Genomic DNA, 57671 nt, shown 5'->3' on the forward strand with positions numbered 1-57671 from the left:
CGGTTCGGGTGCCGTCAGGTCGATCTCGAAGGCCGGAAGCTGAGCCGTGGCGCTTACGTTGCCCGCGCCATCGGTCTGGCGAGCGAGCACGCTGCCCTGATCGTAATTGCCTTCGGGTACGATAAAGCTCGTGCCGCGCCCTGGCAGCCAGCTATCGCCGCCATCCAGGCTGTATTCCCAGCGCGCCCCCTCTTCCAGATTGCCGACCCGAACCACGCCGTCATTGGTGAGTGCACCGCCGACCAGCTCGAGCGTCGGGGCGTCGGGAAGCGCGATATCCACTTCCACAGCGCCCAGCTGGGCGGATTCGCTGACGTTCCCGGCGGCATCGGTTTGACGCAGGCGCACGTCGCCCGCCGCGTACTGCCCCGGCGGCAGAACGAATTGGCTGCCCGCGCCGAAAGTCCAGCTGGCCCCGCCATCGAGGCTGATTTCCCAGCGCGCGCCAGCTTCGATATTGCCGATGGCCAGCGTGCCATCGCTGGTTAGACCGGCAATCTCACCGGTGTCGTTGATCAGGCTGAGAGTCGGTGTGTCCGGTGCGGTGGTATCGACGATGACCGAGCCTAGCGTTGCCAGGTTGCTGGTGACGCCGTCGACGCTCTGGCGCGCCAGCACCTGCCCCGCCGGATAACTGCCTTCGGGCAGGTTGAAGGTCGTGCCGATCCCGTTGAACCAGCTGAGGCCACCATTCAAGCTGTACTGCCACGTGGCGCCTTCGAGAAGGCCGCTGACCTGTACGATACCGTCGTTGGTGATGCCATCCACCTGCCCGGTGTCGACCAACAGGGCGATAATCGGCGCGGGCGGCGCCTCGGGGTCTACCGGCAGGCCGCTGGAGGGGTCGACGGTGATCGGCCCCAGGGAAGCAAGCAAGCTTTCGTTGCCTGCCGCGTCGATCTGGCGGGCCAGAATATCACCAGCGCCGTAGCTGCCTTCCGGGATGACAAAACGATCGCCGGCGCCGGTTTGCCAGGTTTGGCCACCGTCGAAGCTGACCTGCCAAACGGCGTTGGGTTCAAGGTTGCCGATCAGCACAGTGCCATCAGCGATGACGCCCTGAACCGGGCCGTCCTGGTCCGCCAGGGTGAGCGTGGGTGTGGCGGGCGCGGTGGTATCCACCTCGAGCGCCCCCAGCGCAACGGGCTTGCCGGTATTGCCGGCGGCGTCTGTCTGGCGCACCAGAACCTGCCCGGCCGAATATACCCCTTCGCTCAGCTCAAAACTTTCGCCTTCGCCGTCGAGCCAGTTACGACCGCCGTCGAGACTGACCTCCCAAGTCGCCCCCGCTTCGAGATTGCCGACGTCGACGGTGCCGTCGTTGGTAATACCGCCATTACCAGCGGGTGTCGCCGTAGGGGCCGCCGGCGGGGTGATATCGATGATGACGCCGTCGACCAGCGCAGGCAGGCCGACATTACCGGCGCCATCGATCTGGCGCACCTGGATCTGGCCATCGCCGTAGCGGCCTTCAGGCAGCGTAAAACGGTCGCCGGTGCCGGGCTGCCAGCTCTGGCCGCGGTCCAGGCTGTACTCCCAGGTAGCCCCCGGCTGCAGGTCGCTGACCGTGACCGTGGCATCGTTGGTGATATCGCCCTCGGCGCGCTCGACGGTGGGCGCCTGAGGCGGCTGTGTCACGATGGTCACCGCCCCCAACGGCGCTACCTCGCTGACGTTACCGGCGACGTCGGTCTGGCGTACTTGAATGTCACCAGCCGCGTACTCGCCCTCGGGCAGCACGAGGCGATCCCCGGTGCCCCGCTGCCAGCTCGTACCGTTATCCAGGCTGATTTCCCAGAACGCCGTGGGGTCGAGATTACCGATCACCACGGTGCCATCGGCGCTCACGCCGTCCAAGCCGCCGGTATCGTTGGCAAGCGCAACGCTCGGTGCTCCCGGCGCCGTCTGGTCGACCGTGACCGCGCCCAGAGTCGAAGTGCCGCTGGTCAGCCCTTCCGGATCGGTCTGGCGTACCAGCACTTGGCCGGCAGCATAGGTACCCTCGGCGAGCTCGAAGCTCTCGCCCTCACCGGCAAGCCAGCTATTTCCGCCATCCAGGCTGTACTCCCAGGTATTGCCGGCCACCAGACCATTGACCAGTACGGTGCCATTCGAGGTAATGCCATCGACGCCGCCGGTATCTTCGGCCAACACAAGCGTAGGGGTGGCCGGAGCATTCGGGTCGGCCGGTGGGTCGATGGTAAGATCCACCGTGATCGGCCCGAGGGCGGTTGCCGGGCTTTCGTTACCTGCCGCATCGATTTGACGCGCCACCACCTGCCCCTGTTCGTAGGTACCCTCGGGCAGCACGAAACGATCACCGGTGCCCGGCCGCCAGGTAGTACCGCCATCGAGGCTGTATTCCCAGCGCGCCTGCGGATCGAGATTACCCACCAATACGGTGCCATCGGCGGTCACGCCCTCGCCGTCGAGGCTACCGGCAAGGGTCAGAAGCGGCGCCGGCGGCGGCGTCAGATCGATGACGACGGCTGCCAGGCCACTGGGAACGCTGACGTTGCCGGCCAGGTCGGTCTGGCGTACCAGAATTTGGCCCGCCGCATAGCTGCCTTCCGGCAGCTCGAAGCTCGCGCCCGTGCCCGTGGTCCAGCTCACCCCACCGTTCAGGCTGTACTCCCAGGTCGCGTCCTCTTCGAGATCATCGACAAGAACGGTGGCATCGTTGGTGATCGCGCCATCGCCCGCCAGGGTGGCACTCGGGGCCGGCGGCGCAGTGATATCGATGACGACGGGCGCCAGAGAGCCGACGGAGCTTTGATTGCCCGCGCCATCGCTTTGGCGTACTTGCACCTGGCCTTGTACGTACTCGCCTTCGGGAAGATCGAAACTCGAGCCAACGCCGACCGTCCAGGTCTGGCCACCATCGAGGCTATATTCCCAGGTGGCCCCCGCCTCCAGGTTGCTCACGGTGACGGTGGTGTCGTTGCTGATCGGGCCATCATCGGGAAGCGCCAGCGTAGGCGCTTGAGGCGGCGTCAGATCGACGGTGACCGGGCCAAGCTGGGTCGGCGCGCTGACGTTGCCGGCGGGGTCGGTCTGGCGCACCTGCACCTGATCCACGGCGTAATCGCCTTCGGCAAGGATGAAGCGATCCCCCACCCCGCGCTGCCAGTTTTGCCCGCCATCCAGGCTGATCTCCCAGTAGGCGCCGGGTTCGAGTGCGCCGATCAGAACAGTGCCATCGGCGGTAATACCCGGAATATTGCCGGTATCTTCAAAAAGCGCGAACGCCGGTGATTCCGGGGCAGTGGTATCGATGATGACGCTACCCAAAGCGCGCGTACCGCTGAGCCGATCCTCGGCATCGGTTTGACGCACCTGCACCTGGCTTCCAATGTATTCCCCTTCGGTCAGCACGAATCGATCGCCAACGCCGGGCTGCCATGTGGCCCCGCCGTCAAGACTGAACTCCCAGCTTCCTCCGTCGACCAGCCCTCCCACGAGTACGGTGCCATCCGAGGTGATACCGTCGCTATCGCTGCTGCCCGTGTCATTGGCCAGGCTGAGCGTGGGGGTAGCCGGTGCGGCCGGATCAGTCGGCTCGTCGATGATCAGATCGACCGTGACCGGCCCAAGCGCGGTGGTGTCACCGATGTTGCCCGCCGCATCGATCTGGCGCGCCAACACCTGACCGTCGGTATAGCTTCCTTCGGGCAGAATGAATCGATCACCGCTTCCCGAAATCCAGTTTTCCCCGCCGTCCAGGCTGTACTCCCAAGCGGCACTGGGCTCGAGCGACTCGACCAGCACCGTGCCGTCGGCGGTGACGCCATCGTTCGCGCCGGTATCGTTGGCAAGGCTCAAGACAGGCGCCGCGGGCGGCGTGGTATCCACAGTGACCGCACCCAGCCGCCCAAAGCCGCTGACATTACCCGCCCCATCGAACTGGCGAACCAGCACCTGCCCGGCACTGTAAGCCCCCTCGTCGAGCAGGAAGGAAGTACCCACACCGGCCAACCAGGTTTGCCCGCCGTCCTGGCTTATCTCCCAGCGTGCGCCGGGTTCGAGGCCATCGACCTCGACGGTACCGTCGCGGGTGATTCCATCCACGTCACCGGTGTCGTTGGCAAGACTCACTACCGGCGCATCGGGCGGCGTGGTATCGACCACGACGGGCGCGAGCACGCCAACGGGGCTGATCACACCCGCCGAATTACTCTGGCGCACCTGAACCTGACCTTGAGCGTACTCTCCTTCCGCCAGCACGAAGCGATCCGCCTGCCCTGCCCGCCAGCTCGCACCGCCGTCCAGGCTGTACTCCCAGGTAGCGCCCTGCTCGAGCCCACTTACGATCACCGTGCCGTCGCTGGTGATACCGTCGGTCTCGCCGGTATCGTTGGCCAAGGTCAATGCCGGCGCCTCTGGTGCGTCCGGATCGCCTGGCTCTTCCGGGTCGCCCGGTAGAGACAGGCTCGGGTCGATGACGACCGCGTCGAGCTCGACCACCGGGCTTACGTTACCGGCGGCGTCGCTCTGGCGCACCTGCACCTGGCCCTGAGCATAGCGGCCGTCGGGCAAGATGAACTGATTGCCGCTGCCCGGTTGCCACGTTTGACCACCGTCGAGCGAGAACTCCCAGCGCGCGCCTTGTTCCAGGTTGCCGATCAGGAGCGTACCGTCGGAGGTAATGCCATCCGGGGCGCCGGTATCATTGGCAAGCGTCAATGTCGGCGTATCGGGGTCGGTCTGGTCGACGACCACGGCACCGAGCGTGCGCGTGCCGCTGGTGATTCCTGCACTGTCGGTCTGGCGTACAAGGACCTGGCCAGCGGCGTAGGCGCCCTCAGGCAAACTGAAGCTGTCGCCTTCTCCGGCCAGCCACTGCTGGCCACCATTCAGGCTGTACTCCCAACTGCCGCCCTCGACCAACCCCTCCACCAGAACGGTACCGTCGCTGGTAATGCCATCGCTATCGCTGCTGCCCGTGTCATTGGCCAGGCTGAGCGTGGGGGTAGCCGGTGCAGCCGGATCAGTCGGCTCGTCGATGATCAGATCGACGGTTACCGCACCAAGCTGGGTAATATCGCTTACGTTGCCCGCGGCGTCGGTCTGGCGTACCTGCACCTGGCCTTCGGCGTAGTCGCCCTCGGGGAGTATGAAGCGATTACCAGCGCCTTGTTGCCAGGTCTCACCGCCATCGAGACTGAATTCCCAGCCCGCGCTTTCCTCGAGATTGCCTACCTCGAGCGTTCCGTCGCGAGTCATGCCCGGTAGCTCGCCGGTGTCGTTGGCAAGGTTCAGCGTTGGCGCGTCGGGCGGCGTCTGATCAACGACCACGCTGCCAAGTACCCCGGTATCGCTGGTGGCGCCGTTGGCGCTGGTCTGACGAACGCGCACCTGCCCGGCGGGATACTCGCCTTCAGGAAGATCGAAGCGGTCACCCCCTCCCGCCGACCAGGTGCTACCGCCATCCAGGCTGTACTCCCAGCTGGCGTCCGGCTCGAGCCCATTTACGATCACGGTGCCGTCACTGGTGATACCGTCGATAGCGATGCCGGTGTCGTTGAGTAGCGCAAGCGCCGGCGCAACCGGCACCGTTGGATCAGTGGGATCTGTCGGATCTGTCGGATCTGTCGGGTCGGTCGGGTCCGTCGGATCTGTCGGATCAGTTGGATCTGTAGGATCAGTGGGATCTGTCGGATCTGTCGGATCTGTCGGATCTGTCGGATCTGTAGGATCAGTGGGATCTGTCGGATCTATCGGGTCGGTCGGATCAGTCGGATCTGTCGGGTCGGTCGGGTCCGTTGGATCTGTCGGGTCAGTCGGATCGGTCGGATCAGTCGGATCAGTCGGATCAGTCGGATCAGTCGGATCAGTGGGATCTGTCGGATCAGTCGGATCGGTCGGATCAGTCGGATCTGTCGGATCTGTCGGATCTGTCGGATCTGTCGGATCTGTCGGGTCGGTCGGATCAGTCGGATCAGTCGGGTCGGTCGGGTCCGTTGGATCTGTCGGGTCCGTCGGGTCCGTCGGATCTGTCGGGTCCGTCGGATCCGTCGGGTCGGTCGGATCGGTTGGATCGGTTGGATCGGTTGGATCGGTTGGATCGGTTGGATCGGTTGGATCGGTTGGATCGGTTGGATCGGTTGGATCGGTTGGATCGGTTGGATCGGTTGGATCGCCGGGCTGCTCGGGATCGATAGGCTCGCCCGTTTCGTCTTCATCCTCATCGACCGGATTCTCCGGATCGACGGGATCACCCGCCTCACCCTCATCGTCATCGACCGGCGGCGCGTTATTGGCGCTGGACGAGTGATTGCGCCCCGCGGCAATGGCGCCGGCACCCACCCCCACCACTCCCAACGGGGCCAGCAGACTTTGCGTTAAAGAGCCACCCGCGTCAAGAACGGCCCCGGTTCCACGCTCGATCTCGAAACCTGCATATTCATTCACGGGATAAAAGGGGATGAACGTTACCACCCCGCTGGAGAGCGTCGTTAACTCAACCGGAATCAGCTGATCTTCCGCCCCCGTTAGATAAAGCTCGCTTGGGGCATCGCTTGAAGCAGCGGAGTAGAAATTGACGATACGCAGGGTCTCGCCATTGGAGAGCTCGAACACCAGGTCGTTTCCATCGCGGGTCATGGATACAATGTCTTCCGGCGCGATCTGCAAAAGTACCTGGCTCGGTCTTGAAAGCACTACCTGGTCATCGAATGTAAAGGCAGAAACATTAGCGACATCACTATCAAGAAAAGATACTTTTGCCTGATACGACATGATTAGCCCCCAACTTTTTATTAAAAGAATAATGTCACTATTGCCCACTACAGGTTGAACTTTCAATATGATTTTTTAGCGCCCTAACGTGATTCACGATTCATTTATTAGACATTTACGATAAACGGCAAATGTTAAAATCATGAAACAATTTGATCGAATCAATGGGTTACAAAATAATGTTGGCTATTTATCGATAAAATTGTTTTTATTTTTCGAATTTATCGAATATTTATCGCTCAACAAAGCGCTTATTAATCAAAATTTATATCTTATTATTTTATTAAAGTTGTTACCGAAAGGGTTATCGAAGGTATCTTTTCTTTACGAGAAAGTAGACCAATTACTTCGCACTTGAATTAAAAATTCGTTAAAAAGCATTAATTATCAGACAACTTATCATGTGTCGAAAGAGGAGGTTTCACATCAATGAGCACGAGTTGAGAAACTCGACTAAAGTTAATCACGAGCGCTACACGAGATGGGAATCAAGGCGTTGATAGCCGTTTGTGAATGACAAGGAGAAGTGAGCGATGTCGAGCCCCGAGCATAAGCAAAAAATCTGGAAAATGATCAAGGATATTCAGGTCGGTATGTTGGTTACGATCGACCATGACATGCCACGCGCCAGACCCATGCATTTGGTGCAAAAGGAGTATGACGGTACGCTCTGGTTCTACACGCGCCGTAGCGCCGAAAAAGTATTCGAAGCCGAGAAGGATCACGACGTTTGCCTGAGCTTCTCGGATCAGGAGCACGGCACCTACGTCTCACTGTCCGGCACGGCGAGTTTGAACGATGACCGCGATCTGATCGAAAAATACTGGAGCCCTTTCGTTGCCGCCTGGTTCCCGGACGGCAAGGATGATCCGGACATAACGCTGCTCGAGATAAAGATACAAATGGGCGAGCACTGGAAAGCCAACGAGAGCAAGGTCTATCAGCTCTACGAAATCGCCAAGGCGAATATCAAGAAGGACGAAACGCCAGATATGGGTGAAAACGAGAAATTCGGCCAGCAGACCTGAACCGACCTTATCATCATGCAAAACGTCAGCGAGCGCTGGCGTTTTGCATTTTAAAACAGGACTAAACGATCACGTTCTACGTCAATGCAGGCGAAGCCCCTCAGCCCGATAAAGCCGGTTCACCTCGATGACACGCCCCTCGATCAAATGACAATACTGCCGCGAAGTCGTGCCCTCCTGACGGGTGACGACCTCGCCGCCTTCCCGCTCGCAGTAGTCGACCGCAATTTGCTGCGCCTGGTCCACATCACTTGCTCCGGACGCGGCGCAGCCCGCCAGCAAGGCCAATATGACAATGAAAGAGCACTGTCGCATCATCATGAACTCTCCGAGCATCGAACGTGGGTCGTTAATCGTGTTGCGCTGCAGAAGCGCTCACTGGAGAGCTGCCTATTCGCCTTGCATGCTCTCGAGCTCACGAGCGCGTTCTGCCGTTTCACGCAGCATACACAGATTGCCGGACACTCGGGCAAGCGTCCCATCCGCGCTGGCATAAAACCCACAGTTGGCGTCCCGGTACGAAATCCAGCGCCGCTGCGCATCGCGCAGCGCCTTACGCCGTTCACCGGACAGATCGCCTCTCAGCGCGACGTAAACCTCGTTCAACTGCGTATCCTGACGCTCGAACTCCTCGGCAATACACTCGACCATCCCGGCCGTCACGCCTTTAGCCTCCTCCATACACGTATCATAAGCCGCGCTATAGAGCGCATCGGCGCTAACGTCCTGCGCCATGGCCAGAGCCGGCAAACTCGAAAGCAAAGCGCCGGAAAGCAGTAAATAGTAACGTTTCATCATACCCTCGAAATTCCGTCGATCCGTTTCACCCGGCAGCCCGAGATCGATACCGACCATGGGAAGACACGTGTACCTGAAAGATAAAAGATACTCGATGGTTTCGAGAAGAGCGAATGGGGGCGTATTACTGATACTGACGACGAACCATTGAGTGGGTATCGCCTTGGCGTCCCTGGCAGGAGTCGAACCTGCGACCTGCCGCTTAGGAGGCGGCTGCTCTATCCTACTGAGCTACAGGGACATGGGGCGGGTAAAGCGGCGCGTAGTATAGCGCGCTCGCCGGGTGAGGCCAACCGGGCGGGCTAAATCCACCCCAGCACTCGTAGCAGGAAAATCCCTAGCGTAATGGTCACGCTCGCCATCAGTGTGGTGATCGCGATGATGTTGGCGGCCAGGGTTTCGTTGGCGTTCATCGCTTTGGCCATGACGAAGCTGGCGGCGGCGGTCGGGCTTGCGAAGAACAGAAACAGAAGCCCCAGCGCCTCGCCGGAAAAGCCGAAGAGCCAAGCCGCCACGGTAGAGATCGCCGGCAGCGTGACCATCTTCATGACGCTGGAGCTGATCGCCACCTCGCGACCGCTTCGCAGGCTGGCCGCCGAGAGCGTGGCGCCAATGCAGATCAGCGCCAGCGGTAGCGTAAGCGAGGCGAAGTAGTTGCCCGAGGTCATGACCCAGCTGGGCAGTTCGATCGAGAGCGCGGTGAACGGCGCAGCCAGCAGCACCGCAATGATCAATGGGTTGGACGCGATCTTCTTGAACATGCTGCGCCACTGGGTGGCCTGGCCGGGCTGATAGACCGAGAGCACCCATACCGAGAGCACGTTGTAGAGCACGATGACCAGCCCCAGCAGCAGACTCCCCGCCGAAAGGCCGTAGTTGCCGTACATGCCCGCGGCCAGCGCCAGCCCCACCACGCCGCCATTACCGCGAAACGCCCCCTGCACGTAGATACCGCGCTCGGCGTAGGGCACCCGGTAGCGCGCCCAGAGCCAGCTCAAGAAGAACTGCGCTATCGTGGCCAGCGCAAAGAAAAGCAAAAGCGGTACGTCGAGCGCCACCCCAAGATCCGCCTTGATCAAACTCAGAAAGATCAACGTGGGCAGCGTGGCGCGAAACACCAGCGCCGAGGCGGTCGAGACGAACGCGCGGTCGATCAGCCTGAGCCGCTTGAGCACGATGCCGATGAACACCATGGCAAAGACCGGCAGGGTAATATCCAGGGTACGCGCAAAGAGTTCTACGAGGTTCACGGGAGTCTCTGGGTCAGAAAGTCATCACTATTATTGCACGAGCAAAGCCCTGATCGATCAAAAGAGCGCCATGGGGTCGAACTCGCCGGGCTCGTGGACCACCACGTCGTTGCGCCCGCGGTTCTTGGCCTCGTAGCTCGCGCCGTCGGCGCGGGTCAACGCATCGTCGACCGAGACGTCGCTGTCGCTGAACCGCGTCACGCCCATGCTCAGCGTCACGTGATAGACCTTGTCGGCGTGGGTCACGGTGACTTCGCTGACGACCTTGCGCAGCGCCTCGGCGATGCGCTGGGCCTGCACCAGCGTACAGCTGGGCAGTAGCACGGCGAACTCATCGCCCCCCTGACGAGCCACGTGATCGCTACGGCGCACTTCCCAGGCGATGACCTGAGCAATACGCCGCAGCATCTCATCGCCCAAGGCGTGGCCGCCCTCGTCGTTGATCGGTTTGAAGTGGTCGAGATCGAACAGTAAAAGCGCCGAGGGTGTGCTGGTTTTCTGGAAGTCGGCGTAAGCCTCTTCCAAACGGCGCAGAAAGCCGCGCCGGTTGAGTAGCCCGGTGAGCGGGTCGTGCTCCGCCTCCCAGCGCTGCAACGCCTCCTGCTGGCGGCGCTCGGTAATGTCCTTGACCACGCCGACCAGCCCCAGCGAATGGCCGCTTTGCGAAAGCATGACCACCCGTGCGTGAATATCGAGCCACAGCGTCTCGCCATCGCTTCTCAGAAAACGCAGCTGGCGAACATAGTCCTGGCCGGTTTTCAGGCTGTGATGCCAGAGATCCACCGCGCCCTGGCGGTCGTCGGGATGAATCTGCTTGAGCCAGACCTCCATCAGCATGTCCCGGGAAATCGCCAGCATGCTCAAAAGCGCCGGGTTCATGTAGGTGATCACACCATCGAAGTTGGAGACGAACATGCCCTGGGGGCTCGAATTCAGCACCGAGTCGAGAAATGCCTCGCGCTCCTGCAGGTTCTTGAGCAGCTGGCGACGCTCGTCTTCGACGCGGTTGAAGGTCAGCGCCACCTGCTGGAGCTCGTGCATGCTCGTGTCAAGCTCGATGCTCGAGCGTCGGCTCTGCCCCACTTCGTCGATTTGCGTCTCCAGCCGATTCAAGGGCGAGAGAATGCGCGCCAGAAGGCACCCGAGCATCGGTACGATCAACAGCGCCAACGCCAACCAGATCCATGAAAGCCGGCGAATGAAGTCCGATAGCGGCAGCTGCGCCTGGCCGACCGGCAGGTAGAGCGCGACGATCCAGCCCGCCGACCATACCTGCGAGTAAGCTTGGTAGACGTTCTCGCCGCGAAAGAGCTCGCCCACGCCGTCACCGCTCCAGCCATCCAGCGCCAAATCGAGCCACGGATAGTCGTCGCGGCGCTCGATCGGTGCATTCACGCGCTCGCGCTCCGGATGATAAAGCACCTTACCGGAGGCGGTATAAATCGCCGAGTAGCCGCCCTGGCCCAAACGGATCTTGGCCAATCGGTTGAACAGCCCGCCGGAGTCGAGCCGCACGACGCCGCCGATGATCCCCTGAAACTGGCCGCGGCTATCGAGCCTGGGCACGCTGACCAGCACCAGCGGCGTCTGGCTCGCCCGGCCGATGAAGGGCTCGCTCACGTAGGGGCTGCGCGTACCCCGCAGCATGCCGAAATGCTCGCTATCGCTTGTATCAAGCCCCACGCGGCCCACGATCGAAGGCCAGTCGGCGATGATCACCCCCTCGGCGTTACTGACCACTACTCCATCGAACCAGGAGAGAAGCGAGTCGTTTTTCATCAGCTCGAACTGCACCCACTCGGCGTCGTCGGCGGCGCCGAGCGCCACGTTTAGCCGCTCGAGCGCCTCGATCCGCGTATCGACCTGCTGGATGAGCTCGTCGGCGATGAGCGTGGCCTCATAGCGTAGATGCGCTACGTTGGCGTCGTGCAGCATCTTTTTACCCACCTGCCAGCTCAGTCCGAGCATGAGCGCGGCCATGAGCAACAAGGTAAAAGAGAGCCCCAGCAGCAGCCGGCCCTTGAGTGAGCGAAGATAGGTAAGTCGTTTGCGTAAAAAGGCTGGCAGCACTAAAGATACCTGCTGGTCGATTTATTCTTGAACAATGCCAAAGTCCCATGGCGGCAAGCTCTAGATAGTGGCGAGGGCCGACGGCCCCGCTTATGCACGCACGCCTCGCTCCCCTTGAAGCCGATACGCACGGATAAGCCCGCATTCACGGCGCAACCCGCCTTCGTTGGCCAGCCGCGGTCCAATATCCCTTTGAATGTAATTACCTTAATCACTTATCGCGTAAAGGTCACGAAGGCGGTCACCATTCAATGAATTTAACCGCTTAATTGTCCTCTACTCGCTGGCTTTCAAAGACCCAAACTGCGTAACATTACGCCTTTAACACTCGCCTTCATTATCGACACACGGCACTTCATGGAAGAAAAAATCGCGGGCTATACCTCGTTTGGCATCGGAAAGATCGCCGCTCTAGGCAGCTTTTTACCGGAGTACACTAGGGCGATTCGGCTTGGTCCTTTCTCCAGGCACCCGGATGCAGTGATCGGCTGGGGCTTAAAGCCCACGAGTCTGAAGGCCAGACGTATGGCACAGCGCCATTCGCTCCCTTACGTTGCGCTCGAAGATGGCTTCGTGCGCTCGCTCGGACTTGCCGCTCAGGGCTATCAGCCACACAGCTTGGTCGTGGATCATAGCGGCATCTATTACGACGCCTCGCGCCCGAGCGATCTGGAAAACCTGCTGAACACGCACACCTTCAGTGAAGAAGAGCGCGCGCGCGCCAGGCACTGCATGGCGCTTTTAAAGCGTGAGCGGCTGTCGAAATACAACCACGCGCCGGATACCCCAACGGCCGACGCCCAGAGCGCCGATGTGCTGGTGGTAGACCAAACCGCTGGAGACGCTTCCATCGAGTACGGCGGCGCCACGGCGCAAAGCTTCGAGGCAATGCTTACCCACGCGCTCGAGGCTCACCCAACGAGTACGCTGTGGGTCAAGATTCACCCGGACGTGATTGCCGGCAGCAAACAGGGCCATCTGACCCGTGCCCTCGGGCATCCCCGCTGTAAGGTAATCAGCGAGGATATCAACCCCTGGGCGCTGTTCGACCGGGTCGACACGGTGTACGTAGTAACCAGCCAGCTCGGGTTCGAGGCGCTGCTTGCCGGCAAGACCGTGCACTGCTTCGGCCTGCCCTTCTACGCCGGCTGGGGGCTGACCCGGGATCAGCTCGCGTGCCCGCGGCGCACGGTCAAGCGACGCCTCGAGGAGGTGTTCGCCGCCGCCTACCTGCACTACTGCCGCTACGTCAATCCGTATACCGGCGAGCCCAGCACGCTGGAAGCGACCATTGCGCTGATCGGTGATCAGAGGCGCCAACAAGAACGACTTCGAGGCAGCTGGCGCGCCTGTGGCTTCTCGCACTGGAAGCGCGGTTTCGTGGGCGATTTTCTCGGCCCTGCCACGCGCGTGGATTTTCAAAAAACGCTGCCGAATGACAACACGCCAGAGACCTCGCATCTGCTGGTCTGGTCGAGCCGTATCGACGAGCCGTTCAAACAGCGCCACCGTGCGCTGATGCCCGCGATTTGGCGCATGGAAGATGGCTTTATTCGCTCGGTCGGGCTGGGCGTTGATCTGGCGCGGCCGCTGTCGCTGGTCATCGACCGCCAGGGCATCTACTACGACCCCAGCCAGCCAAGCGATCTCGAGACGCTTTTGAACGAAAGCGACTTCAGCCAGACCGAGCTTACCCGCGCCGCGCATTTGAAAAAGCGGCTGGTCGCGCTGAAGCTGTCGAAGTACAACGTTCAGGGTAAAGCGGCGTTCGAGCTACCCGCAGGCGCCTTCACCGTACTGGTGCCGGGCCAAGTCGAAAGCGACGCCTCAATCGCGACCGGCTCGCCACGGGTCTCGACCAACAGCGCGCTGCTGAAAGCGGTGCGCCGCGCCTGCCCCGATGCCTTTATCCTCTACAAGGCGCACCCGGATGTGCTCAGCGGCGCGCGGGTGGGCAAACTCGATAAAGAGGCCGCGACCCTGTATGATCTCGACGCCAGCGATCTGGAGATTTCGACGCTGCTCGAGCGAGTAGATGCCGTTCACACCATGAGCTCGCTGGCCGGTTTCGAGGCGCTGTTGCGCGGCTGCCAGGTCACCACCTACGGACTCCCGTTCTACGCCGGCTGGGGGCTGACCACGGATACGATGCGGTGTAAGCGGCGCACGCGCCGACTGAGCCTCGACGCACTCGTCGCCGGTACGCTGATTCGCTACCCCTCCTACGTCGACCCGCGTACGCGCCAGCTGTGCAATGCCGAAACCGTCGTGACGCTACTCGAGCAGGCACGCACGCGCTCTCCCGCGCTGCGTTTGCGCCAGCGCCTTTACCGCTACTACCGCAACGTCTGGATTGGAAGCCACTGAGTCAATGCAAAAGCGCGCGTTTTTGTTTCTACAAGGCGTCTGTTCGCCGTTTTACCAGCGCCTGGCTCTAAAGCTTGCAAGCGACGGGCACCTGGTCGTCAAGGTGCACTTCAACGCCGGTGACATTGCCTACTGGCGGCGCTCGCTGGGTAAAAGCCATCTGTTTCGCGGCCCGCTCGATCAGTTGCCGGACTACCTGCGCACGCTTTGGAACCGCTACGCTATTACCGACCAGGTGCTGTTCGGCGATCGCCGCCCGGTACACCGCCAGGCAATCGATCACGCTCAGGCGGCGGGTATCCGCACCCACGTATTCGAGGAGGGGTACTTTCGCCCGTTCTGGATCACGCTCGAGCGCGAAGGGGTCAACGGCCACTCGCTGTTACCGCGTGACCCGGCCTGGTTTTTCGAAACCGGCAGGGCGCTTCCCGCGCTGCCCAAACCGGTGCGCTTCAAATCCTCGTTCAAACTGCGCGCCCGCCACGACGTCGCCTACCACTTGGCCGGGCTCGCCAACCCGCTGGTAGCACCGCGCTATCGCAATCACGCAAGCATTACCGCGCCCCGGGAGTACGCCGGCTACATCAAACGCTTTTCGCTGCTCAAGCGGTGGAAAAAACGCGATAACCTGCGTGTCAAGGCACTGATCGAGGGCAAGCGGCCGTTTTTTCTGTTACCGCTTCAGCTCAATACCGATGCCCAGATTCGCGATCACTCCCCCTACGCCAACATGGCCGAGGTGATGGATCACGTCATGGGCTCGTTTGCCGAACACGCCCCGGCGGACGCCTTTTTGTGCATCAAGAATCATCCGCTGGACATGCTGCTGGTCAGCCACCTGCATACGGTCAAGCGGCTGGCGCGGTTTTACGGATTGGAAGAGCGCATCGTCTATCTCGAGTCCGGCGATCTGGAAGCGCTGGTCAAACACGCCGCCGGCACGGTTACGGTGAACAGCACCGTAGGGATCGTCGCGCTGGAAAACGCCTGCCCCACTTTTGCCCTGAGCGACCCGATCTACAACCTCTCGGGCCTTACCTGCGACGGTACGCTGGACGAGTTCTGGGTTTCGCCGCCGCCGCCGAGTAGCGCCCTGTTCGATGACTTTCGCACGACCGTGATGCACACGGTTCAGGTCAACGGCGGCTTTTACTGCCAGAAAGGCATCGAGCTTGCGGTCAACAACGCCGCGCACGTACTCGAGGCCTGCCCTTCGCCGCTGGAGAAACTGCTGTGAACGATGTCCGCCTCAATCCCCAAGCCTCGACCTCCACGGCCAGGGGGCATGAGCGCTGCGTGTTGATCACCGGCGCCACCGGTGCCATCGGCGGCGCGCTTGCCAAACGCTACGCCACGCCCGATACCCACCTGGTGCTGCACGGGCGCAACGTCGAGGCGCTCGAGTCGATTACGAATGCCTGCCAGGCGCAAGGCGCACGCGTAACGCCTTCGAGTGTCGACTTGACCGATGACAGCGCGCTCGGCGCCTGGCTCGATGAGCTTTGCGCTAACCGCGTACCGGATGTAATGATCGCCTGCGCGGGCAAGAATACCCACCCCCAGGGCCCGGGCGAGCTCGAAGCCTGGCCCGAGCTCCAGGCACTTCTGGATATCAACCTGACAACGCCGATCCGCATGACCCAGCATCTTGCCCCCGCCATGAAGGCGCGCGGAAAAGGCCAGCTGGTCTTGATCAGCTCGCTGGCGGGCTGGCACGGCCTTCCGACCACGCCGGGCTACAGCGCCAGTAAGGCGGGCATCAAGGCCTACGGCGAAGGGCTCAGGGGGCTTCTTGCGCCTTATAACGTGGGCGTGACCGTAGTGATGCCAGGCTACGTAAGCTCGCCCATGTGCGATGCCATGCCCGGGCCCAAACCCTTCGAGTGGCCGCCTGAGCGCGCCGCGCGGGTGATCCAGCGCGGCATCGACGCCAACCGCGCGCGGATCAGCTTCCCTTTCCCCCTGAACTTCGGTACCTGGTGGCTTGCGGTCCTGCCGGCGGGTATTTCCCAGTGGCTGGTCAAACGCCTCGGATTCGGTCAGTGAGGAATCAGCCGTGCAGAGTGTAACGCTTGCGCTAATGGCGCCCTTTCTGATCGGTCTGGTCGCGAGCGCGCTGCTGGAAGCCGGGCTACGCCCGAGGCCCGCCCCTTTTCATCGACGCTCGCCGGCGAGCGTCGCGGTGCATATCGGCAGTTGGTGCCTGCTGTTCGCGCTGTTTACCCTGGTGCTTCAGCGGCCCTGGTTTGCGCTGGTGTTCGTGCTGTCACTGACGCTGGTGGTGGTCCAGTCGAGTAACACCAAATCATCGACCCTGAAAGAGCCCTTCATCTGCCACGACTTCGAGTACTTCTGGGACGCGATTCTTCATCCGCGCCTCTACGTACCGTTTTTCGGCATTGGGCTTGCCGTGGCGGCAAGCAGTGCTGGCGCGCTCGCCATCGGCGGCTTTTTCTACTTCGAGCCCTCCTTGGCGGGCCGCTTTGGCGCCGCGTATATCGGCCCACTGGCGGGGTGCGCGGCCCTGGGCGCGCTGCTGGTAGCGGTGGGGCTTGGAAAAAGCCCACGCGCCACCTTCGAGCCCGCCGCCGACCTGCATCGGTTGGGGCTGTTCACAAGCCTTTGGCGTTACGGCGTGGCCCTTTATCGCTCGACGCCGCCAAAGGCCAGCGACTCCCCCTTCGAGCCATTGACCGCCCAGGCGCCAACGCCCGGCGCCCGTCTTCAAGCCACGCCTTTACCCCACGTGGTGCTGGTGCAGTCGGAGTCGTTTTTCGACCCAAGGCCCTGGTGTGACGATATTCCCCAAAGCGCGCTTGCCCACTTCGATGAGACCCGGGCCCAGGCCGTACAGAAAGGCGCGCTCGAGGTGCCCGCCTGGGGAGCCAATACCGTGCGCACCGAGTGCGCCGTGCTGACCGGACTTGCCCCAGGTGCCTGGGGGGCGCGCCAGTTCAACCCCTACCATACGCTCGCCCGCCAGGGGCTCCCGAGCCTTGCGTCGGCGTTCCAGGCGCGGGGCTATCGCACCGTGTGCGTGCACCCTTACAACGCGCGCTTTTACAAGCGCGACCGGGTCATGCCCAACCTCGGCTTCGAAACGTTCATCGATATCGACGACTTCCCCGCCGAGCTGAGGCACGGCCAATACACGAGCGACCTGGCCGTGGCACGAAAGGTTGGACGTCTGCTCGAAGATGACGATAATAGGCCGCTATTTGTCTTCGTCATCACCATGGAAAATCACGGGCCGCTACACCTCGAAGCCCCGGACCAGGCAAGCGCCAGCGCCCTGTTGCCCAGTGCACACTGGCCGCTGCCCAGGCATCTGCGCGATCTGGCCGTCTACTTGAAGCATCTTGGCGAAGCGGACAGGATGATCGACGCGCTCAAGCGCTCGCTGACAGGTGCATCGCGCCCGGGGCTTTTGGCGTTTTACGGCGACCACGTGCCCATCCTGCCCGAGGCGTACGCGCATTACGGCGACCCGGACGGCCAGACACCCTACATGATATGGTCCACCGAGAGTGAGGATCATGGAGAGGCCACGCCCGAAGCGCTCAAGGCGCAGACGCTGGGTGTCGCGCTGTTCAACCGAGCGTTGGGAGGCGAACCCCATGGCGAATGGATCAAGGCAGCCCCAGAACCGCAGGAGCAAGAATGAGTAAACGCGTTGCCATCATTGGCGCCGCCCATCGTTTCCCCGGCACGACCCCTGAAACGTTCTGGCAAAATCTGCAGGCTGAAAAGGACCTGGTCACCCAGGTGGCGAGCGACCGCTGGAGCCTGGATGCCTACCAGCACCCGGACAAGCGCCACCCCGGCACCAGCGTGACCTTCGCCGCGGGCAGCCTTGGCGATATCAGCGGCTTCGATGCCGACTTTTTCGGTATCTCCCCGCGTGAGGCGGCCAACATGGACCCGCAGCAGCGCATGCTGCTGGAGCTTGCCTGGGAGAGTATCGAAAGCGCCGGTATCAAGGCGTCGACGCTGCGCGGAAGCGACTGCGGCGTGTTTCTGGGCGTGGCGAGTCTGGATTACTCCTACCGCATGGCCGACGACATGGCGGCGATCAACGCCTCCACCGCCACCGGCAACACCTCGAGCATCGCCTCCAACCGGCTCTCCTACGTGTTCGACCTTCACGGGCCGAGCATGTCGCTCGATACCGCCTGCTCCTCGTCGATGGTAGCCTTCCATCAAGCCTGTCAGGCGATCAGAAGCGGCGAAACCAGCATGGCGCTGGCCGGCGGCATCAGCCTGCACCTGCACCCTTACGGCTTCATCATCTTCTCCAAGGCGAGCATGCTCTCGCCCACCGGGCGCTGTCAGGTCTTCGACGAAGCCGGCAACGGCTACGTGCGCTCCGAAGGCGCGGGGCTATTCTTCCTGAAGGAGTACGAGCAGGCCGTGGCCGACGGCGACCCGATTCTCGCCGTGGTGGCGGGCTCGGCAGTCAATACCGACGGCTACAAATCCGGCATTACCGTGCCCAATCCCAGCGCCCAGATCGCGCTGATGAAGCGCGCCTACGAACAGGCGGGCATCAGCCCGGACGAGATCGACTATCTGGAAGCCCACGGCACCGGTACCTCGGTGGGCGATCCGATCGAAACCCGCGCCATCGGCGAGGCACTCGGCCAGCATCGGCAAACGCCGCTGCCCATCGGCTCGATCAAGAGCAATCTGGGCCATTTGGAAACCGCCTCCGGCGCTGCCGGGCTCGCCAAGGCGCTCTACAGCCTTAAGCACCGGGAGGTGCCGGCCACGATCGGCATTCGCAAGCTCAACCCCAACATCAAGTTCGATGAGTGGAACCTGAGCGTGGTGCAAAAGGCGCACAAGCTGAAGCCTGAAGGCCGGCTGGTGATCGGCATCAACTCCTTCGGCTTTGGTGGCGCCAACGCCCACGTGATTCTCGAAAGTGCCCCGGCATCCGCGACCCACGCATCGCACGGCGCCGACGCACCGGGCGATGCGCCGCTGCCTCTTCGCGTCAGTGGCAAAAGCGAAGAGGCGCTGCTGGCCAACGCCGACAACCTGGCCCGCCATTTAAAAGACCCGGACACCGACACCAGCGCCCGGGGCTTTTACGATATCGCCCATACGCTGTTTCACCACCGCGAACACCACCGCGCCGGTGCGCTCTGCTTTGCCCGTACCGCCGTTGATGCCACCCGCGCACTCGAAGCGCTGGCGAAAGGCGACACCAGCGGGGCGATCAAGCTCGAACGCCTGGATGCCGCCCAGGGGCCGGTGTTCGTCTTCGATGGCAACGGCTGCCAGTGGGAAACCATGGGCAAGGATCTGCTCGACGAGCCCACGTTCAGCGCGGCGATCGACGAGGTCGATGCCTTGTTCGAGGCGCTGGGCGGGTTTTCGCTGCGCCGCGAACTGGCGGGTGACAACATCGAGGCCGGTTCAGAAAGCCGCTTCGAGCGTACCGAAATCGCCCAGCCGGCGCTCTTTGCCCTACAGGTGGCGCTGACCCGCTGGTTCGCGGCGCAAGGCATTACGCCAGCGGCGGTGTTCGGCCATAGCGTGGGTGAAGTCGCTGCCGCTTGGGCGGCGGGCGTGCTGAGCCTGGAAGACGCGGTCAAGGTCATCTACTACCGCAGCTTCTATCAGGGCAAGACACGGGGCTTGGGTGAAATGACCGCCGCGGCGATCAGCGCCGACGAGATCGCATCCTGGCTCGCAGCGCCTGAGTTCGACCGCGTGAGCCTGGCCGGGGTCAACAGCCCCAAAGGCATCACCCTGGCCGGCGACGCCGACCAGCTCGGCGCGCTGGAGGCACGCCTGGCCGCCGAGGATATCTTCGCCAAGCGGCTGCCGCTCGACTACGCCTTTCATAGCCCGGCGATGGACAGCATCCAGGCGGGTGTGATCGAGGCACTTGGCGATATCACGCCTCGCCCTGGTTTGATCCCCTACTACTCCACCGTGACCGGCGCGCTTTGCGACGGCACCCGGCTGGACGCCCACTACTGGTGGCTCAACATTCGCGAGCCGGTGCTGTTCGAAAGCGCCGCATCGACGCTCATCGAGCAGGGCCACAACGTGTTCGTCGAGATCGGCGCACATCCGATTCTGCGCCGCTATTTGAACGAATCGCTGCGTCACCGCCAGCGCCAGGGGCTCGTGATCGGCACCATCGAGCGCCACAAGCCCGGCGCCGAGAGTCTTGCAAAAAGCCTTGGCCAACTGCTGCTAAGCGGGCTCGAGCTCGATACCCGGCGCTTCTTCCCGGTCGAGGGCGCGCGCGTATCACTTCCCCGCTACGCCTGGCAGCGCACCCGCTACTGGGTGCCCGGCACCAGCGAGGGCCAAGGGCTTTTATCGCGCTATTACGAGCACCCGCTTTTGGGCTACCGGCTGGCGCAGCAGGCCAACACCTGGGAGAGTCAGCTCGACACCAAACGCACGCCCTGGCTTGGCGATCACGTGGTCGGCGAAGGCGCGGTGTTCCCCGGCGCCGGCTTCATCGAGCTGGGCCTGGCCGCGAGTACGGCGCACCAGGAAGGGTCGTGTCTGGATATCGAGGAGTTCGAGATTCGCGCGCCGCTGCTGCTGGATGGCACCAACGGGCGCATTGCGCGCTCGACCCTGAACCCGGAAAGCGGACAGATCACGATTCACTCCCGCGAGCCCTTGAGCGAAGGCGAGTGGCAGCTCAACGCCGTGGCGCGCACCCTGCGTGAAACCCGCGGCTTTCTACTCGAGCGCATAGCGCCAGCGCGCCCTTCCCGCGCGCCGGATTTCGAGCTCGCCGAGCACCTGGCTCTGGCCGACGCGATCGGGCTTCACTACGGCCCGGCGTTCCAGGCGATCAAACGCGGCTGGCTCGACGGCGACACGGTACTGGGTGAAATCGAACTCGATGACGTCATCGAAACCCAGCGCGCGGCGTTCACGCTCCACCCCGGTATCGTCGACAGCGCGTTTCAAATGTTCATACCGCTTCTGGCCCACCACCGCGGCTTCGACGCAGGGCTCGCCTTCGTGCCGGTGCGCGTCGGCCGCGTTCAGGTCGACCTGAACGCCGGTGCCCCGGCGCTGGCGCGGGCGGTGATGACCAAGCGCGCGCCCCACTCCTTCACCGCCGACTTCGAGCTTTATGATGCCGAAGGTCGAGCAGTGGCGGTACTCAGCGAGACCCGCTTCAAGGCGATCCGCTTGAAGCGCGCGCGCCACCACGCGCTGAGCTATGTCGATGTCGCCCTGACCCCGGCGCCGCTGAGCGCCGATGTCACGCTCGCCCCGGGTGCTCTGACCGCGCTGGCGGATATCGGCAGCCACTTCGCCCAGGCCACCGGCGAGCGCTACGCTCGCGAGGTCGCCCCGCTGCTGGATAGCCTGTGCGAAGCCTTGACCGACTCACCCGATCAGACCGACCCCGAGGCACCGACCTTCGATGCCATCTGGCAGCTGCTGGTTCAGGACTACCCGGACTACTTCGCCCCCATTCACCTGGTCGGGCGGCTGGGGCTTCACCGGGAAGCACTGGCAAGCGGCGAGAAGGACCTTTCGACGCTGGCGATCACCTTTGATCAGCTCGCTGACCTCAACCGTGTGCTGATCGGCGAAAACGGCTGGAACGCGCTGGCCGAGCGCCTGCAAACGCTGCTCGGCGACGCGCTCACCGTCCTGCCCGAAGGCCAGCGCCTGACCCTGCTGGAAGCCGGCGCCTGTGCCCCGGCGCTGGGTCAACGTCTGCTCGAATCATTGACCGACAGCGCGGCGGATCGCTACCACTACCGCGCGCTGACTGCCTCGGACACCGCCCGCCACCAGGCGCTTCAGCTTCAGGAGCGCTTCCCGCTGATCGATGTGGCCGGTCTCGATGAAAGCCGGGCGCCCACCGCACTTGCCGAGCGGGCGCAGCTCGCTTTCGTCAGCGTGGATGTCACCAGCGCCGAGCGCACCCGCGCGCTGATCGAGGCGCTGCCCGGACACCTGGCCCCCGGCGCGCAGCTGCTGCTGGTCGGCGTTAGCCCCAGCCGTTGGCTCGACGACGTGCTGGCCACACCTGGCCTTGACCAGGCGCCGCTGGAGCAGGCGCAGCTGATCCAGTGGTTGAATGTGCAGGGCTTCGAGGTAGCGCCGCCCATCGCGCTGGAAGAAGCGGAAGGCGGCGCCTACCTGCTCCACGCCACGGCGGTCGACGAAAGCGTCGCCGATACCGAGCCGTCAGCCACGGCGCCCTATCATCTGGTGATCAGCGACGCTGCCACGCAGGAACTGGCTGCCCGCCTGGTCGAGGCGCTGGGCGACCGAGCCCTTCATCGACAGGGCGCTGACGCGCCCGGCCAACTGCTCGAAGCGGGGCTTGAAAACGAACTCGCTGGCACCGGCCCGCTCAACGTCGTCGATCTGCGCGGCCTCGGCGGTACGTCTACGGCTGAGCAAACCGCGCGCTGCGCGCGCGCTCAACAGTGGTCCCTGGCGCTGGAGGAGAGCGGACTCGAAAGCGCGGGCGCTGCGCCCACGCTCTGGCTGGTGACCCACGGCTTCGACGCGCTGACCGAGTCGGGCTCTTTTGACGCCGCGCTCTGGGGCTTTGGCCGTTCGCTCGCCAACGAGGCAGTAGGCCACGCGGTCACGCTGGTCGATTTGCCCGAGCCTTGCAGTGCCGAGGCGCTGGCAACGCTTGCGCAGTCGCTGGCCGCGTCGGATAGCGAAAGCGAGCTGGTCATTCGTGAAACGGGCGCGCGCTTGGCCACACGGCTTCGTACCCGCTCGGCGCCGCATCAGAGCGATGCTCAAGAACCGGCGCCGCGCCAGGCTATGACGCTCGGCTTCGCCCTGCCCGGCCAGCTGCGCCAGCTGCAGTGGCGCCCGCGGGCGCTTGAAGCGCTGGGTGCCAACGAGGTCGAGGTGCGCGTTCGCGCCACCGGCCTCAACTTCCGCGACGTCATGTACACGCTGGGGCTTCTCTCCGACGAGGCGATCGAAAACGGCTTTGCCGGGCCGACGCTAGGGCTGGAGTTCTCCGGCGAGGTCGTGGCTGTGGGTGAACGCGTCGAACACCTGACGCCCGGCCAGGCCGTGGTCGGCTTTGGCCCCGCCAGCTTCAGCGACCGCCTGATCGCAAGCCAGCACGCCGTAGCGCCGCTGCCGGAAGGCGTGAGCTTCGCGGCGGCGGCGACCATTCCCACGACATTTTTCACCGTCTACTACGCGCTGAAACACCTGGCGCGGTTGGAGCCCGGCGAAAAAGTGCTGATTCACGGCGCCGCCGGCGGCGTAGGCATTGCTGCGCTGCAGATCGCCCAGTGGATGGGCGCCGAGATCTACGCCACTGTGGGCTCTGAAGAGAAGCGGGATTTCCTGCGCTTGATGAACGTTGCGCACATCTACGACTCCCGTTCGCTCACCTTCGCCGAGGAGATTCTTCACGATACCGGCGGCGAAGGCGTGGACGTAGTACTCAATTCGCTGGCCGGTGAAGCGATCAACCAGAACCTGCGCGCGCTGCGCCCGTTCGGGCGTTTTCTCGAGCTTGGCAAGCGCGATTTCTACGAAAATACTCAAGTCGGCCTGCGCCCGTTCCGTAACAACCTGAGCTACTTCGGCATCGACTCGGACCAGCTGATGAAGGTCCAGCCGGCGCTGACCCAGCGGCTGTTCGGCGAGATGATGGCGCTGTTCAACGATGGCACCCTGAGCCCGCTGCCCTTCATCGCGTTCAGCCACAGCCAGGTAATCGACGCTTTCCGCTACATGCAGCAGGCGCGCCAGATCGGCAAGGTGGTCGTCACTTACGACGCCCCCATCGCCCCGCCCGCCCGCGAAGCGTTGGGTAGCGATACGCTCGCGCTCTCGTCTGAGGCCAGCTACCTGGTAACCGGGGGGCTTGGCGGCTTCGGATTGAAAACCGCCCAGTGGCTGGTCGACAAGGGCGCGCGTCAGCTGATCCTGGTCAGCCGCAGCGGCGCCGCCTCCGATGAGGCGCGCGAGGCGGTTCGAGCCTTCGAAAACCAGGGCGTTGCCGTACTAGCGGCGGCCTGCGATGTGACCGACCGCGCCGCGCTCGAGGCAATTTTCGAGCGCGCCCGCGCCGAACTGGGCCCGCTCAAGGGGGTCGTTCACGCCGCCACGGTGATTGACGATGGCCTGATCCGTAACCTGGACGCGCAGCGCATCCAGAGCGTGCTGGCGCCCAAGATCGAAGGCGCGCGCCACCTGGATGCGCTGACCCGCGACAGGGCGCTTGACTTCTTCGTGCTCTACTCTTCGGCGACGACGCTCTTTGGAAACCCCGGCCAGGCCAACTACGTGGCCGCCAACCACTGGCTCGAGGCCCTTGCCGAGCGCCGCCGCCAGAACGGGCTTCCCGCCACCTGCGTGCGCTGGGGCGCGATCGAAGACGTCGGCTTTCTGGCCCGTAATACCCGCACCCGCGACGCGCTGCAGGAGCGCCTGGGCGGCTCGGCGCTACGCTCCGATGATGCGCTCAAGGTGCTCGAACAGATGCTGGTGTCGAACGCCTCGAGCCTTGGCGTGCTCGAACTCGAGTGGGGGGCGCTGGCGCGTTTTCTCCCCACCGCCGAGGCGCCGCGTTTCAGGGAACTAGCGCGCCAAAGCGACGACGACGGCCACGCTGACAGCGACGGCGATATCAGCGCGCTGCTGGCGGAGCTTTCACCCGAGGAGCTTCAGCAGACGGTGACCGAGCTTCTACGCGCCGAGCTTGCCAGCATCCTGTTGATCGACGAGGAGAAGATCGACATCAACCGCTCGGTGTACGACATGGGCTTCGACTCCTTGATGGGCGTGGAGCTGATGACCGCGATCGAAAACCGGCTGGGTGTGCAGGTACCGGTCATGGTCCTGAGCGAAGCCTCGACGCTTTCGAAGCTTTCCGGCGTGCTGATCAAGAAACTCGCCCAGGAAGAGGACGTTGAAGCGTCGCCCCAGGATGCGCTAGCCTCTCTGGCCGCTCGTCACGGGGCAAGCGAGCTTAGTGAGGCGAGCGTTTCCACTTCAGCCGACGAGACACCATGACCCAAAAGCGTGCCGATTTGAAACGCCAGCTGCTGGAAAAGGCGCGAAGCCGCCCCAGCGCCCGCGCCCAGGCGCCTGCCCCCACCGGGCAGGCAGGTGAGCGCCCCAGGGCCGTACCCGAGCGCTTTACCCGTTTCGAGGAACACCCGGGCGCCCAGCAGCTTGCCATGATGCGCGCAGGCGCCCAGCAATTGGGATTGGTAGACCCTTTCTTCAAAGTGCACGAAGGCCTGGCCGGCGCCACCAGCGTGATCGACGGGCGCGAGTGCATCAATTTTGCCAGCTATAACTACCTTGGCTACGCCGGCGACCCTCGCGTGGTGAAAGCCGCCGCCGATGCCGCGGCGCACTACGGTACCTCGGTCTCGGCCAGCCGCGTGGTCTCCGGCGAGCGGCCGATTCATGGCGAGCTCGAAGCCGCGATTGCTGCCACCTACGGCGTGGAAGACGCGGTCGCCTTTGTCAGCGGTCACGCCACCAACGTCTCGACGCTTGGCTACCTGCTCGGCCCGCGCGACCTGGTCGTGCACGACGAGTACATTCACAACAGCTCGCTCGTGGGGGCGCAGCTCTCCGGCGCCAAGCGCATGGGGTTCAGCCACAACGACCCGGAGGCGCTCGATGCGTTACTCGAGCGTCATCGCGGCCAGTTCGAGCGCGTGATCGTGGTGATCGAAGGCCTCTACAGCATGGATGGCGATATCCCGGACTTGCCACTTTTCATCGAACTCAAAAAGCGTCATCAGGTCTGGCTGATGGTGGACGAGGCGCACTCGTTCGGGGTAATGGGCAAAACGGGGCTGGGGCTTGCCGAACACTTCGCGATCGACCCCACCGATGTGGATATCTGGATGGGCACCATGAGCAAGACGCTTTCCGGCTGCGGCGGCTACATTGCCGGGAGCCGTGCGCTGGTGGAAATGCTGCGCTACTTCGCGCCGGGGTTTCTCTACAGCGTAGGCATGCCTGCCCAGGTCGCCGCGCCGTCACTCAAGGTGCTCGAGCTGATGCCACAGGAGCCCGAGCGCGTAGCAAGGCTTCAGGAGAACGCACGCTATTTGCTCGATCGCGCACGAGCACTGGGCATGGATATCGGCCACGGCATCGGCTCGGCGGTGGTGCCGATCATCGTGGGTAGCTCGCCCAAAGCGGCAAAGCTGTCGCACGCCCTGTTCGAACAGGGGATCAACGTGCAGCCGATTCTCTACCCCGCCGTGCCGGAAAAAAGCGCGCGGCTGCGGTTTTTCCTCTCCTGCGAGCATACCACCGAGCAGATCGATCAAACCCTCGACGCGCTGGCGGCCTTGATGACGCAAGGTACCCACGCCTAGCCCGAAGGAGATCTCATGCCCTACCGACCCCATTGGTACGTCATTCAGTGCAAGGGGGGGGAATCGTTTCGCGCCGCCGAGCATTTGGCCAACCAGGACTTCGAGGTGTTCCACCCGGTGCTCGAGGCCAAACGCAAGCGGCGCGGCAAGCTGACCAGCGTGATCGAGCCGCTGTTCCCCTACTACCTGTTCATCAGGCTCGATCGCATCGACAGCAACTGGCGCCCGATCCGCTCCACCCGGGGAGTGCTCAAACTCCTGACGTTCGGCGACAAGCCCGTTTACGTTCCCGATGAACTCATCGAGAGCCTGACCGCACAGCCGCACCGCCAGGAAGGGAGCCACACCTACTTCAGCGCCGGCGAGAAAGTCACCATCAGCGACGGCCCCTTCAAGAGTCTCGAGGCGGTCTTTCAGCGCTGCAAGGGTGAAGAACGAGCGATCGTACTGCTCACCATGCTCCAGCGCCCGCAGCATATCGAGATCGATATGAACAGTCTCGAGAAGTCGGACTAGTTCGATTCAGGGGGCTCATCTACGATGCGCGTCTGCTCGATACGGTGCCACGAGGAGAGCGTGCCACGAGCGGCCGCTCTCTCATCGTCGCGCTGGCGCATGCGCGTGAGCACGCGGTACTGCAAACGGTTGAAGTAGCCAAAGCCCAGACCGGGTAGCGGCAGGAAAGGATTGGTACGGCTCATGCCCCAAAGCGCCAGCCGCGAGCTGCCCGGCGCCGCCTCGCCCCGGGCGTGAATGCCGAACGTATTGGCGATCAGCAGCGTATTGCCCTTGACGCAAAAAGCGCGAGGGCCCTCGGTGCCCAGCCGCGCCGCGTCCTCGGCGCTCACGCGAAACGAGCCGCTGGCGGTGTAGTGATCCGCATGGCGGCTTGCCTGGAGGCTCATGGCGTACTCCCACTTCAAACGCTCCCGGGTAGGCCGCGTTGAACCGGGTACGAACACGAAGGGGCCGTTTTCCTCACTCACCTCCTCGAGGTAGAGCCAGAACTTCATGGTTGGCTGGAAGGTGTCGATGTGCAGGTTTTTCTGCGGGTCGCGCCGGGTGCCGGGCTCGGTCAGATCGTTGAGCACGTTCTCGATATGGCAGATCGGCAGGCGCGCGTGCCCGCTGCAGTAGCGAAACAGCCGCTTGAGCGCCGGGTCATCGAGCACTGCTTTTGCTTCCGGCAGCGCGTTCAATACCTCCGGCGTGAGCAATATACGGTGCGTGCGCGCATCGCCCTGGCAGCACTCGCGAATTTCGCCATCGAAGCGCGCAACGGCTGCGACCAATGCCTTGAACTGCGCCTCGGGCAGGTAGTTCTCCTTGAGCACGAACCCCTGCTCGTTGAACTGCCGGCGATCCGCTGTGGGCACGCCGGGGGCCAGCAGCGCCATGCGCAGCCGTGTGATCCAGTACCCGGACCAGACACGCGCAACGTGAAGCCCCAGGCGATTGAGCCGAACACTTCCCAGCACCGGATTGGCCTTGAAGGACTTCGCCCCCGTCACCACCTCGCCGCCCCACACCAGGTATCGCCCTAACGCTTTCATCGCCGTTTCCTTTCGTATCCATTTACCGGCACATTTAGTCACACCGCCCAATCAGGGTAAATCCCCCACTTTGGCCCTGTAGGAGCAGGCTTCAGTCAGCGACCGGGGGGATTCAGCACCCACCCCGAAACAGCCAATGAGGGGTGTTTGTGGGAGGGAGCTTCAGCTCGCGACCTCTTGGCGGCGGCTCAAATCTCAAACCCGGCTTCGCGCGCCAGGGTCGTATTGGCCTGCAGCCAGCCTTCGATGTGGCCGCAGTCGAAGGTGCGGCCATGCATGCGAAACGCCTGGACGCTCTGGCCTTCCTGCATCAGGCGGTCGATGGCGTCGGTGAGCTGGATTTCGTTGCCGGCACCCGGCGCCTGGTCTTCGAGAAGCTCCATGATGCGGTACGGCAATACGTAGCGCCCGATCACCGACAGCCGCGACGGCGCCTCTTCCGGCTTGGGCTTTTCGACCACGCCGCGCATATCGGCGCTCTCCCCGGCCTGGGGCTCATCGCAGTCGACGATGCCGTAGCGGTAGACCTCTTCCTGGGGCACGGCCTCGACCATGATTTGCGAGGCGCCGTTGGCGTTCCAGCGCTCGACCATCTTGCCCAAATCACACGTTTGGCTTTCGACCTGGGGCTTGACCAGCACGTCCGGCAAAATGACCGCGAAGGGCTCACCGTCATCGAGCAAATGCGCGGCGCAGTGAATGGCGTGGCCCAACCCCTTGGCGTTGGCCTGACGCACGCTGGTGATCTTGAGCTTGGGCGGCGCGATGGCGGAAAGCGTTTCGAGTAGCGCATCCTTGCCTTTACTGGCAAGCGAATGCTCGAGTTCGAAGTGGGCGTCGAAGTGATCCTCGATGGCCGATTTTCCCGTGCGCGTCACCAGAACGATTTCGGTAATGCCCGCGGCCAGCGCCTCTTCGACCACGTGCTGTATCAGCGGGCGATCGACCACCGGCACCATCTCCTTGGGGATCGCCTTGCTGATGGGCAGAAGGCGCGTACCAAATCCCGCGACCGGAATGATCGCCTTGCGGACCTGAGTCATTCAAGCATCCTTTTTCAAACGAGTATTCTGTGTCATGGCGCGGCGCTACTGGCGCCACGCGCGTATTTTTTCTACTAGCGCGTCAGTACCGGGATCATACACGGTGGGGGCGTCTACGGGCTCCCCTTCCAGCGTTTGGTAAAGGCTGTTAGCCAGCGTCTTGCCCAGCTCCACGCCCGGCTGGTCGAACGGGTTCACGTTCCAGAGCACCGACTGTACGAACACCTTGTGCTCGTAAAGCGCCAGCAAGGCGCCCACGTTGAAGGCATCCAGGGTGCGCAGCAGAATCACGCTATTGGGCTGGTTACCGCGATAGCCCTGGGCCATCTGCCCCCGAGCTACGGCGGGAATAGCGTCGTCACCCAGTGCAAAAAGCTGCGACTGCGCCAGGCAGTTGGCCAGCGTCAAGTGCTCCTGAGCGCGCAACGACTCGCCAAGCGGCCCCTGCGAGCCATATTCGCGGGTCGCCACGGCGATGAAATCCGCGCTCACCGTATGACTACCCTGATGCAGCAGCTGGTAGAAGGCGTGCTGGGCGTTGGGGCCGACATCGCCCCAGAGGATCGGGCAGGTGGCGTGGGGCACCAGCTTCTGATCGAGCCCCACGCTTTTACCGTTGGACTCCATCTCGAGCTGCTGAAGATACGCCGGCAGGCTCTCCATGCGCGCATCGTAGGGCAGCACGGCGTGAGTCGGAATGCTGAGAAACTGCGAGTTCCACGCGCCGATCAGCGCCATCAGTACCGGCAGATTCTCCTCGAGCGGGGTCTCGAGAAAGTGCCGGTCGGCCGAGTGAGCGCCTTCCAACAGCCGGTCGAACGTTTCCATGCCGAGCTGCATGGCCACGCTCACCCCAATCGGCGACCAAAGCGAGAAGCGCCCGCCGACCCACTCCTTGAACTCGAGCTGGTGCGCCTCGGGAATGCCGAACTCGCGCATTTTATCCGCGCGGGTGGAAACGCCCACGAGCTGATAGCCACACAGCGTGGCCACATCGATCTCGAGCGCCTCGGAAAGCCAGGCAAGCGCCGTTCTGACGTTGAAGCGGGTATCCGCCGTGGTGAAAGACTTGGAGGCCAGCACCAGCAGCGTAGTAGCCGGATCGAGCCGCTCCATCAGCGGCAGAAGCTGGGCGCCGTCCATGCTGGAGACATAGTGCACGCCTACGCGCTGTTGGCTCGGGCGAGCGCCCAGGGTTTCGCTGATCAGTTTGGGGCCAAGATCCGAACCACCCACGCCGATATGCACCACGTCGGTAATCGATTGCCCCGTGGCGCCGAACCACTGGCCTTCGTGCAGGCGCTGCACCATGTCAGCGAGTTTTTCCCGCTGCGCCTGGCAGAACGCGGCGGCCTCTTCCATTCCTTCCGGCGGGTTTACCTGTTCAGGCCAGCGCGCCGCCATGTGCAGCGCCGGGCGGTTTTCAGAGGCATTGACGTGAGCGCCTGCAAACAGCGCCCGGCGCTTCTCCTCCAACCGGCAGCTGCGCGCCCAGTCGGTTAGAAGCGAAAGCGTACGCTCGCTGACGCGCTGCTTGCTGAAATCGATGTGGATTGCTTCAAGCGAAAAACGCAGCGACTGACTGCGCTTTTGGGAGGCCTCATCGTCGCCGCCGAGTAAATCGGCAAGCGAGGTGGCCTGGATTTGCTCGGCATGAGCGTGGAGCGCATTGAGCGGGGTATAGACACGCGCGGCGCTTGAAAGCAGTGATGCGTTCATGGTGTCGTCCTTGAGTTTCCGGGTGAATCCTTCACCTTTTGAAGAGCAAGTATCGAGCCAGGGTTAAGGGTTAAGGCTCGTTATTCTTTTATGACAAAGCTGTAGGTGTAAATTGATCACGCGCGCCAAACGGCTCGAGCTGCCTTATCACGCGCGCGTGTACTAATGCCGTTCAGTCAAGGTATTTACGGGCCACAACCCCCATGTGGGAGGCCGCTTCAGCGTGGTCCGACACTTCGGTGGTCCGACAGCTCGGCGAATGGCGCCGTCAGATGCCTTGGCTTGGCCACCCGTCGCGAGCTGAAGCTCCCTCCCACAATCCCAATCAAGCCTAACTGAACGGCATTACGCGCGTGTACCGGTTTGGCGCATCGAGGCGCCAAATGGATACATTCACGGGGCCATCATGGCGTAAGTACGTCGGATAGAAGCGCCTGGGCGCTTTCGATCAGCTCGTTCAGATGCGCTTCGCTCTTGAAGCTTTCGGCGTACACCTTATAAAGCGACTCGGTGCCACTGGGACGCGCGGCGAACCAGCCGCTTTCCGTTGTCACTTTGACGCCGCCAATCGCGGCACCGTTGCCCGGCGCCTTGACCAGCACCGCCGTGATGGCATCCCCTGCCAACGTCTTCGCCGTAATACTCTCGGCGCTCAGCTTCTTGAAGGCGGCTTTCTCTTCAGCGCTGCAGGCGGTATCGACCCGCTTGTAGTGAGGCGTGCCCAGGCGCTCGGTCAGCTCCTGATAGTAGGCGCTCGGCGTTTTACCCGTGACCGCCAGAATTTCCGCCGCCAGCAGGCAGAGTACGATGCCGTCCTTGTCCGTCGACCAGGGCTTGCCATCGCGCGTGAGCAGGCTCGCGCCAGCGCTCTCCTCGCCGCCAAAGCCGAGATAGCCTTCGTGAAGGCCTTCGACGAACCACTTGAACCCGACCGGCACTTCATAAAGCTCGCGGCCGTGGGCGGCCACCACCCGGTCGATCATCGACGATGATACTAGGGTCTTGCCGATCTTGAGCGCGCCGTCACCGCTACTCGGCCAGTGCGGGCGGTGGCTCAAGAGATAATCCACGCATACCGCAAGAAAATGGTTAGGATTCATCAGGCCATTCGCATCGACGATGCCGTGGCGGTCGGCGTCCGGGTCGTTGCCGAAGGCGATATCGAAGCGGTCCTTGATTTCCAAAAGGTTCGCCATCGCCGCCGGGCTTGAGCAGTCCATGCGCGTCTTGCCGTCGTGATCCGGCGGCATGAAGGCGAAGCTCTCATCCACCGTGGCATTGACCACCTCGACGCTGATCGCGTAGCGCATCATGATCGCCTGCCACACCGGCAAGGCCGTGCCGCCCATCGGGTCGGCGCCCAGCATCAGCCCCGCTCTCTCGATCGCCTGGATATCGATGACCTGGGGCAGGTTGGAGACATACAGCTCGGTAAAATCGAACTCGGTCGCGTGCGCGAGCGCCTCTTCGAGCGATACGCGCGCCACCTCGTCGATACGGCCCAGATACTCGTTGGCACGCGCCTCGATCCAGCCGGTGGCGTCGGTATCCGCTGGGCCGCCGTGGGAAGGATTGTACTTGATGCCGCCATCTTCCGGCGGATTGTGCGACGGCGTGATGATCAAGCCATCCGCCCGGGGCACATCGGAGTTGGCGTTGTGCTGCAAAATCGCATGGCTAACCAAAGGCGTTGCCGTATAGCCTTGCCCTTTCTCGATATGCACCGCCACTTTATTGGCAGCCAACACCTGCAGCGCACACTCCCAGGCCGGGCGAGACAGCGCGTGAGTATCCAGCCCCAAAAAAAGCGGCCCCTTGTAGCCCGCCTTGCCCCGGTAATCCACCACTGCTTGGGTGATCGCCCAGATGTGAGCCGCATTGAACGTGCGCTCCATAGCGCGCCCGCGGTGGCCCGAAGTACCAAACGCCACGCGCTCGGCGGCCACCTCGCCGTTCGGGGTTTGTTCGTAAAACGCGTTGCGATGAGCGTCCACCGGCGCCTCCTTGCCATCGGTCAAAGTGATTCAGTGGGCTGGATATTACTACAAACGTTGAAGAAAACTCTAACGCCCGCGTTTGCCATGACCCTTTTGGCGAGCAACACCAGCCCGCCACGCTGCCTTATAAATTGGGCTCCTGCGAAAACTGGCAACACCTCCGTAGGAGCAGGCTTCAGCCAGCGACCTGCCCGAGCGGGCACAACCGGCCAAACCTGCACTGGAGACGACAACTTTAACGCACGAAGATTTGACCCGGCCAAGTGGCACCTCCGGGGCGCTTGGCAGCGCCCATCGCCCAATGAATTGGGCTCCTACGAGAGCGGGCAGCATTAATTGGCCACACCGCCGTAGGAGCAGGCTTCAGCCAGCGACCTGCCCGAGTGGGCACAACCGGCCAAACCTGCACTGGAGACGACAACTTTAACGTACGAAGATTTGACCCGGCCAAGTGGCACCTCCGGGGCGCTTGGCAGCGCCCATCGCCCAATGAATTGGGCTGCTACGGAAGCGGGCAGCATTAATTGGCCACACCGCCGTAGGAGCAGGCTTCAGCCAGCGACCTGCTGGCCTCGCCACCCCACTCCGATTCAGGCTGTGGGAGGCAGCTTTAGCTCGCGACCGGTTGATTTCACCACCTATTCCGAACAAGCCAGTGGAAAGAAGCTTTAGCTCCCGCGACCAGGCCGAAAACTACAGGTTTCTCCAGAACTCGGCCGCGCGCTCAAAGCGCCCTATCCGGCGGGCATCCGCAGCCGCCTGGTGGGCCATGCGCGCCGCGTGGGCCGGGTTCTCCAGAAGCCAGGTGATCGCGGCCTGCCACTGATCAGGGCCGTCACCCACCAGCAGCCCATTCTCCCCGTTGTGTACCACCTCGGTATACGGGTACCGATTGGAATAGACCCCGACCCCACCCATGGCGGCAATATCCAGAAACTTGATAAAGGACTTACCCGCATTGAAGGCGGTAGGCCACAAAGGCGCTAGGCCAATATGAACTCGCTGGCGGCGCTGGTACGCCTGAAACGCCGGCCACGCCATAGGGGTCGGGGTGTGGGTTCGTGGCAGCGTCGCCAAAGCCTGAAGGGTGTACTCCCCCAGCATAATTTCCAGGCGAGTATCGTTGCGCCCGTTTTGAACAGCCGCCAGGGCTGGGCCGATATGCTCAAGATCCGCCAAGTGGGCGCGGGTGCCGTAAAAGCCGATTTGCCATGGATGGTTCGATGAAGGAGGCTGTGCAAGATGATCAAGCGCTGGAAGCGGCGCCAGCAGCGGCGGTGTCAAAACCTGCACGTTCGAATGAGAAAAGCGCTCGGCCAATTGGCCACTACTGGCTACCACGGCATCACTGAGCGCCAGCAAACGCGGCTGCAAACGGGCAACGCCCGCCATGCGCTGGCGATAACGCTCCGGCAACGCAGCATCCTCGGCGGCGGCGCCGATATCGTCATCGATCAGATAATAAAGCGAACCAAGCTCGCCACGATGGCGCTCCAACCACGCTACCCAGGGCTCAGGCAGCGAGCGGCAAAGCAAAAGGCGCCGGTTTTTCAGAAGCCCCGCATGTCGCAGCCTCTGCACCCGCCCTACCATCGAGCCGCGCGAAGCCCCCAAACGCCGAACCCGATGCCCCCGCGCCTCGAGCAAGGGCGCGGCCGACGAAAGAAAATAAATATCCTCCGTCGGCCGCGCCCCATCACTCAACACCACCCACTCACTATTCACCACTCACCATTCACCACTCACAAACCTCACCTCAACGAAAAATCCTCATGTACCAGTGTCAGGTTCGGATTATACGCCGGGTCGCTATCCAGCAGCGGCCCCCAGCTGCGGCGCATGTAATCGAATTCCTTGAGCCACCGGGCGCGCTTTTCGGGCGTGTCGTCCGCCCCGCGGGAGATCGACTCGTGATGGTAAAGCGCCGCATAAGGCGTCCACAGGTTACGATACCCCGCCTCGCGCACCTTGATGCAGAGATCCACATCGTTATAAGCCACGGCCAGGTGAGTCTCATTGAGCCCGCCCACTTCATCGAATACCGACTTACGCAACAGCAAGCAAGCGGCGGTGACTGCCGAGAGATTCTGAGTTACTTTCAAGCGCCCCATGTAGCCGTCGTCGTCGCGCTGAAAGAACCGGTGCGAGTGCCCGGCCATACCGCCCAGCCCCAAAATGACCCCGCCGTGCTGCACGGTATCGTTCGGGTAGTAGAGCTTGGCGCCTACGCAGCCGATCTCCGGGCGCGAAACCTGCTCGACCATCTCGGTCAGCCAAGTACCCTCGGTAGGCTCCACGTCATTGTTGATCAACCCGATGATGCTGCCCCTGGCTTGGGCGGCGCCATAGTTGTTGATCGATGAGTAGTTGAACGGATGATCGTAATGAATCACCCGCACCCGCGAATCTCGTGCTTCGACCTCTTTCAGATACGCGAGCGCCTCCGTGCAGGTACTCTGGTTATCCAGAATCAACAGCTCGAAGTGGGTATAGTCGGTGCGCTCCAATAACGCATCCACGCAGGGTCGCAGAATATCGACGCCGTCGCGCGTGGGTACCAGCAAACTGACCAGCGGCTCGGGGTCGGGCATGGGCCACTGAACGCGCTGTGAGCCGGGTAATAGGCCTTCGCTGATGCGGGCCTCCGCACTTATCAAGGCAAAGTGGCGCTCTAACAGCGGTACATAGCTTGTCTCGGGATCACTATGCACCCCGTGATAGGCAATGTGTGGCACATGGGCGAACCAGCATGGCGTAAAACGTTCCTGACGCAAAACCGCCAGGAGCTGCGCGTAATCAAGCCAGTCGGAATTATTGGCATGCTCGATATCGGCCTCCAAAAGAAGTGGTTCCAATACCTCCCTCTGGTAGCACACCGCACGCCCCATGTACGGCATCGAACACAAAAAATCCGGATTATACTCGGGCTTGAACTGCGGCGAGTGGCGCACATCGTGCTCATCCAAGCGATCTTCATCGGCGATCAGTACACACGCTTCCGGGTTGTCTTGCGCAATTCCCGCCACATGAAAAAGCGCATTGTTCGCCAAACGGTCGCCGGGGCGTAAAAACCAAACCCAGCTAGTTTTCAGCAGGGTGGTCGATTCAACTCGCTGGGATGCGATAGAGCCGGTGTCGCTTTCAACTACCTCGAGAAAAGCAAGCTCTCGCTGCCACTCATTGAGCCATGAGCGCAAAAGCCGATGCTGGCTGGGCGATAGCAGCAACAATGCCTTTCGGGGAAACAACGACTGCTCGGCCAGGCTCGCAAGCGTAGGATAAAGTAAGGCTTTGAGGCTTTCGAACATAGCGTGAGAGGTCAGCGAGTCGCCGCCTACGATCGATTGCTTACCCAGCGCCACAACGACGCTACAGTCGAAATCCCGATAAGAGGCGATTTCGTGTTCATACGGGGCGCGCCGCCGTTCGACCTGCCGGATCCACTGCTGGTAATGACGCCGCGTCGACATGCTGACAAACGTACTGTCGTAATCTTCCCGAGCCAACGACTGCCATTTACGGCTTTGCTTACGCGCCTGCTGCTTGAGGCTTTGCAACACTTGGGAGGGTGACAAATCACGATAGTGCTGATGATTATTGACCAAGCGCTGCAACAAACGGTTATAGGCAAACGCGGGGGTCAACCAAACGAACCGGAAATGGCTATAAGAGAAGGTACACGCGGTGTGCACGGGTTTGAGCGTCACCCTTTTTACGCCCCAGGGAATATAAACCAGCCGCTTGGTGACTTTTCCCATCCGAATGGGGAAATCAACGGTCAGTACGCGCTTGGACGTTTCGACGCTCAGCTCCGCCACGATACCGCTCACATTGCGATCGCAGGCGACTTCCAGCATGTTCCAACCCGCCCAAGGAAGCTGACCTTCGAGCCTGAAAAGCGGCTCATTCCCGGTGGCCTGCCACTGACCAAGGCGCTCAGTGGGTTTCAATTGCTGCAGGGGCGTGAAGCGCTGAGGCGTACGATGATGCAGATACCGCTTTTCACTTGCGCCCATTGGACTCTTCTTCGTAGCTCTTCATATAGCGTTCACCGCCCAGCAAAAAGCCGGTATCTTACCAGCCCCAGCGAAACGGGACATCCGACGCCACTCGATCAAAGTGACACCCAAGGCGAAAGGCCAAGCGTTTCGATAAGCGAGTCGTTTTCATTCACCGACACTTGGCGTTTCGTTAAAAGCTCCTGTTCGGCGGGTGTCAAACGAGCGCGCTTGTCCTCGATCAGTGCGCTCAACGCCTGCCGGGTTTTAGGTACCTGCACCACGAACCGCGCATTGGTTTGAACCACGAGATATTCAGGTTTAATGGCCGCGATCAACTCAGGATCCAGATTACCCGCGGTGTGCACGAATACCACACGGCTGAACAGTCGGCTCAAGTAGTTGAGCATGAAGTAGCTCGAAGACGATCCAAACATGACGCACGTAGCCGCGCGCAGGGCATTGGGGTAAGTAACGAGCAGCAAACGGCCAAAGTTCGGCAGGCCGTTATCGAAGTAGCGGTGCTGGAGATAACTGAACGAACAGAGCACATCGGTCGTACATGTGCGCACAGGGTCAAACTTGCTGCCTAAATCGCCAGGGAAAGTACGGCTTTGATACTCATCCTCGGCAAACGTAGCGCCCACCTCTGATTGATCGAAGTCGAACGCTTTTGCCAACTCCTGCACCGCCGCCATGGCACCCCTGGAGGTCCAATGACTATCCGTTCGAATGAACGCATCATCACCAAGAGCTCTGAGCGCACCTACCGGGTAAAGGAAACTACTAGCTTCCGGTAGCGCCAGCAACTGATGAATGGGCCCGCTCAAACCCTCTTTCATCGGGTGATAACACGGCCCCATCACACTCTCTTTCGAGGGTGAAATCAAAAGCGCCGTTTTTGCCCGGTGCTTCAAGGCGAGTGATGCAAAACCTTGTAAATATCTCTGCCACTGTGTAACGCCTTTCTCTGTCAAACGCATATTGCCGCAGTACTGATCAACGCTACCGTTGGTGTCGTTATCGAGAAAGAGCCAACCTTCTTTGCCTTCGAGTACTTTCAGCGGCGGTAAGGGGTCGCCTTCCGGTGCATCTGAATCAATGATGACGCGCTCGAGACTTAGTCGTTCACCTTGAATCAAAAGCTCTAGTTCGAAAGCTTTTGTGGTATGGGGAATGGTAAATCGAAATCCACAGCGCCGTTGTGGGTGATCATCGGCGTTAGCGCCTAGAACGCGCTCAACGACATCCGAACGCTCAACGTTCAAAGGATGGGCCACCTCGAAGGGCTCGCTCCAACGCGCCACCACTTCGACAGCGCCAATATAATCCCCGAGTGAAGGAGGTAAAAGCACCCAACCCAGTACCACGATGCCGCCCGGTGCTAGCTTGATCGGGCGATTCTGAGAGGGGTAATCCAAATGCCACTGTAGGCCAGCCTGCTCGGCTCTTAAAGGCCTTGAACTCGAAGAGCCCCCCATGAGCTGTTGCCACCAGTTTTCCTGGCTACGCTGGGCCTGCTTGATATTATCAAAATTCATAATGACCTTTTCGGTGCTACCGACGACATCTCGAATACGATGCAGTAATTCAGCTTGGACAGGTAAGGCGCACTAACGTGCGCTACCGCTGCCCAACTGCAGTGAATTCAGATATCCCAAGGTGCATCTACAAAGCCAAGACGCTCTTTATTGACGGGGTCCCACCGGTTTTTCTTGAACATGATGTCGAAATCCGTTTCTTTTTTACCCGCCAGCTCATCGGTCGATTTTTGCAGCTTGTGATAAATCAGCGCATCGCTGACGTGGTAGATTTTGAGGCCCAGAATATGACGCACTACATCGCAATAGATGCGATCCGAACGATAATGGCGCCCGTGCTGGGCATCCAAATCACCGGTCTGCTGATAAACGTGACGCGGGATGTAGACACAGAAAAACGGTGCAAAGGAGATTTCCAGCGTTTTACCATCATGGAACAGCGGCACGTGGCGAACGTTGTCGTGATGCTTTGAAATGTTCACATCGCAAGGGTAGCGAGCATCGGCAAACGGCACGTGGTCATTGAGCGTTTTAGTCCCGCCGGGCAGCACCTGCTGAGGCACGACTAATCCGCATTCAGGCAGTGCATAGGCCGCTGCCTGCATCGCCTCGAAAGCGCCAGGTGTCACGAGGGCATCATTGTTGAGCAACACGATGTCGTAGTCAGCGCTGGCAGCATGAATGCCCAGGTTGACCGCGTGGGTAAAGCCAAAATTCGCCTCGTTGAAAACCGCCTTGATGCGGCCAGCCTCGTTTTCCTGGCGCAAGAATTCGCACACCCTCGACGAAGAGGCGTTGTCCACCACGACGATCTCCAGCTGGGTGCCCAAATTCAGCGCGTAAAGGCTTTGCAGGCACTCCTGCAAATCGTCGCGGGATTCGTAGCTTGGAATCACCACGGCCACGCCACGCTCGAGCGAAGCAGCAACGACGTTTTTCGAAGGCAAAGAGGAAGCCGCCGCTTTCGCCAAGGGTGGTGCGAACGCATAGGTAGCGCCGGTTTTATCACGCACAGCCTGAAGGTAGGTTTGATACTGCGAATTGTTGGTCAGCGAATTGCTCGCTTTATCGATGTAATAGTGGGTAAGAATCACCGGCACCGAATAAAGCGCGGCGTTTAACGCGTAGCGGCGCGCCAAATCCCAGTCCACATAGCGCGGCAACGCTTCGTCAAAACCGCCCAACCGCTGCCACGCCTGGCGGGTATGGGCAAACGTATTCAAGTCGATATAATTGCGGTTGAAAAGAAGCGAAAGATTCAGTGGCCCAAACATCACTCCGGCCGGTATATCGCTATCACCATAATAACGGTATAAACCGGAATAGAGCGCGTCAGCTTCGGGTAGCTCTTGAAAAGCACCCACCATGGCAGCGACAAATCGCGTATCCCACCGGTTGTCCGAATCCAGATACATGATGTACTCGCCGCGGGCAGCCTCCAACCCCCGGTTACGCGCTGCTGAAACCCCGCCGTTTTTAGAAAGCAGTACCGCATTAACCCGGGAGTGCTCATTGGCGCAGCGCTGGCACCACTGGGCGGTTCCGTCGTCGCTACCATCATCGATCAGTACTAATTCCAGGTTGGAATACGACTGCGCTAGCACAGAGTTTACCGCTTCTTCCAGGGTATCCAGCCGATTGAAGCACGGCATGATAACCGATACCAGCGGCGGCTCTGAAAGCGTGCGCGCGCGCGCGGCAAGAAGCCGAGCCACGTTTTCCATGGCGGCGAAGCAGCGCTTGTCCTCTTCACGGAAGGGCTGAGAAATAAATGGATCGACTAATCCGTGCGCCAGATAGCCAGAGAAGCTGGTGAAGCTACGCTTGAACGCCCAGTGCGCCTTACTCTTGGCGACGCATTGGCGGGTCTGCGCATCGATCAGCTCGATCTCGTGCTGCTCACCATCAATTAAGTCAGCCGGGGGGTAAACGTCGAATGCGTGGTAACCTTGGTGAAGCCCATTATCGCGCAAATCACCACGAAAATGGCTGGCAGCCACGTTGATTTCTCGCGTGCCGTCGATTCGGATAATGGCGTCGCGGGGCTCCGGGTTGGCGCGATCGGCGAGCCAACCACGAATCGCATTGCTGACGCCAAGATTTAAATCGCCCGATATAGATACATTACGCCGGGCATGAGCAACCGGAACAGCCAGTAGCTTCGAGGGCATGGTCCGCTCAAGCGGCATATGTGCTTGGTAGGACATTAGAGAGAAACCGCCGGCTTGACCGCCAGGTTCCAAAAGCAGGATCTGCCCTTCTTGTGGACGAATAACGCCGGCAACCAGCCGCTCCAGAGCGTGAGCCAGCTCGCCATCCTGCTGACCGGTTTCAGGTTCGAACTGATGTTTAGTGACTTCTTTGGCTAGCGGCATTAATGCTTGGGGGCGGCACCAAAACATGCTTCCCGCCAAAAACCCCCAATCGCTTTCAAGCGGTACGTTCAATCGCTGTGCGATCAGTGTTAACCATTTGCCGTTACCAAACCGCATGGCCTGCTGACTCATGAATAATCGCTTGGGGCCGGCTAGCTTCAGGCGCTCATCGCTTCGCAGCGTGCCAATCAGTTTTCGAAGCGCCGCCCCTTCGGGTAATACACTATCCCATAACTCTTCACGCCACTGCTTGGCCACTGCAGTTACGCCCTGCTTGGTATGTAGCTTCAAGCACAGTTCGTAATGAGTTAACCGAGGAAGCAAATTGAAGAAGGGGGCTATATCACGCCCCCTGTTAGCGCTTTGCACCACCTCGACTCTCTCAAAGCGGTTCTTCAAGGCAGCTATTTCTGGTGTATCCGCCGTATGTGGCGTGGTGATGTATAAATCGAAAGGCGTTTTCAAACGCGCCAGACGCTCGCCCAAGGGGGCAATTAAATCCAAATGGTAGGCATGCAGGACAACCGCTATGCGAGGTGTACGAAGCTGACTGCCCGGCTGTGGTTTGGATTGACGACCTTCAGCCAAGCCATGGGCCAGGTAATGTTCCAAAGGATCGAAGCCGCCCAGCTCGACGTCTACATAGTGCTCACGGTAAAAACCGGGGTCAAATTCAGGCCCCGGGCAACGCCCTAAGGACCAGCCGTAATACATGAAGTGCTCTAAAGGCGCGAGTTCACTTTGGCGAGCATCCGGATAGCGCTCCAGGTACCACTGCTCATCGAACAAGCCCGACGCCAATAGTTGTTTTTCAAGCGCTACATTCATTCTGAAGCCTTAATGCTGCGCTGTTCATTCACACCGAATTTGAGGTAATGAATCAGCGGATTGGTGCCGCCTTCAGCGACATCCGGATAAGCCGCAAGGTAATAGGCAGAATCGAACTCGGGGCCAGGGTTGCGACCTTCAAAACCGCCCATGACCAGGTAATGACGCGAAGGCTGTTTGGCCATTTTAGGGTCATTTGCAATGTCCGGGTACTGGTTCAAGTACCAGGTCGCATCGAACAACCGGCTATTCTCTATCATCGCCACTTGGCGTTTCATGGCGCGCTTGGTGAGCGGAGGTGTTTTACGAACGGTAGAAGCAGACGAAGCCGGCCCGTCTTCTTGTATCAACTCGTTCGCACTCGCTGGCTGGCGATAAGATTCCAAACGCTCGATCAAGGTGGCCAGCTCATTACTTTGCCGCTGATTTTCCTTGTTTGCCTGGTCCAGCGCACGTGTTAGCTCGCTTATTCTTGCCTCGCTGTGCTGCTTGGCTTTTTGCGCCTCCAACAACCTGTTTTCGAGCTGAGCTTGCTGCTCATTTCTACTTACTTCAAGTTGCTGTTTGGCTTTCTGCGCTTCCAACAACCTGTTTTCGAGATGCGCTTTCTGCTCATTTTTACTTACCTCAAGTTGCTGTGAAGCTTTTTGCGCCGCCTGCAACTCATGTTTTAACTGGGCTATTTGCTCGTTAGACTGGTTCTGCTGGGCTTCACGCTCCTCAAGCAGGTTGGTCAGCACGGCTATTTCCTGAAAACGCTCATCAATTTGCTGTTGCGCCTGTTGTTCTCGCTGCCCAAGCGCCTTTACTTGCTGGCTCAAGGTTTCGTTCTGGCTTTTTACATCAGCGAGTTCACGCTGGGCATTTTGGCCGCTGGTTTCAGCATCGCGTAGCTGGCGCGTTAGCTGACCAAGCTCCTCGAAACGCTCATTTAACGACGTTTCCTGCTCCTCTAAACGCTGCGTTTGAAGAGCAATTTGACGGTCTTTCTCATTAAATGTCTGATCGCTCTCTTCTAAACGGGTGATTAAAGCCGCGACTTCTTCAGCATGGCGCTGGGCATCATGCTTGGACGTTTCTTGTTGCTGCTCTAACTGCTGAATCTTTTCATTAAGTTCGACGCACGTATTTTTAGCCAAGCTTCGCTCTTCGGTTAGCGTTCGAATCGCGTTATCGCGCGACTCCAGCAGTTCGCGCAGTTTGCTGAGCTCAGCTTGCTGCTCATCGTACTCGTTTTTTAACTGCTCATTCTTTCGCTGAATCTGGTCACGCTCTTTCTCCTGCAGGGCCTGGGTTTCTTCATACTGCTGGTTTAAGCGTTCGCACTCTTCGGTTTGGCGATGCCTACGCATAAGCTCTTTCTTGAGCTCAGAATTAAACAACTCTAATGAACCTAACCGCGCTTCCAGCTTACTTTTCTCGTGCGTAAAGTGTTCATCCTGGTCGGTAATACGGCTTTGCAAATCAGCCGATTGTTTTTTTTGCTTTTTTAGCTGGCCCTCTTGCTCTTCGATCATGGTTCTAGCGGCGGCCAAATCTTGCGTCAGCTCTTTCATTTGAGTCTGTAACGTATTGGCTAACTGTTGGTGCTGCTGAGCAATCACTTTATCCTGACAACTACGGCCCAAGCGGCCGAATATGTCGTGTACCACTTGCTGGGAGGCGTTGGACTCGAGCGTTGCCAAAAGATTTTGAAGCAGCGCTGGCGGGGTATCGCCTACCATTACAACGCCCAACCCACCGGCATGATAAAAGCCAAAACGTGGATACTGAGACTTGAGCTCTTCAAACACGCGAAAAGCTTGGCAGCCGGGCTCTCGTTTGGAAATACCGGGCAATAATACGACTGCTTGAGGGCTCAGCTTTGAAGTCCAGCGATCCAGTAAATAATCGATACTGTCATCGTCGGCTGGAACGTTCAGCAGTAGCAGGTCGATCGTGGCTTCACCGAATTGCTGAATGGCTCGCTTAGGGTTGGTGTTAATCCATAGGCTAGTTCCCGCGAAATTCTCTGATCCGTACGCTTCCAGGCTGGCCCGTTGTTGGTCGCTTGCTTCACCTATTGCATAACAATGCCCCCCTAAGCGTAAACGGGTAATAGCTTGACAGAGCGCAAAATGCGGTACTAACTCGACCCCCAGAACGGCCGTTTGGCTGGGCCTCAATGCCTCGACCAGCCAGAACAAAAAAGGCAGGTGCTCAAGCCAAGAGGATGGTTCCTTGTATTCTGGCTGCCAAAACATGGAGCCTTGAGCCAAGGTGCTGATAGACGGCTTGATACCAAGCTCTTGACTGGCGTTACTGGCTAAAGATTGTGACTGTTCACTCACGAAATTATTCCTAATACTGACTTGATAGACGCAAAGGGTAGCAGGTTATGTACGTAGATTACCCTGAGGTGCTGGAAAGGGGCGAACTTTAGGGTGCTGGGGCATATATAGATCACTTGGCTTCTCAGCAGTTGAATGCCACTGAGCGAAGGCCTGTTGGTAATCATACCGCAAGCCTTTGAATTGTGTCACAAGATGTGTAGGGCCTGCTTGGCTCAGCGATTGTGGCAGGCTTCGACCAAAGCAAAGCGGTATTCCCTTTTTGACAGTGCCGTAAGCCTGCGGTCCCCAAGCGGCCATTATTCTTTGAAAATACTCGCCGTCAGCCCCCACGTTGACAGCATCCCAAAATCCCAACGTTTCGAATACTTCTCGACGGAACATAAGTGACGATGTATTTCGGTAAACCCAGCCATCCATATTTTCAATGCGCCAGCGACTGAAGCGCAACTCGGTTGTGGCGCGTACAAAATCACTGAAACATGCTTTCCAGTTCGGGTGTTGATTCAAACCATGCACTTGGCATTCAAGCTTTTGTGGGTGAGACCAGTCGTCACTGTCATGTACGGTAATTAGTTCTCCACGGGCAAGTTCTAACCCGCGGTTACGTGCGGCATACGCTCCTTGATTACCAGGCTGGCGAATCAAGCGAAAGCGCTCATCTTGATCGCAAAACGTTTGTGCAATAGCAGGAGAAGAATCGGTAGAAGCATCATCAATGATCAATACCTCAATATTTTTATAGGTTTGTTTCTGCAGGCTTTCGACCGCCGTAACCAAATAGGATTCAGCATTGAATAACGGCATAATGACCGTTACTAAAGGAAGTATAAGCTCATCATCATGTTGGTCACCTGATGGAGCATCAATAGCGGTTAAATTATCCAAAGTTAGCGGTTGGGTATCTCGTGCAAGCGCTAGCATTTCCAATGAAGCGGCGCGGTAAATAGCGTTAATGTGATAAAGGCGCAGTTGCTCATTCAGGGCGTACTTCTGACCTGAAACCAGCTCAGACACCCGGCGGATATCGTTGTTTGAGTGCAGCTGACTATATAACAAATTAGCTATTGCCAAGTGGGTATCCGAATAATCAGGATAGCGCTCGGCTAGAGTCGATATACAAGCCAGTGCTTGAGCCAATGCGCCTCTCTGAACCAATACCTCAACTTCTAGCAGATAAGGGGCCGGGGTAGCAGGCAACTGCTTACTTAATGAATAACGTTCTTTCAAGTGGTGAGCGGAGATTTCCCACTCTTGCCGCCAAGCGTACCACCTGGCCAGTGCCCAATGAGCATAACTTGCTTCCCAGTCACCGCCGCTGCGAATTAATTCATTTAAGCGCAACAGAACGTGCTTATCTTTGTCTTGCCACAGCGCTATTTCCAACCGCTGGGCAGCAAGCTCAAACGGCCAGCGTCCTTCTCCTTCACCGTGCTTGGTGTAATGTAGAAGCGGACTAACCCCTGCTTTAGATATGTCCGGGTACTGATTACGATAAAACCCCGAATGAAAGAAGGGGCCGGCCCAGCGACCCCATTTCTCACCCAACGTCGCGTAGTGCTCGATGGGGGTAAGACCCGAAGCGATCACATCCGGGTACTGGGTTTGATACCAATCGGCATCGAACCATGGGCTTTGCTCAAACAGCGTTATATCCGTCATGATTTCTTCTTAAAAAGATAGTATCTAGATACTTTATAGGCCTAAACTTATTTTTTCCAGAACGAGCTATGCTCGAACAAAATAGCCGACTGCATGAGGAGCGTATTACCAAACTCGGTAAAGTTTTTACCATTGGCAGGCAGCAGCGTAATCTCGCCAAACACGGGCCCGGCCTGGGAAGAAAAAAAATCGATCCTACAAAAGGTGCCGAGTTTCTCGCCCACGCATCGAGCTGCCTCGATGATCGCTTCAAGGTTTTTAGGCTTTTTAACGCCATTGAGAAGCGGATAGTTTTTTTCGATAGGCAGGTTTAGTTTGTGCCAATCAACCGAGTACTGAGCCAAGCCGTAATAGGGGTAGTTTCTATCGACTACCAACACTAGAACAGGTATACCGCCAAACACGTATACCTTATAATCCAGCGGTATATAGTCGTGCTCAATCTCACTCGTGGAAAATTCGTCTTCTATAAATTCTTCCACAATGAACGAGCAGCGCGGGTTTTGCTGTTTGAGCTTGAGCCATTCATCATGGATGTCATGAACCGTTGCCTTCATTCCAGTCAACAAATTATAGCCGTGGGAGATTACAAATACGCCGGTGGATGCCCCGTAACCATCCGGCTTGGCCACGAAACGCGGCGGCAAATCCAGTTCCAGCAACTGCTCCAGATCATCGAAGCTCGCCAATACGGTGGGCGTCATTAGACCTAAATCCACTGCAAAACGATGCATATTTTTTTTCAGGGCAAGGTCTTTTTGCCATATAGCGCACTTGGCGTCAGTTTTCTTACAGCAATTCTCAAGGCTACAGGCCTGCTTCCTGAACCAGATATCGTGGCGCTCCGTCATGATCTCTTCAAAGGTTTTAACTCTCCATAAGGTATTGGCTTTATCCAGTAGCCCCAGGTTTTGAATCATCAAGCCAGGTTCTTTCACCAAGGCTTCTCTGATCTGGCCAATATCATGATCGAAGTTTTCGTGATCAAGCTCATGAATCTGACGTATCAAACGACTTTCGAGCGTCTCATGGTTTACAAACCAGGTCTTTTTACGCTGCTCATTGAAAGGTAGCAGTGGAGTAACGGTCGTGTGGGTGTGGCAGCCTTCAGTAAACGGCTCATTATTAGCTACTCTGACTTCGAAATACGTTTCTTCACCGTTTAACCAGCGTGCTGGAATAGTGACCGAAAAACCACTGTAACCGTCCGAAAGGCCTTTACGCTCGAGATCGCTTCGAAAGATGCCCGCCTTGAACACACTTTCGGGAACACCATTAACCAGAAGTTGTAAGTTGACTACTTCAGCAGGGGCATCCATATTGGCAGCCCAACCCTTAAGCTGATTCCCTTCTAAGCGGTCAATCCAAACCCGGTAGCCCACTCTCAGCTCCTTACTTCAATCGTAACCAAATAGCTCACGGGTATACACCTTATCTGATACGACTTCCAGCGCTTTGACCATATAATTGATAGAATCAAGATTTTATTTTGCTTGAATGTACCCATTTCAAGCACGACTTTTGAGCAGATAACTCTAAAATCCAAGAGCTGATTCAAAGCACGGCCATATCATCTTTCTTTATCTTGAGCCGATTCATCACTTCCTACAATTTTTCCTGATCTACCGATATCTGCCTACCTATTTAAATGAGCGTTTGTTCCAACAAACGCTCTTACATTAAACCCAACTCTATCAATCATTTGAATAGCATTTGGCTTTAACAGGCTAACCTACCGAGGCCCGAATCACATCGGCAATATCCGTGGCGGCAGCGTCAGCGGCTTGGGCGTTCGTGGCTTCTACCATCACACGAATCAGCGGCTCGGTGCCGGATTTACGCAGCAACACCCGGCCATTTCCCCCCAGCCTGCTTTCGACCTCCGCTACGACTTGTTTGACCGCTGGCGATTCAAGGGGGCTTGCCTCACCATAGGGCTTGAAGCGCACATTGATGAGCGTTTGCGGAAGCTTCTGCATGCCCTGCTTGGCATCGAACAGATTCATTTGCTGCTGCAGAAGGCACGTAAGCACACGCAGCGAGGCGATCACCGCATCGCCGGTAGCGGTATGGTCCAGGCTCAAAAGATGGCCGGAGCCTTCACCACCCAGCCGCCACCCCGTGGCTTTGAGCTGCTCCATTACATAGCGGTCGCCCACGTTGGCACGTTGAAAGGGTACGCCTAGCGCATGCAAGGCGTGCTCGAGGCCTAGGTTGCTCATTTGAGTTCCCACAACGCCGCCCGTATAGCCTGTGGACTGTGCATCTTTTGCCAATAGATACAAAAGCTCGTCACCATCGACCACCGCGCCAGTGTTATCGACCATCATCAAGCGGTCGGCATCGCCATCCAGGGCGATACCCACATCGGCCTGGTGTTCCAGCACCGCAGCGCGCAGGCTTTGCATGGAGGTAGCGCCGCACCCGGCATTGATATTCACTCCGTTGGGCGTGTCGTGAATGCTGATCAATTCTGCGCCCAATTCGCGGTAGACGGCGGGCGCTACCTTGTAGGCGGCGCCATTAGCGCTATCCACCACAATTTTCAAGCCATTCAGGCTTAACGTGCTCGGCAAGGTAGCCTTGCAATACTCGGTATAGCGGCCAGCAGCATCATCAATACGGCGGGCTTTACCCAGCTTATCGGATTCCACACAAGTCATCCCACTTTCAATGGCCACCTGTAGCCAGCCCTCGATTTCCTGCTCTTGGGAATCGCTCAGCTTGAGCCCACCTTGGGCGAATATCTTGATGCCGTTATCGTAAAACGGGTTGTGCGAAGCGCTGATGACCACCCCCGCATCCGCCCGGAAGGTGGAGGTCAAGTAAGCCACGCCGGGTGTAGGTAACGGGCCTACCAAGGCTATGTTGACCCCGGCTGCGGAAAAGCCTGCTTCCAGGGCAGATTCCAGCATGTAGCCACTCGCCCTTGTATCTTTACCGATTAATACTTCCTTAACTCCTTCAGCGCCCAATACCTGGCCGGCCGCCCAGCCAAGTTTCATGGCGAAATCCGGTGTCATGGGGAATTCGCCCACGCGCCCGCGAACGCCGTCGGTGCCGAAGTATTTACGCATTTTGATTACCTGAATGATGAATCGTGAATCGTGAATCGTGAATTGTGAATTGTGAAGAGTTTGGGCACTCGAGGGAATGTATCAAAAGAGAAATGTGCAACTTTCCTCACAATGAAAAGCAGCTCTACTCTACCGTTACGCTCTTGGCCAGGTTGCGGGGCTTGTCTACATCCGTGCCCTTGACCAGCGCCACGTGATAGGAAAGCAGCTGAAGCGCTACTACATGCAATACCGGCGAAAGCAGGCCATAGTGCTCCGGCATCGTTAACACATTCACACCATTCGTCGAGCGTATGGCGCTGTCGCCATCGGCGAACACGTAAAGCTGCCCGCCCCGGGCACTGACTTCCTGCATGTTGGCCTTGAGTTTTTCGAGAAGCTCATCGTTGGGGGCCACGACGATGACCGGCATATCCGCATCCACCAGGGCCAGCGGGCCGTGCTTCAACTCCCCTGCGGGATAAGCTTCAGCGTGAATGTAGGAAATTTCCTTGAGCTTGAGCGCACCTTCAGAGGCAATAGGAAAATGGCGGCCGCGGCCCAGAAAGAGTGCATGGTGTTTGTTGGCAAACTGAAGTGACCAAGCTTTGATATCGGGTTCGAGAGAGAGCACCCTTTCCACGGCGACAGGCAGATGGCGCAGCTCATCGAGATAGATTTTCTCGTTCTCTTTACTTAAACGTTGATTGGTCTTGGCCAGTAAAAGCGTAAGCAAAAATAGCGCGCTCAGCTGTGTGGTAAACGCTTTGGTAGACGCTACGCCAATTTCAGGCCCGGCGCGGGTTATAAAGCGCAGCGCGGTTTCGCGCACGATGGTGGATTCCGGCACATTGCAAATAGCCAACGTATGGGTATGCCCCAAGGATTTGGCGTGGTGCAACGCAGCCAGCGTATCGGCGGTTTCACCGGATTGGGAAATAACCACCACCAGCTGATTGGGATTGGCCACGCTTTGCCGATAACGGTACTCGCTGGCGATTTCCACATTGCAGGGAATACTCGCCACCTGCTCGATCCAGTACTTGGCCGTCAAACCCGCGTAGCTGGACGTACCGCAGGCTAGAATCAGAACGGAATCGACCTGCTCGAAGATCGCAGCGGCTTCGGCGCCGAAGATACCGGGCTGCAACTGCCCTGCCCCACTGATCATCTCCAGCGTGTTGCCTAGCGCCTGGGGCTGCTCGAAGATCTCCTTCTGCATGAAGTGATCGTACTCACCCAGTTCCACCGCATTGGCGCTGAGATGCGACGTGACCACTTCACGCTCGACCGCCTGCCCCTGTGCATCCACCAACATGACCGCGTCGCGCGTCAGCCGAGCGATGTCGCCGTTCTCAAGATGCATCATTTGTTGAGTGACGGAAACGAGCGCGGAGGCATCCGAGGCGGCGTAGTGGCCCTCATCGGTAATGCCCAGCATCAGCGGCGAGCCTTCGCGGGCGACTACCAGGCAATCCGGTTCCTCTTCGCTGATCACGGCCAGCGCAAACGCACCTTTCAGATGAGCGACAGCGCACTGGACAGCCGAGAACAGGTTTTCAGCAGGCTCGCCAATCTGGCCTTTGAAGCACGCTTGAATCAGGTGGGCAATGGTTTCGGTATCAGTATCCGAAGTGAAGACGTATCCTAGCCCCTGTAGCTGCTCACGCAGAGACTCATAGTTTTCGATGATGCCGTTATGAACGACCGCCAGCCCCTCGGAAATATGCGGGTGGGCATTACGTTCGGCGGGTACGCCGTGAGTGGCCCAGCGAGTGTGGGCAATGCCTACCTGCCCCTGGATATCGCCTTTGGCCACCTTGCTGGCCAGTTCCGCCACACGCCCTTTGGCACGGGCACGCTGCAAGCCGTTATTCAAGACGGCCAAGCCTGCCGAATCATAGCCGCGATACTCCAGGGTGGTTAACCCAGCGAGCAAAAAGTTCGTACATTCCTTTGCGCTAACCGCACCTACGATGCCACACATAATGGGTCCTGATAGTGAAAATAGGACACAACGCCCTATCAAAGTAAAAAAATATTAAAGAAGAATAAAATGCTGTAGCAAAGCGTAAGGCCTAACAGACAAACCACACTGGCCCACATATAAAGGGAACGTTGAGACGTAACGGTTCCGAGCCCGATGCCAGACTACTTGAAGGCAATCAGTACGGGGCGCTTGTTGTTCGCAGGAAGAATGTCGTCCTGACAAAAGCCACGATCTTCGAACCGCTTGAAACCATGCTGTCGAAGTGTGTTCTTGACGCTTTCGATATCGCAGCCGCTATTGCCTTCAAAACACAGTACGCTACCCGTTACCTCCCCTAGTAGCTTAAAGAGGGCATCGGTTCGATTCACGTGTTTTTCGATCGCCAAGGCGAATACGATATCAAAAACACCGAGCGTCTCGGCGCTAAGGCAATCGATATCCCCTAGCTGAAAGTTGAGTTGACCAAGGTTTGAGTAAGCCGCAATATCATTCGCCAACTCTACTTTATCCGCGTCATACTCGATTCCCAACCCGTATTCAATATCGAAGTTGCATACATGCAGAAGCATAGCTCCATTATTACAACCCAAGTCGAGAACGCGTGCACCTTTCCAGGTATCTGGAACTAACGCAAACTGTTCAAACCGCTCAGAGGCACTCCGTTGTGCACTTTCTCTTGAGATTTTTAAATTAAGAGTATCAAAAGCACAGTAGATCAAATCTTGACTTCGAATTGTGTGTCTACCACTTTTTTTTCTGAACGAGCGGGAAGCACTGGCTAATCTGAAGAAAAACTCCTTCATATGCACTCCTTTAAAGAATCCAGAATTGCACTTATTTTTTCAACAGACTTGGAGATATTTTGCTCTGCATTCAGATGAAAAACTCGCACATTCCTTTTAACCAACTCTTCCTCTGCAATAAAATACATTTTCTCGGATCGCTTTATTTTATTAATTATACTTTCATCATCGAGATAAAGATAAGTATTAACTACTTTCCCTCTTCCCCTAATACGATCTAAAATCACTTCGGAATTTGCCTTAAAAATAACAACAGCATCAGGCGCTGGAACATTTTTAAAATACCACTTTACATCTTTTTCAAATTCAAAACTATTCAATAAAACAGCATATGAACGGTGCAAAAAGAATTCATCTTTAATTTCTATCCCATGCCCGCGACCTGAGGATCTTTCAAGCTTGCTCTTTGCGTACTCAATAGCAGTATCATTGAATATTTTGATAGCTGCCATTTTTTTTGTAGGTGGGAGAATAGAATTAGAAATAATACTAATAACGCCATCCAAAAAACTTTGATCGCCAAAAAAATCACAAAAAAACCTTAGATCGTGTATATTATTAACCTTTCCGACTGATTCTCTACCATCCAGAGAATTCACTTTCAACAAGGCTTCTAAAACTGTACTTTTTCCAACCCCTGATGGACCCATCATTTCAACAAGCATTTTCCCACCACTTGTAATTAATTTTTATTCATCTTGAAAATATGAAACATGCAATCATCACATTATTCCTAAGCTCTCTAAAACTAAAGACTTTTGCAAGCCTATTCAAAAGCTGCAAATCTTTCAGCTTTCATAAAAGTTTTGGGGAATACATTTTTACTCCACTGAAGAGATGGCCTAGAAAATCTTTCAATCAGATATGCTAAGGCAGCTTTTGGTGGAGGGCGATGCCCTTTACTCCAATTCGTATAATGCAAATAAAAGTTATCATCAATAAACCCAGAATAATTTTTGGTTGGTAATCGACAATTATACGATTCTAAAAAAGGTGCTAAATCTCTCTCAGCATGATGATCGGTGATATTTTGCATATATATAACCATATTGTCATGTTTAGCAGTACCATACTCCAATGAAAGATCATCAACTATATAATTCTTTAAGGCTTCACGGCTCGTATTAAATGCTAATTTAGAATAGAAATCGACTACAGAGTAACGACCAGCTGGCGCGGGATAATTACTAATATTTATCTGTGGATTCCAAACTATAGCCATACTATTAGACAATAATCGAGAGTAAAAAAGACTGGCAAACCCACCTCCACTTCCGCCAAAAAAAATTTTTCTTTCGGCATTAATTTTATTACTTATAAATGACAATATCTTAGGCAATTCAGTTTGTGCTCTATATGAACTCGATCCAGCATACCAAGCTAACTTAAGGTCTTTATGCAAGTAGTAACTTGGATCACTGACATATACAATTGATGCGTCTAATCCAGCACCTAAACCTCTAGCCATAAAATATGGTGTAGTTATAACCTTATCATTTGACTTAGCACCAGAGAAAACAAAAACAATAACTCGAGGATCATTAATGATGACCTCGATATCTAGCTTACATTCATTCGAAACTGCAATAGTGTAGGCAGCATTATTAAAAGAAAAAGAATCGAAAAAAGCTCTTGTATCATTACAATGTATTAATGGGCAACGAAATTGCGATATATCAGTAGCAACTAATTCCATGACTTCAACCTTTTTCACTAACCTTTAAATTCATTCTTTTAATTAAATTTGATGAATCAAATTCACGTTTCGCTTTGTTATAAATGTCTAAACACCTTTCATGCAACCCTTTTTGATCGCGAAACAATCTTTTAATTAAGCTCTTAACTTCTTCTGGCTCTGCATAATAAACTAAATCTCCAAAATTATCTTTAAACCTTTTAGGCAAAATACAAGGAGTACCTGTAAAAATTGCTTCCATAATTGTTCGGCCAAAAGCTTCATTAAGCCCAGGTTTAGGAAAATAAACAAAAAAATCTAAATCATGTAGAAAAACACTAGGATCGACACTACCAAAAGGAAGAACCTCCCAATTTGATGGGATATCATGTAAAATATCCTTAGCTTTATCAGCTCCTCCTAAAATACTTATCTTAAAAATTTCATCACTGGGATATATTTTTTCAATTAACTCTTTCGAAGATAGCCACTTATCAACATGATCCCGGCCATGTCTACCAACTTTAATGATATTGGTAGTATTTTTTTTGGGCTTAAATTCATAATCATCTACATTGAAAAGAGGATGCCAATTATAACTGGCAATAGGAACGCCATACACTTCTTCTCTAACTATTAATTCCTCTCTGATACTTTTACTTAAAGGATATATACACCCTTTACTTTTTTGTAAAACCTGCAAATTTTTTTTAAACTCTTTATAAGAATAGGCTTCTGCACCGTTCCCACGTTTTTCGGAATTATTGACCACAATTCCAAAACTATCATAATTTACTTTTTTTACAATATTTTTAAAGGCTTTTGAGGTTACTACTAATGGATGCCTAATGATGAGATACTTACATGTAATGCTATTTATTTTTAGCGAATTAACAATGATATTATTTTTAATTTTTAAATATCTTTCAGAAATAGTCTTCAACTTTGTGTTTTCAGGAGAACAGTGAACAACCACAACACTTAAACCATTACTTATGCATGTATTAACTTCATCAATAGTAGAGCTAGCATTGCCCCCAGGAAAACGCAAGTTAGTTATTATGCAAACATCAACATTAAGCTCATTTTTCTTGGCATTGCTATCAATATTAAACTTTAAATCATACTCATTGACTTTAATATCATTATCTTTTAACTCGAACTTTCTAGTTAATGATGGAAATTCGTATACTAAGGGTTGACCTGAATCATGATAATTACTATATGCTTCTCTATAATTTATTCTTGAATTATTGATCTTTCCTGTTTTTCTGGCTGTTAAACCCTCAGTATTATCCAGACAAAGTAAACCTAAAAACTCAAGGTTATAAAAACCATTTTCGCCTACAATTTTCTTAGTACGTTTTATAATTTCGCTATCGCCTCCAAAACGTACTACATCCCAACTTCCTAACTCCCTTTTGAAGAATTCATATTCAAACATTGCTGAAACAAAGGCTGTTCTATAGAACCCATCTTTAGTATTTTCACTGATTTGCGTCGCTTTAGTAAAAAGACCTTCTTTACTAATTCTTATCATTTTTACTGTACTTACAACGCACTTAGCCTCAAGCATCTTTTTATGCTGACGCTCAAGCCTTGTAGGGTATGCCCAGTCATCAGAGTCGTGGCATGTAATATACTTACCCTGAACGAATTTAAGAGCATAATTTTTTGAGGCATAAGGGCCTACATTCTTTTCATTTTTTATTAACAGTACTCTTGGGTCAAGCGATATCTCCTCTTTAATTATCTCTATGGTTCCATCATTACTAGCATCATCTATAACGATTAACTGTATATTAGTATAAGTCTGTTCAAGAATAGACCTTATAGAATATCTAATAGTTTCAGCAGAATTATAAACTGCCATGATAATAGTTATTTTTTCTTTATTATTTATCTTCGGATGATTTAAAGATTTTATATTTTTAAAAAAAAATCTTTCTTTTAGAAAGTTTTCATCTAAAACGAAATCCTTAACATTTGCAACCTTATTTATATACGCATTAAAACAGGCTAAATAGTGACCTATTCTATCTTTTTTTAAATAGTTATTAGCCATGATCAAAGGTAATGCGCCAACTTGATCTATATCACCATATCTTTTCAAATATGTAACCGCCTTACTAAATTTATTATTTAACACGAATTGGTTGGCAGCACGAGTTGCTGTATCTTTAAAATCATTTTCCAAAGAAGAAAGTTGAGCTTTTTTTATTTTATTTAATACATTTTGTTTGTAATTTAGATACTCATAGAGGGCCCCCCTCTCTGTTGTTAAAGACGCAAAAAAATTTATATTAAGAAACGTTGAAGGACTTCTACCCAATAAAGCACCGTATTTTTGATAGTGCGTAACTGGATCAATACCAGTTAACAACACATCTTTGTATGTATTAACATACCATTCGGCATCGAAGAAAACGGATTTCCGAATGCGATCCATATCTTTTTCTACTATTGCGTTCATTCCTTAGAGCCTCACTTCATCCTTGCCTTCATCACCGAGCACGTTCTTCATATCCAGGTATGTCGTCACGTCCTTGCCCAGCTTGTAAATACCGTTATGGCCCAATGCCTTGAACTCGTTGTGGGCCACGGCGATGATCACGGCTTCGTACTCCCCTTCGTTCAGGTAAGGTACCACGTTGACACCGTATTCATGTTCTACTTCTTTCGGGTCTACCCACGGGTCGTGGATATCCACGTTCATGCTGTAGCTTTTCAGCTCGTTGATCAGGTCGATCACTTTGGTGTTGCGGATATCCGGGCAGTTTTCCTTGAAGGTCATGCCCATGACCAGCACCCTGGCGCCCTTGATGACCTGTCCTTTCTCGATCATGGCCTTGATCAGCTTTGAAGCCACGAAACGCGCCATACCATCGTTGATTTCACGCGCCTTGCGGATGATGTCGGGAATATGGCCGACCGACATGGACTTGTGAACGAGGTAATAGGGATCTACCCCAATGCAGTGACCGCCGACCAGGCCGGGTTGCAGCTTGATGAAATTCCACTTGGTCGCTGCTGCCTCGATCACGTCATGCGTGTCAATTCCCAGGTGACTGAAGATCATGGAAAGCTCGTTGACCAGTGCAATGTTCACATCGCGCTGCGTGTTCTCGATGATCTTGGAGGCTTCGGCCACCTTGATGCTGCTGGCCTTGAAGGTGCCGGCGGTGATGATGCTCTTGTAGAGCTGGTCCACGAACTCGGCGATTTCCGGTGTCGAGCCGGAGGTGACCTTCATGATCTTGGCAACGGGGCGTTCCTTGTCACCGGGATTGATCCGCTCGGGGCTGTAACCGGCGTAGAAGTCCTGGTTGAATGTAAGCCCGGAAACACGCTCCACCACCGGAATGCAATCCTCTTCCGTGGCGCCGGGGTAAACCGTGGACTCGTAGATCACCACGTCACCCTTGTCGATGACTCGGCCCAACAGTTCGGACGCCTTGACCAGCGGTGTCAAATCCGGCTGGCGGTGGTCGTCGATGGGAGTGGGCACGGTCACGATGTAGACGTTCGCTTCGCGAATGTCGTCTTCCACACTGGTAAAGGCAAGGTGCGGGGCTGACTTCAGGTCGTCGGCGGTCACTTCACGCGTATTGTCGATTCCTTCGTTCAGCTCGTTGATACGATGCGACTTGATATCGAAGCCTATCGTGCGGTACTGCTTGCCGAATTCGATTGCCAGCGGAAGTCCTACGTAGCCCAAGCCAATAACCGCAACTTTCGTATCTTTCATCTTTATTACTCTAAAAAAATTAATATGATTCTACTGTTTGATTCGTTTACTTACGCTTGGGTTATCGTCCTACGCTGACATAAGTTACTCCCGCCTCCTTCGCTGCTTGAGGGGTAAACAGGTTGCGACCATCAATGATGATGGGAGTTTTCATCGTATTGACTACTTTTCGCAAATCCATCGCCCTAAACTGCTTCCATTCAGTGCAAATTACCAATGCATCTACATCGCGTAGCGTGTCTTCCACGCGTTCACACAAGGTTAAATCTTCGCGGTCGCCATAAATTCGCACCGCTTCCTCCATTGCCTTGGGGTCAAAGGCTTTCACCCTAGCGCCAGCTTGCCAAAGTGCTTCCATCAGTACGCGGCTGGGCGCTTCACGCATGTCGTCGGTATTGGGCTTGAACGCAAGCCCCCATACGGCAACTGTTTTTCCGTTCAGTTCCCCATTCATGGCTTTTAGCAGCTTGTTGAAGAGGGTCTGTTTCTGACGCTCGTTGACGCGCTCCACGGCGGTTAATAGCTCTGCGGGGTAGCCCACCTGCAGGGCCGTTTGCGCCAGTGCTTGAACATCCTTTGGAAAACAGGAGCCACCATACCCGCAGCCGGGGTAGATGAAGTGATAACCGATACGGGGGTCTGAGCCGATGCCTTGGCGCACCTGCTCGATGTCGGCGCCTAAACGCTCCGCCAAGTTGGCCATTTCGTTCATGAAGCTGATTTTGGTGGCCAGCATGGCGTTGGCCGCGTATTTGGTTAGCTCG

32 protein-coding genes and 1 tRNA gene (1 of these 33 running past the window's edge) are annotated in these 57671 nt (G+C 57.4%); 8 read left to right on the top strand and 25 right to left on the bottom strand.

The features are described from left to right. Positions 1 to 6738 (bottom strand): BapA prefix-like domain-containing protein (locus tag ACGK9R_RS16610; RefSeq protein ID WP_394583344.1); only part of this gene is annotated, 6738 nt, incomplete at its 3' end. Between the two features lie 533 nt (positions 6739 to 7271). On the opposite strand from ACGK9R_RS16610, the gene ACGK9R_RS16615 reads away from it, so the two are divergent. Further along, positions 7272 to 7766, top strand: coding sequence for a pyridoxamine 5'-phosphate oxidase family protein (locus tag ACGK9R_RS16615; protein WP_394583346.1), 495 nt, complete (start codon positions 7272 to 7274; stop codon positions 7764 to 7766). Between the two features lie 81 nt (positions 7767 to 7847). Here the strand turns inward: ACGK9R_RS16615 and ACGK9R_RS16620 are convergent, their stop codons facing one another. The 5 genes from ACGK9R_RS16620 to ACGK9R_RS16640 all read right to left on the bottom strand — a co-directional run bounded on the left by ACGK9R_RS16620 (position 7848) and on the right by ACGK9R_RS16640 (position 11782). Continuing rightward, positions 7848 to 8087 carry a DUF333 domain-containing protein gene (locus ACGK9R_RS16620; RefSeq protein WP_394583348.1) on the bottom strand — a complete coding sequence of 80 codons (240 nt, stop codon included), beginning with the start codon at positions 8085 to 8087 and terminating at the stop codon, positions 7848 to 7850. 69 nt (positions 8088 to 8156) lie between these two features. Next, a complete protein-coding gene (locus ACGK9R_RS16625) occupies positions 8157 to 8621 on the bottom strand; it encodes a lysozyme inhibitor LprI family protein (RefSeq protein WP_394583350.1) in 465 nt (154 codons plus the stop codon). A gap of 107 nt (positions 8622 to 8728) precedes the next feature. After that, a tRNA-Arg gene (locus tag ACGK9R_RS16630) sits at positions 8729 to 8805 on the bottom strand. Between the two features lie 61 nt (positions 8806 to 8866). After that, the gene (locus ACGK9R_RS16635) at positions 8867 to 9814 is read right to left on the bottom strand and encodes an AEC family transporter (protein WP_394583352.1); all 948 of its coding nucleotides are present in this window, start codon (positions 9812 to 9814) and stop codon (positions 8867 to 8869) included. A 57-nt stretch (positions 9815 to 9871) separates the two neighbouring features. After that, positions 9872 to 11782 carry a diguanylate cyclase domain-containing protein gene (locus ACGK9R_RS16640; RefSeq protein WP_394583354.1) on the bottom strand — a complete coding sequence of 637 codons (1911 nt, stop codon included), beginning with the start codon at positions 11780 to 11782 and terminating at the stop codon, positions 9872 to 9874. Between the two features lie 459 nt (positions 11783 to 12241). Here ACGK9R_RS16640 and ACGK9R_RS16645 point away from each other — a divergent pair, with 459 nt between their 5' ends. Genes ACGK9R_RS16645 through rfaH form a run of 7 tightly spaced genes read left to right on the top strand, consistent with a single transcriptional unit; the run spans position 12242 to position 27105 of the window. Further along, a complete protein-coding gene (locus ACGK9R_RS16645) occupies positions 12242 to 14251 on the top strand; it encodes a capsular polysaccharide biosynthesis protein (RefSeq protein ID WP_394583356.1) in 2010 nt (669 codons plus the stop codon). Positions 14252 to 14255: 4 nt separating this feature from the next. After that, positions 14256 to 15488, top strand: a complete 1233-nt coding sequence (locus tag ACGK9R_RS16650) for a capsule biosynthesis protein (RefSeq protein WP_394583358.1) — start codon at positions 14256 to 14258, stop codon at positions 15486 to 15488. Beyond that, positions 15485 to 16297, top strand: a complete 813-nt coding sequence (locus ACGK9R_RS16655; protein WP_394583360.1) for an SDR family NAD(P)-dependent oxidoreductase — start codon at positions 15485 to 15487, stop codon at positions 16295 to 16297. The genes ACGK9R_RS16650 and ACGK9R_RS16655 overlap by 4 nt, the downstream gene beginning before the upstream one ends. A 10-nt stretch (positions 16298 to 16307) precedes the next feature. Then, the gene (locus ACGK9R_RS16660; RefSeq protein WP_394583362.1) at positions 16308 to 17915 is read left to right on the top strand and encodes an LTA synthase family protein; all 1608 of its coding nucleotides are present in this window, start codon (positions 16308 to 16310) and stop codon (positions 17913 to 17915) included. After that, positions 17912 to 25258 (top strand): type I polyketide synthase, encoded by a 7347-nt coding sequence (locus ACGK9R_RS16665; protein WP_394583364.1) that lies wholly within the window; start codon positions 17912 to 17914, stop codon positions 25256 to 25258. Before ACGK9R_RS16660 ends, ACGK9R_RS16665 begins: the two co-directional genes overlap by 4 nt. Continuing rightward, complete coding sequence (locus tag ACGK9R_RS16670) at positions 25255 to 26589, top strand: aminotransferase class I/II-fold pyridoxal phosphate-dependent enzyme (protein WP_394583366.1); 1335 nt, start codon at positions 25255 to 25257, stop codon at positions 26587 to 26589. The genes ACGK9R_RS16665 and ACGK9R_RS16670 overlap by 4 nt, the downstream gene beginning before the upstream one ends. 15 nt (positions 26590 to 26604) lie before the next feature. Then, complete coding sequence (gene rfaH, locus ACGK9R_RS16675; RefSeq protein ID WP_394583368.1) at positions 26605 to 27105, top strand: transcription/translation regulatory transformer protein RfaH; 501 nt, start codon at positions 26605 to 26607, stop codon at positions 27103 to 27105. Here the strand turns inward: rfaH and ACGK9R_RS16680 are convergent. The 19 genes from ACGK9R_RS16680 to ACGK9R_RS16770 form a co-directional block, all read right to left on the bottom strand. Further along, the gene (locus tag ACGK9R_RS16680) at positions 27102 to 28142 is read right to left on the bottom strand and encodes a phytanoyl-CoA dioxygenase family protein (RefSeq protein ID WP_394583370.1); all 1041 of its coding nucleotides are present in this window, start codon (positions 28140 to 28142) and stop codon (positions 27102 to 27104) included. The two genes, rfaH and ACGK9R_RS16680, sit on opposite strands and share 4 nt — an antisense overlap. Positions 28143 to 28330: 188 nt before the next feature. After that, positions 28331 to 29185, bottom strand: coding sequence for a UTP--glucose-1-phosphate uridylyltransferase (locus tag ACGK9R_RS16685; protein ID WP_394583372.1), 855 nt, complete (start codon positions 29183 to 29185; stop codon positions 28331 to 28333). A 45-nt stretch (positions 29186 to 29230) separates the two neighbouring features. Continuing rightward, a complete protein-coding gene (gene pgi, locus ACGK9R_RS16690) occupies positions 29231 to 30904 on the bottom strand; it encodes a glucose-6-phosphate isomerase (RefSeq protein WP_394583374.1) in 1674 nt (557 codons plus the stop codon). Positions 30905 to 31308: 404 nt separating this feature from the next. Further along, entirely contained in the window at positions 31309 to 32898 is a 1590-nt protein-coding gene (gene pgm / locus ACGK9R_RS16695; protein ID WP_394583376.1) for a phosphoglucomutase (alpha-D-glucose-1,6-bisphosphate-dependent), read from the bottom strand. Between the two features lie 696 nt (positions 32899 to 33594). Then, entirely contained in the window at positions 33595 to 34482 is an 888-nt protein-coding gene (locus ACGK9R_RS16700) for a glycosyltransferase family 1 protein (RefSeq protein WP_394583378.1), read from the bottom strand. A 170-nt stretch (positions 34483 to 34652) separates the two neighbouring features. Next, entirely contained in the window at positions 34653 to 36917 is a 2265-nt protein-coding gene (locus ACGK9R_RS16705) for a glycosyltransferase family 2 protein (protein ID WP_394583380.1), read from the bottom strand. Between the two features lie 98 nt (positions 36918 to 37015). Next, a complete protein-coding gene (locus tag ACGK9R_RS16710) occupies positions 37016 to 38440 on the bottom strand; it encodes a hypothetical protein (protein ID WP_394583382.1) in 1425 nt (474 codons plus the stop codon). A gap of 107 nt (positions 38441 to 38547) precedes the next feature. Next, positions 38548 to 41643: a glycosyltransferase gene (locus tag ACGK9R_RS16715; protein ID WP_394583384.1), complete on the bottom strand. Its 3096-nt coding sequence runs from the start codon at positions 41641 to 41643 to the stop codon at positions 38548 to 38550. Continuing rightward, positions 41640 to 43973 (bottom strand): hypothetical protein, encoded by a 2334-nt coding sequence (locus tag ACGK9R_RS16720; protein ID WP_394583386.1) that lies wholly within the window; start codon positions 43971 to 43973, stop codon positions 41640 to 41642. Before ACGK9R_RS16720 ends, ACGK9R_RS16715 begins: the two co-directional genes overlap by 4 nt. Before the next feature lie 45 nt (positions 43974 to 44018). Next, a complete protein-coding gene (locus ACGK9R_RS16725; protein ID WP_394583388.1) occupies positions 44019 to 45635 on the bottom strand; it encodes a glycosyltransferase in 1617 nt (538 codons plus the stop codon). A 47-nt stretch (positions 45636 to 45682) separates the two neighbouring features. Further along, the gene (locus tag ACGK9R_RS16730; RefSeq protein WP_394583390.1) at positions 45683 to 47017 is read right to left on the bottom strand and encodes an ATP-grasp fold amidoligase family protein; all 1335 of its coding nucleotides are present in this window, start codon (positions 47015 to 47017) and stop codon (positions 45683 to 45685) included. 345 nt (positions 47018 to 47362) lie between these two features. Continuing rightward, on the bottom strand, positions 47363 to 48712 hold the full coding sequence (glmM, locus tag ACGK9R_RS16735) for a phosphoglucosamine mutase (protein ID WP_394583392.1): 1350 nt from the start codon (positions 48710 to 48712) through the stop codon (positions 47363 to 47365). Positions 48713 to 48836: 124 nt separating this feature from the next. After that, a complete protein-coding gene (gene glmS / locus ACGK9R_RS16740; protein ID WP_394583394.1) occupies positions 48837 to 50678 on the bottom strand; it encodes a glutamine--fructose-6-phosphate transaminase (isomerizing) in 1842 nt (613 codons plus the stop codon). Between the two features lie 164 nt (positions 50679 to 50842). Beyond that, positions 50843 to 51484, bottom strand: a complete 642-nt coding sequence (locus tag ACGK9R_RS16745; RefSeq protein ID WP_394583397.1) for a methyltransferase domain-containing protein — start codon at positions 51482 to 51484, stop codon at positions 50843 to 50845. After that, on the bottom strand, positions 51481 to 52149 hold the full coding sequence (locus ACGK9R_RS16750) for a hypothetical protein (protein ID WP_394583399.1): 669 nt from the start codon (positions 52147 to 52149) through the stop codon (positions 51481 to 51483). Before ACGK9R_RS16750 ends, ACGK9R_RS16745 begins: the two co-directional genes overlap by 4 nt. A 101-nt stretch (positions 52150 to 52250) precedes the next feature. Next, positions 52251 to 53180 (bottom strand): hypothetical protein, encoded by a 930-nt coding sequence (locus ACGK9R_RS16755; protein WP_394583401.1) that lies wholly within the window; start codon positions 53178 to 53180, stop codon positions 52251 to 52253. Between the two features lie 4 nt (positions 53181 to 53184). After that, positions 53185 to 55632, bottom strand: coding sequence for a glycosyltransferase (locus ACGK9R_RS16760; protein WP_394583403.1), 2448 nt, complete (start codon positions 55630 to 55632; stop codon positions 53185 to 53187). A 3-nt stretch (positions 55633 to 55635) separates the two neighbouring features. After that, positions 55636 to 56907 carry a nucleotide sugar dehydrogenase gene (locus ACGK9R_RS16765; protein WP_394583405.1) on the bottom strand — a complete coding sequence of 424 codons (1272 nt, stop codon included), beginning with the start codon at positions 56905 to 56907 and terminating at the stop codon, positions 55636 to 55638. Between the two features lie 61 nt (positions 56908 to 56968). Beyond that, on the bottom strand, positions 56969 to 57671 hold the 3' portion of the coding sequence (locus tag ACGK9R_RS16770; RefSeq protein WP_394583406.1) for a UDP-glucose dehydrogenase family protein. 617 nt of this gene lie beyond the right edge of the window; 703 of the gene's 1320 nt are visible here — the last part of the coding sequence; its start codon lies off the right edge, out of view; its stop codon occupies positions 56969 to 56971.

It is taken from the genome of Halomonas sp. HNIBRBA4712, from assembly GCF_043558675.1.
Classification (GTDB): domain Bacteria; phylum Pseudomonadota; class Gammaproteobacteria; order Pseudomonadales; family Halomonadaceae; genus Vreelandella.

What these genes read in the sequence shown, in the direction of transcription:
- ACGK9R_RS16615 (WP_394583346.1), top strand. Translation starts at nt 7,272, where the DNA reads ATGTCGAGCCCCGAGCATAAGCAAAAAATCTGGAAAATGATCAAGGAT.
- ACGK9R_RS16620 (WP_394583348.1), bottom strand. Translation starts at nt 8,087, where the DNA reads ATGATGATGCGACAGTGCTCTTTCATTGTCATATTGGCCTTGCTGGCG.
- ACGK9R_RS16625 (WP_394583350.1), bottom strand. Translation starts at nt 8,621, where the DNA reads ATGGTCGGTATCGATCTCGGGCTGCCGGGTGAAACGGATCGACGGAAT.
- ACGK9R_RS16640 (WP_394583354.1), bottom strand. Translation starts at nt 11,782, where the DNA reads ATGCTCGGACTGAGCTGGCAGGTGGGTAAAAAGATGCTGCACGACGCC.
- ACGK9R_RS16645 (WP_394583356.1), top strand. Translation starts at nt 12,242, where the DNA reads ATGGAAGAAAAAATCGCGGGCTATACCTCGTTTGGCATCGGAAAGATC.
- ACGK9R_RS16650 (WP_394583358.1), top strand. Translation starts at nt 14,256, where the DNA reads ATGCAAAAGCGCGCGTTTTTGTTTCTACAAGGCGTCTGTTCGCCGTTT.
- ACGK9R_RS16665 (WP_394583364.1), top strand. Translation starts at nt 17,912, where the DNA reads ATGAGTAAACGCGTTGCCATCATTGGCGCCGCCCATCGTTTCCCCGGC.
- ACGK9R_RS16670 (WP_394583366.1), top strand. Translation starts at nt 25,255, where the DNA reads ATGACCCAAAAGCGTGCCGATTTGAAACGCCAGCTGCTGGAAAAGGCG.
- rfaH (WP_394583368.1), top strand. Translation starts at nt 26,605, where the DNA reads ATGCCCTACCGACCCCATTGGTACGTCATTCAGTGCAAGGGGGGGGAA.
- ACGK9R_RS16680 (WP_394583370.1), bottom strand. Translation starts at nt 28,142, where the DNA reads ATGAAAGCGTTAGGGCGATACCTGGTGTGGGGCGGCGAGGTGGTGACG.
- ACGK9R_RS16685 (WP_394583372.1), bottom strand. Translation starts at nt 29,185, where the DNA reads ATGACTCAGGTCCGCAAGGCGATCATTCCGGTCGCGGGATTTGGTACG.
- pgi (WP_394583374.1), bottom strand. Translation starts at nt 30,904, where the DNA reads ATGAACGCATCACTGCTTTCAAGCGCCGCGCGTGTCTATACCCCGCTC.
- ACGK9R_RS16705 (WP_394583380.1), bottom strand. Translation starts at nt 36,917, where the DNA reads ATGGGCGCAAGTGAAAAGCGGTATCTGCATCATCGTACGCCTCAGCGC.
- ACGK9R_RS16710 (WP_394583382.1), bottom strand. Translation starts at nt 38,440, where the DNA reads ATGAATTTTGATAATATCAAGCAGGCCCAGCGTAGCCAGGAAAACTGG.
- ACGK9R_RS16715 (WP_394583384.1), bottom strand. Translation starts at nt 41,643, where the DNA reads ATGAATGTAGCGCTTGAAAAACAACTATTGGCGTCGGGCTTGTTCGAT.
- ACGK9R_RS16725 (WP_394583388.1), bottom strand. Translation starts at nt 45,635, where the DNA reads ATGACGGATATAACGCTGTTTGAGCAAAGCCCATGGTTCGATGCCGAT.
- glmM (WP_394583392.1), bottom strand. Translation starts at nt 48,712, where the DNA reads ATGCGTAAATACTTCGGCACCGACGGCGTTCGCGGGCGCGTGGGCGAA.
- glmS (WP_394583394.1), bottom strand. Translation starts at nt 50,678, where the DNA reads ATGTGTGGCATCGTAGGTGCGGTTAGCGCAAAGGAATGTACGAACTTT.
- ACGK9R_RS16745 (WP_394583397.1), bottom strand. Translation starts at nt 51,484, where the DNA reads ATGAAGGAGTTTTTCTTCAGATTAGCCAGTGCTTCCCGCTCGTTCAGA.
- ACGK9R_RS16750 (WP_394583399.1), bottom strand. Translation starts at nt 52,149, where the DNA reads ATGCTTGTTGAAATGATGGGTCCATCAGGGGTTGGAAAAAGTACAGTT.
- ACGK9R_RS16755 (WP_394583401.1), bottom strand. Translation starts at nt 53,180, where the DNA reads ATGGAATTAGTTGCTACTGATATATCGCAATTTCGTTGCCCATTAATA.
- ACGK9R_RS16760 (WP_394583403.1), bottom strand. Translation starts at nt 55,632, where the DNA reads ATGAACGCAATAGTAGAAAAAGATATGGATCGCATTCGGAAATCCGTT.
- ACGK9R_RS16765 (WP_394583405.1), bottom strand. Translation starts at nt 56,907, where the DNA reads ATGAAAGATACGAAAGTTGCGGTTATTGGCTTGGGCTACGTAGGACTT.